This is a genomic window from Bradyrhizobium sp. AUGA SZCCT0283 (genome assembly GCF_018130385.1).
GTDB lineage: Bacteria > Pseudomonadota > Alphaproteobacteria > Rhizobiales > Xanthobacteraceae > Bradyrhizobium.
Genome location: NZ_JAFCLU010000001.1, coordinates 225558 through 282059, shown reverse-complemented (window position 1 = coordinate 282059; position 56502 = coordinate 225558). Strand labels below are relative to the sequence as shown.

Sequence of the window (56502 nt, the reverse complement as noted above, 5' to 3'; positions counted from 1 at the left end):
GCCACTGCGCTTGAGCCAGATTTGCGGCCAATGACCTTGACGTGAAGATGATAGATCGCCATCGCGACCGGATCACTGACACGATCAGGCGCACGTCGGAACGACGTATAAGCGCGCCCTCCCTCGAAAAATTCTCGGGCGGGACTACCCCGTCCCAGGCTGTCCCGGCAGCCTTACAGCATTCCGCTGGCTGCTCAACTATAACAGCTCCATCGACAGCTCACGGAGGACATGATGCGCAAGCCACGGGACTTTGACGCGGAGTTGAAGGCGCTCGAAGACAAGGCGCGTGGGTTGAAAACCCGCAAGGTGCGGCAGCTCGGCGAACTGGTTATCGCCACCGGGGCTGACACACTCACCGCCAATGAATTGGCGGGTGCGCTAATCGTGCTGGCCGAGACGAAGGAAGCCGGAAAGAGGGAGGCATGGGCCAAGCGCGGGGCCGCGTTCTTTCAAGGCCGGCCGCGGCGATCTGCTCCGGCACCTGACCGCGACGCTGGCGGCGCTCCGGCGCAACCGGGCAGTGCGCAACCGGCACCAGGCCGCAAGGGCGCGACATGACATGCGTGCTTGGCAGGTCGAGCGCCGCAAGCGCACGCAGCATCTGATTGAACTCGGCGGCCTCGTCGTGAAAGCTGGCGTCGTGGACCTCACCGGCGACGACCGCGCCATCATCTTCGGCGCGCTGCTCTGGATGACCGAGAAGCTTCAAAGTGACCAAGGTAACCAGGCCCGCACGCTCTGGGCCCAAAGGGGAAAGCAGGCGTTCGCGGCGGCCACGGCGACACACAAGGGGACAGATCAAACTGTTCCAGCAGTTCGTCGTTGATGCACGACAATGGCATGTCAGCCAAACGACCGCGTTGCCGGGAGCGACGTTCGAGCATGCGATGGGCGCTGGAAGCGGGGCAACGGCGTTCGCGGTCCGCCAAATTGGCCCGCATCCAGAAGAATAACTTACATTGCTTCGCGCTCGAAGATAGTCATTGCCACCCCGCCAGCCAATGCGAACACATCGATCATGTCTATCCTGAGGCCGCGGCTGGCAGTGTCGTCGGCCTTGTCGAAGAAGGCGACATCATCAAGATCTGCTTTCAGGAGGGTCGCATTCACCTGGCTGTGAGCGACGAACAGCAAGGGAACTCCCGGGGGTGGCGTCCCCCGCGCGCGGCCGCGAAAGGTGGTCCTCCGCGCTTCGAGCGAATGCCGCGATGGCGGAGCAGCGCGGCGACCGGGCGCCGCCAGTGCAGCATTTCCCAGCGTTCCGACCACGTATGTCGGCGCACGATCTGACGCGCTGGCCGGCTGGATCGCGGGCGTTGGTGCGCAATATCCCGTCAACGATCGCTGGTCGGTGCGCGCGGAATATCTTCATCTTGGCGGATGAATGTGATCGGACCTCCGTCACCGCCTAACCCGGTGCTCGGTCAGACCAATCCTACATTTCCTCTTATATGGCGACGCAAACCCTGGTCGAAGTCCTGAGGAAATGCGGCGACGATTCACGCGGGAGAATGTCATGCGCCAGGCCGCAAACCTCCGGGATTTCGATGTGGACGTTCTTCTGCCTGGCTGTCGAGGTAAGATGCCACTGTGTGCCGCGAGATGCCGAGAATTCGTCCGGTCTCCCAAGCACTCTTTCCCTGTGACGCCCATTCGAGACACTCAAGTTCGCGTGGCGACAGAGGCGTCGCTGCAACATTCGTTGCGCTATTCAGTTGTCGTCGGACATGAGCATGAAAGTACAGCGCCATGAGTTGGAGCACACGTGCTTGTGCCGTGACGCTGTTCTCGAAAGGAGAACTGCGATGATCAGAGGCAAAAGTGAGGGCAGCCACAGGGCCGCGACCGTCGTGAATAGGAATAGCGAATCCGAATTTTATCCCGAATTGCGCGGCCTCATCAAACAGCCGCTGCTCTGCGATTGAGGAGGATCTCGATCGCAAATCAACTCCCCAGCGGAAAGGCTCGACAGTCTGAAGCGCCGCTATGATGACAGGATCGATGGACTGATAGTTGCTGCGTAGATAGTGGGATGTCCAACTAGACGGATATGTGGAGATAGGGCGAGGTTCTCCCTGTGGTCTATGCGGTAGCGCGAGATATGCAAAGCAAGACAGATCCAAAGCTGTCGCCGTGACTGCAAGTACTTCTGAAAAATCCGCCGTGTCCTTGGCACTCGACAGAAGATCAATAAATCTCTGAAAGACGCGGTGCATCTGGGTGGCCACATCCCAAGTATTGTCACTCTACCAAAGAGACCGGGATCGTTGGATATCCCGGTCAAGTTTGGGAGGGATCGCAGACCTAGACACACCCTACGAAAGATTCACAAGTTCGCGGGCAAGCTCAAGTGGCATGTCCACCATGAGGTCATGACCGCACGGCATTTTGGTAACGCGCCAACCTGGTAGCCCGGTTACCTTCGCGGCGTAGTAGCGGAACGGGCTTGGGTCCCAGCCTTCGGCCAAGATGAACACGCGCTCCTTGATTGATGAAGCGGCTCCGGTGAGCAGGACCGGTGTCTCGAAAGTTGCCAGCGCCTGAGAAACGCAGCGCCGATCAACCCACGCACGCTTATCTGCGACGACTTTGAAACCTTCGGCCGGCTGAGGAGCCATTAGACCACTATTGCTCTTGATGGCGCTTCCGCGAAATCCCCCGATAAAGGCCTTGGAGTTCTCGGGTGATAAGGCGAGTTCGAGGCATTTGTTTAGCGATTGCTCATGCTCGGGAACAAAAGCGTCCAAATATACCATCGTTCGAATGCGCGAGCTCATCCGGTCGGCCACGCCCGTTATCACCATGCCGCCATAAGAGTGGCCGCAAAGGACAACATTGGAGAGTTCTTCCGCCTCGATGACCCCGCAGACATCCCTGATGTGGGTCTCAAGCGTGATGTTTTGACCGTTTAGATGAGAGCGCTCCCCCAAACCCGTAAGTGTCGGAGTAAATACCGTGTGTCCCTTGGCGCGGAGTTCGGCGGCGACGTCCCGATAGCACCAACCTCCATGCCAGGCCCCGTGCACAAGCACGAAAGTCAATGGCAGTCTGGCTTCGGCACTTGTAGCACCCTCCGAACTCACGAGCACAGAACCCGCAGCGGCGATTCCTGTCACGGCGTTTCCGATAAACTGTCTGCGATGCATGAACTTCATCCTCCGGACTAAACGTGTTGCTCACAGATAGGAACATCTTCGCACATATGTACGATTGTCAAGCAGGCTTGGTTTGGTATCCCTTCCGAATTTTGAGAAAGCAGATCTGTGGCGACGGATGTTTGCTCACGGAGCGAACCTTGCCCATTGCACGCTCCGGTCTCCGCCACACGAGGTAGGGAAGTCCGATCTCGCGCTGCGCTAACAGCAACATTCCAGCTTTGAAAGTCGCAAACGGAGAGCTTCCTGCAGATCAATCGGTCCGCAAGCGAAGAAAATAAAGTTTCCAATTGAAATATAGACCAAGAGGTCGTTAAATGCAATCCCAAGCAGCGTCCTTCTCGCAAGCCGCTTCGATTGAGTTGACATCTAATCTTATCGAACATATACACGAACGTGTTCATAGACAAGAACTAAGCCGGCCGCCCGTGGGCGGCAACTATCTGAAGAGCTCTTGAGAGCCGCAAGCCGAAACATTGAGGGAGGAAGGTATGTCATCCAATTCATCGCGCCATGCGATCAAGATTAGTCGCCGTGCATTGATCGGTGGTGCGGGCGGCGTCGTTTTGGCGAGCGCAACTGCTTCGGAGTTCGGCATGCCGTATATCCGGAGCGCTGCCGCCTCAGATCCGATCAAGATTGGAATGATCTACGCCAAGACAGGAGCCGTGGCGGATCAAGCGGAGTATATGGCGCAAGGCAGTTTGCTGGCGCTCGAAGCCCGCAAAAATTCTCTTCTGGGTCGCCAAGCGGAAGTCATTTGGCTCGATGAGCCGACTTCACAGGCCGCACAGCAAAATGCGGAGCGCTTGATCGGCGAACACAAAGTCGTCGGCATTGTTGGTGGCTCGCTGAGCCCAAGCGCGCTGGCAATCTCGGCGGTGGTGAAGAAGGCCAAGCTCCCATTCGTCGCTCCCAATGCCGGGGCGATCGATCTCACTGGTCGGCTTTGCAACAAGTATACCTTCCGTCTTCAGCCGCCCGCGGATGTTCACACTCGTGTTCTTGCGCCGTATTGCGCAGGTCTCGGCAAGAAATGGTATCTCATCACTGCGGCTTTTGCCTTCGGGCAGGATATCAAACGCTCATTCACCGAATTCGCTGCGGCCAACGGAATCACAATCGTCGGTGCCGATGAAGTGCCGGTCAACACCGCTGACTACAGTTCCTTCATTCTCAAGATTCGCGCCGCCAAGCCAGACGTAGTTGTGGGCGGGGTACCGGGCAGCGATATTTCCACGTTTTTGAAACAGTGGAACGAATTGGGCATGAAGGGCAAGATTCCGTTCGCAGAAATCGCCGTCGGCGCCACTGATCTCTGGGGCGTAGGCCCGGAAGCCGCCGACGGTCTGTTCACGCTCAACTGGTACCACAAGAATCCTAACAACCCGCCGGAAGAACAAGCAATGGCGGCGAGCTATGAGCAGAAATACAAACGCCCGGCAGCCGACAAAGCCTGGATGGGGTGGATGGCGATGAACGCAATGCTCGATTCGATCGAAGCGGCGAAAACGACGGAGCCCGGAGCGATCGTCAACGCGCTCGAAAATTGGAGCGTTCAGCGCGGTGGCGTCAAGGCAGGTTATCGCGCGTTCGATCACCAGATGGTCAACCGTCTGCTCGTAGTTGGTATCAAGCCCAAAATCACCGACAAATGGGATTATTTCGACATCCTAGCTGAAACGCCTTCGACTGACCGCGAGATCGAAACGGTCTTCGGTAGCCAAGCCCAAAGCGCGTGCAAGATGGACAAGCTCTGAGAGCCGGTCACGGATAAGCGGTGCCGCAGTTCCCGAGGGAAAACGCGGCCCGCCCGATGGGAGTGCTTCATGTTCGACATGATCGTATCCCAGGCCGTGAACGGTCTGGTTCTGGGCTTTCTCTACGTTCTGATTGCCGTAGGCTTGTCGGTCATTTTCGGAATGCTCGGCATCGTCAATTTTGCGCATGGTGCGTTCTTCGCCATCGGTGCGTATCTCGCATTGACGTTGAGTCGAGAGTTCGGCTGGGCGGCAGCGCTGGTTGCGCCGACTATCACCGGCCTCATCGGTGTAATTGTAGAGGTGGCACTGATACGACGGCTCTACGGAAAGGAACCGCTACTCGGCCTGATTCTCACGTTTGCGCTGGCCCTGTTCGCCGAGGCAATCCTTCGTCTCGTGTTCGGCGCCGCACCGCTTCCCTTCAGCCCGCCGAAATTCCTGTCAGGGTTCGTGGAATATGGCCCGATCCTGATCACGAAGTACCGCATCGCCGTGCTGGTCGTTACGGTCTTCGCGCTCATCGCCTTCTGGAGTTTTCTCAGGTACACGCCGTTCGGGCGGATCATTCGGGCTGGATCGCGCGACGCAGAGATGGTGGGCCTTCTCGGCATCAACCTTCCGATCGCCCTGAGCAGTGTTTTCGGTATTGGCTGCCTGCTCGCCGGTCTCGCCGGCATGCTCGCGGGTCCGCTCTGGACGGTCAATCCTTCGATGGCTGCGGGCGCGATCATGCCCGCTTTCGTGATCGTCACCATCGGCGGTCTTGGTTCCTATGCCGGTGCGATCATTGCCGGCGTCCTTGTCGGCGTCGTGACGTCGATGACCATTCAGTTTCATCCCGATTGGTCCAGTGCCGCAATGTACATCCTCATGGCAATCATTCTCCTGGTGCGTCCGCGCGGCCTCTTCGGCGAGAAGTGGGAGAGGTTCGAATGAAAGTCCGATCGATCCTGCGACATCCCGTTCTTTGGGTCGCCGCCGTCCTCTCCGCATTGACCGCTCTCTGGCTCGCGCTCGGCGCACCGGTTTCACTTGTCACGCAGATTGCGATCTATACGCTTTATGGTGCCGGGGTGAATCTGCTTGTCGGCTACACGGGCCTGGTTCCGTTCGGTGCATCCGTCTTTTTCGGCTGCGCGAGCTACGCGGCGGCATTCTTCCTGCTTGGTGGGGTTGGCAACGAGTTTGCCGCGCTGGCTCTATCGATTCTGTTCTCGATCCTGCTCGGACTAGCCATCGGTGCGGTCATTCTGCGCCGCAAGGGCTTGTATTTCTCGCTGTTGACGCTCGCCGTCTCGCAGATCGCCTTTGAGGTCGCGTTCAAATGGACTTCGGTCACGGGCGGCGAGAACGGCATTCAGGGACTGGCGCGCCCCAGCTTTACCAGGGACACGTCGTTCCACATCTTCGTGGTCGTCACGGTGATTCTTGCCATGTGGCTCATGTGGCGCCTGGCGCACTCGCCCTTCGGACGCGCGCTTCAGGCCGTGCGCGACAACGAACAGCGTGCAAGCAGTCTCGGCTACAATGTCTACCTCATCCGTCTCGGTGGTTTCACGCTCATGGCGGCAGTCGTAGGTTATTCCGGCGCTCTACTGACCCTGATGCTCCAGGGCGTCTATGCCGACAATCTGAGCTGGCAGCATGCCGGTGACAGCCTGTTGATGACGGTCCTCGGCGGCGTCCACCATTTCCTCGGTCCGCTCTGGGGGGCCATCGCCTTCATTGTTCTGGAGAACCGCCTGTCGGCGCTCACGGAAAGCTGGTGGCTGATCTTCGCGCCCGTGCTGATTCTCTTCGCATTGATGTCGCCCGAAGGAATGCAGGGGTTGGCACAGCGAGCGATGCGTCGCCAACGCTGGACGTTGACCAACAACACGATTCCGCCCCGGCCTCACGCAATCAAACCTTATGAAAGCGCGGCCTTGGCAATCGATCCGACCAGGCCGATCCTCGAAACGCGAAAGCTTTCCAAGAATTTCGGTAGCCTCGTCACGGCGAAGGAGATTGATCTCCAGATTCGCCCCTTTGTGCTCCACAGCATCATCGGCCCGAATGGGGCCGGTAAGACAACGCTGTACAACATGCTCACCGGCGTCTTGCCGGTGAGTGGGGGGCAGATATCGTTCGAAGACGCGGACATCACGCACTTGCCGATCCATGCACGTGCGCGTCTTGGCATCAGCCGTTCGTTTCAGATCCTGTCAATCTTTCCCAACCTGACCGTATTCGAAAACGTGCGGGTTGCAGTGCAGGCTCAGCGCCACGGCTTAGGCGGGCTTTTCTTCGACGCTCATGACCTGACGAGCATAAACGATAGAGCCTGGTCGATTCTCGATGCGGTCGGTCTAGCCGACCGGGCGGCCGACCCTTGCGTCAATCTCCCTCACGGAGCCAAGCGCCTGCTGGAAATTGCTGTCACACTCGCGATCGACTCCAAACTGCTACTGCTTGACGAGCCACTTGCCGGTCTAGCAGAGGCAGATCGTGTCGTGGTAGCCGATCTGATCAAACGGCTTGCTGAAAAGCACGCTGTGCTGCTGATCGAACACGACATCGACCGGGTTCTGGCCATCTCGGATCGTATATCTGTTCTGCATCAGGGACGGATTATCGCCGATGGCAAGCCCGCGCAGGTGGCTGCAAATCCGGAGGTGATTGCGGCTTATCTGGGCGCCAGCAAGGGAAGCGAGCGGCAGACAACTCCAGCGGTGGAGCGGCTCGTCCATGCCTCAGGCCGTCTGCTGCTGGACGCGAAGGCCATAGCGGCGGGTTATTCCGGCAGTACGGTGCTCTCTGGAGTGAATCTAACGGTTCATGAAGGTGAGGCGGTCGCGCTTCTCGGCCGCAACGGTGTCGGCAAGACGACGTTGCTCAGAGCGCTTACTGGAAGCTTACCGTTGAGCGCAGGTGCAATCACATTCAATGGTGCCACACTTAACGGACTCAAGCCGTATCAAATCAACAGACTCGGTATTTCATTGGTTCCGGAAGGCCGCCGCCTGTTCCCAAATCTCACCGTTATGGAAAACCTTCAACTCGCAGCGCGGCCGGGTGGTATCAGCATCGCTGAAGTGTTCGAACTGTTTCCCCGTCTTCAAACCCGTCAAAAAGCGAAGGCGGAAAACCTATCGGGCGGCGAGCGCCAGATGGTTGCTATCGCTCGCGCCCTTGTCGTGCCCAGCAAGCTGATCCTGCTCGACGAACCGTTCGAAGGCCTTGCCCCGGCGGTCGTCAACGAGGTGATGGAGGCGCTCGTCAAGTTGCGCGGAAAGGTCGCGATGATCGTGGTGGAACACCACGCCGAGACCGTACTGACCATCGTCGACAAGGCCTACGTGCTCGTCAACGGCGCAGTCGCGTTCGAGGGTAAGGCCGCCGAGTTGGCGAAGGACCATGCACTTCAGGCCAGGCTCCTTGGCGTGGTTCAAGACGAAGAGCCAGCCTCGTTCGCGCGAGAAGCAATCGCGTAAGCAAGAAGGAAGAGCTAGAGTGGCTTCAGTACGTATCGGCATCATCGGCCTCGGCACGATTGGCAAAGCTCACTGGAAGGTCATCCGGGAGTCGGCTCAGACAACGCTGATCGCGGTCGCCGATCCGACGCCTTCGGCCTTGGATTTCGCTCGCGCCGAGAGCATCCCGGCCTACGCCGACTACCGCGAAATGTTGGAAAACGAGACACTCGACGGAGTAGTCGTCGCGGTGCCGAATGCGGAGCACGTACCGGTCGCGCTCGCCTGCATCGAACGAGGCATCGCAGTATTGGTCGAAAAACCGGTGGCCGATCGGGTCGAGACCGCGCACGCCATGTGCAAAGAGGCGGAGGGGCGGGATGTGCCGGTGTTGGTCGGCCATCATCGTCGCCACAACACGGCGGTTCAACGGGTGCGTCAGGCCATACGTGACGGGCTCATCGGGCGGCCGGTAACAGCCACGGTCATGTATAACCAACTGAAGCCGGCGAGCTATTTTGATCTCGATTGGCGGCGGCAGGTCGGCGGCGGACCGGTCCTGATCAATCTCATTCATGAGATCGATCTGATCCGCTTCATGTTCGGTGAGATCCACTCGCTCCAGGCCCTCAGCTCCAATGCAGTGCGAGGATTCGCAGTCGAGGACACTGCTGCGGTGCTGTTGCGTTTCCAAAGCGGAGCTATCGGGACGATCAGTGTTTCAGACACCGCTGTCTCGCCCTTCTCATGGGATCTTGCCTCGGGCGAATTCGACCTGATGCTAGGAACGTCCGATCGTATGAAGCGGCAGAAGGTCAGCACACATGTTTTCGCAGGAACAGAGGGCTCTGTGACGCTGCCGACGTTGGATTACTACAACTATCGCGATGTTGCCGAGCCAGGTTGGCGCAGCGATCTCAACGCGGAAGTCTTAACGGTCGAAAGCGCGGACACTTACTTGCGCCAGATCGAGCATTTCGCTCGCGTCATTCGCCGCGAAGAGGCGCCACTCGTGTCAGGCCTGGACGGAACACGTACGCTCCAAGCGACTCTCGCTGTCAAGGAAGCGGCAGCCACCGGTCAAACGATCATACTGAGCGAATAACCAATTGGGCCGCCTTGGCCGCGATCGATGAGGACAAGCTCTTGCCGTTGCTTTCTTTAGCCCACTTCACCGTCATTGACGCAGATCCGATTACGCTGATCGAAGCCGCGGAGGCCGGAGGATATGATGCAATCGGGTTGCGTATCGTGGCGCCGTTTCCAACGGATCACGTCGTTCCAGTCATCGGCGATCGGAGCATGATACGCAGCATCAAGAGCCGGCTCGCCGACACGGGTCTCGAAGTTTTCGATGTCGAGGCGATCTGGCTTTCGGCCGAAAGCGATGTCGCGGCGCTTGAGCCCGCTCTCGACGTCGCCGTCGAGCTAGGGGCCAGACACGTGATCGTCGCGGGCAACGATCCCGATCGCGGTCGCCTCGCAGAAAACCTTTCCCGTCTCTGTGCCGCGGCCAATCTCAGAGGAGTACGGGTGATGTTGGAATTCCTTCCGTATTCCCAGATTCGCTCTCTGGCAGAAGCTGTGGCAATGCTGGGCGACGTCGGTCCCGCGAATGCCGGTGTGCTGGTCGATGCCCTGCATCTGAGCCGTTCGGACGGGAGCCCGGCGGACCTAGCGCAATATGATCCGGCGCTGTTCTCCTATATGCACTTGTGTGATGCGCCGGCTATCCCACCGGCGCCCGAAGGTGTGCGGTCGGAATCACGAGGAGGACGGCTTTATCCGGGCGAAGGTGGGCTTTGGCTCGCTGATTTCATTAGAGCATTTCCCCGCGACACACCGATCGCTATCGAAGCCCCAAGCGAACACCGGGGTGGATTGCCACCAGCGGCACGTGCAACCTTGGCCGCGGAAAGGACAAAGCGGTTGCTGAACAAGTTGAGCGCGAAATGACCGCTATCTTCAGCCTTTCAGATACCAGCGAGCAAATCGCCGTTCTGCGGGCTCGACTCTTGGCAACGCGCTGGCCCTCTTACGATTCGCGTGATGATCGATCGTTGGGCACCAGCAGTGATGATGCCAAGCGCCTGGTGGACTATTGGGCCACTCAGTTTGACTTCGAATCTCTGCGGCAACGCGTTTCTGCGCTGCCACATGAGTACGTCACCATTGATGATGTGACGGTTCATCTTCTCCATGTCCGAAGTCCGCATGCACACGCGGTGCCCGTGATCATAACGCACGGCTGGCCCAGCAGCTTCCTGGAGATCGTTCCGCTGATCGAGCGGATGACTCAGCCGGAACGGTTCGGCGGGCGTGCCGAAGATGCCTGCCATCTGGTTATCCCGTCGCTGCCAGGATTCGGGTTTTCCTCTCCAGCACGAACGCTTGAAGCCTATACTGGCGCTGCTATCGCCGACCTGTGGGCGCGCGCGATGACGTCGCTTGGATACGAGCGATTTTTTGCCAGCGGCGGTGATATCGGCGCGCGGGTGACGTCGTGGCTGGGTGTGCGACATCCGCAGCGAGTGAGGGGCATTCATGTCAGTTCGAATGCGCTCCGGTTGGTGCTGCCGGGCGAGGCGATACCGACAGAGGATGAGCAGGCCTATCTTGCCCAGCGCAATCAATGGGCTGCCGCGGAGGGCGGCTATATGCACGTTCAACAGACCAAACCGCTCAGTCTCGCTTATGGCCTGAGCGATTCTCCCGCAGGACTAGCCGCTTGGCTGGCGGAGAAATGGTCTTCCTGGAGTGATGGGCTAAATTGCGCGAGCACCGAGGTCATGGACATCATCCTCAGCCATGCCACGCTATATTGGATCTCAAATACGATCGCTACATCGTTCCTGCCATATTTTGTCTACGATTGGCCGCCCGGCGCACGAGTGGATGGCACACAAGTCAAGGTGCCGGTCGGGTTCTACCTGTCGGCCGCGGAGATCGGCGGCATACCGCCTGAATCCTTTGCCCGCCGGCAGTTCGAGATCGCGCGCTGGAGCGTCTTACCGCGCGGGGGACACTTCATGGCTACCGAGGAGCCCGAATTGCTAGCGGAGGATTTGCTGACCTTCATCCGCGCCCTCCGATGATTTATCGCGCGGAAGAAGTTGAATCGATCGGCATTCCGACATTTGTGAAAGATATCTACATGAGCCAAGCCTTGCACCTGTTCGAAGGATTTTCAGCGCTGGAGCATCCGACCTCTCGCGTGCGCTTCGCAGGCGTAATAGGCGGAGAGGGGCCGCCGGTTCTCTTGTTGCATGGCTATCCGCAATGTCACGCCACGTGGCACGACGTCGCGCCAGCGTTAGCGGAGCGCTACACCGTTATTGCACCCGATCTGCCGGGCTACGGGAAGAGCCGCGTTCTAGACGCCGGGCCTTGGCATAAGCGAGCAGTCGGCACGGAACTCGTCGCAATGATGCGCGCGCTCGGGCACGATCGCTTTGCCGTCGTAGGACATGATCGGGGAGCGCGCGTCGGTTATAGGCTCGCGCTCGACCATCCGGACAGTGTGAGCGCTTATTGTTCGCTCGCCGTGGTGCCGACACTTGATGTTTGGCCCGCCGTCGACCGGCAATTTGCCAAGGGAGCATTTCACTGGTTTCTTTTCGTCCAGCCAGGCGATTTGCCGGAGCGCATGCTGGCGGCGGATCCCGATGCCTTTCTTGATGCCACGCTGAACCAGATGGCTGGTGGGATCGAGAAGCTACACCCCGCCGCCGTGGCCGCTTATCGCGAAGCGTTTCGTGAGACCTCGGTGCGCCAAGCGATGATCGAAGATTATCGGGCCGCTTATGACGTCGATGCCGATCATGATGCGGCTGACCGGGCATCGGGACATAGGATTACTTGCCCCGTAATGGTGCTCTGGGCCGATGAACGGCTTGTTGCCAGCGGGATGGAAACTGGCGCGTTGACGGCGTCCGATGTCTGGCGCCGTTGGGCGGACGACGTCCGAGGATTCGACATAGCTTGCGGTCATCTTTTGCCGGAACAGGCTGCCGAAGCGGTAATCGAGAAGGTCGTCCCGTTCCTTGATGCCTCGTTGCTAAGCTAAACAAAGGATTGAGCTGAGCAGGGACCAGAGAGCCTAAAGTCGTTGCTCTGCGGTAATCTTGCTTCTCGTCAAATTCAAGGATCATCTTGTGGAAACTCTCTCCCTTGGCGCAAGCACATGGACCTATCTCCAGACATGTGGCTTGGAAACGGCTCTTCAGCGTCTGAAAAGCGCGGGCTACAGTCGCTTCGACGTGCTGACGATTCCACCGCATTTGTGGCCTTATGACATCGACAAAACTCAACGTCGCGCGCTTCGTAACCTGCTCGCCGGCGAAGGCTTGAGCTTCGATTCGCTGAATTTGCCGAGTACCGATCAAAATCTATGCAGCGTTACGCTGCAGATGCGCGAATACTCGGTGCAGCAATTTCTTGACATAATTGACCTCTGCGAAGAGGTCTGCGTTCCGATGATCGTCGTTGTTCCCGGAAGACGAGCCAACTTTGTCCCGCCGCCGCTGGAAGCGGCGCATGGTTGGTTGAAGGCCGGCCTCGAAACCCTTGTTCCCCACGCGGAGCGGGCGGGTGTGCGTTTGATCCTGGAAAATCACCATATGAGTCCGATGCCAACCGTGCAGCAAATGGTGACGTTTCTCGATGAGTTCGGCAGCGATCAGCTCGGGATTGCGTACGACGTAGCGAACGGAGAATTCGTTGGCGAAGACCAGACTCAAGCCATCCGCACAGCCGGCCGCTGGCTACGCCAAGTCCATATTTCGGATGCGAGCCGCAGCAAGTGGGACCACGCTCCAATTGGACGGTCCGCCGTCGATTTTGCCGCGGTCGCGCAGGCTCTGCGGGAGATCGGCTTTTCAGGGACAAGCATCGTAGAACTAATCTCTGAAACACCGGACGCCGATATGGCCGACGCTCGGCAAGAGTTACACCGCCATGGCTGGCGCTGAGCCTTTAGTCGATGCCGCGGCATCGGGAGCGATTGGCCTGGATGACGGCTTTCCCAACGGACAGTTGCGCATCTACGGACTCATTGGTGATCCGGTGTCGCAGGTGCGCGCACCGTCTCCAATGACTCAGCGCCTGCGTCAGGCCGGCCTCAACGCGGCCCTTGTGCCGCTGCATGTGCCGGCCGTCGTCTTGCCGGTAGCATTTGGCGGCCTGAAGCTGATCAGAAATCTCGATGGTTTGGTCATCACCGTGCCGCATAAGATTCCGATGGCCGAACTGGTTGATCGCTCCTCCGAGCGCGCGCGTCTGGTCAGTGCGATTAACGTGGCTCGTCGCGAAGCGGATGGATCCTGGAGCGGTGATATTCTCGACGGCGTCGGCTTTGTGCGTGGCTTGATGGATCGCGGGTTCGATCCGAAGGGGCAGAGCGCCTTCGTTGTTGGTGCGGGTGGCGCTGGTTCTGCTGTCGCCGTGGAACTGGTTTTGGCCGGAGCTTCGGTGCGCGTCTTCGATGTCTCTGCCACTCGCGCCCACGCGCTCGCGCAGCGCTTGCAGCAGGCCAACTATGCGATCGAGTCGGCTGAAACGGCCGACCCCAGCGGAGCAGCCCTGGTCGTGAACGCGACTCCACTCGGCATGCGTCAGGATGATCCTCTTCCGCTGGACCCAACGCTATTGTCGCCGGAGATGATGGTGGCCGAAGTGGTCATGAAGCCGCCGGTCACTCCATTTCTGCAACAGGCCAAGGCGCGCGGCTGCCGGATCCAACTTGGTGAGGCAGTCATGCTTTATCAGCTCGACGCTCAAGTTGCGTTCTTTCGGGAAGGCTTGCTCAGGAAAGCATCCGCGGCTCATTGAGCTGGCACGAGAGCGCGTTGCATCATAAGGGCATGACCGTGCCGCAACATTATTGATATTTGCGGGACTGAGCCCAAATCCCGCGTTTTTGGTTCGCAAGCACGCCCAGCATTGCCGGCGCGCGTTCTTGAGATGATGCACCCGTGACGGCGGCGCCCCGCTGCTCAGCACAAAGAAGCGTCGCGTTGACATGCTCCCCAGAATGACAGATTAGTTCATATACATGAACGGAGACGTCATTTTATGAGTGACACAAGCTTGGCGGCGGTAAAATCTGCCGATCGCGTGCTCGACCTTTTCGAGTTGTTGGCGCATGCGGGGCGCGAGATGTCGCATAGCGAAATCGCGGACACGTTGCAGATTCCCAAGAGTAGCCTTTCTCAGTTGCTGAAAAATCTGATTGCCCGCGGCTATGTTGAGGTCACGGTTAGCGGTCGTGGATACCGTCTCGGTGAAGCATTGCTCCGTTTGGCGCAGAGCGTCGGGCGAATGCGGGACCTAGCAACTCTGTCCGAAGCATTCCTGGCGGAACTGACAAGTAAGACCGGCGAAAGTAGCGCGCTCAATCTTCTTAGAGGCGACGAAGCGGAGGTCGTGGCGACCGTTCTCGGACCGCATCGATTGGTCACTCATATGCGGTTAGGTGATCTGGCTCCGCTTTACGCGACCTCTGGCGGCAAAGCTATCCTGGCGCATATGCCAAGCGATTTTCAAAAGGAATATTTCGCTCGTGTTCAGTTCGAGCGGGCGACGCCGAAGACCATCCATTCGGTCAAGGTCTTGCGTCAGGAGATCGAAAAAATCCGTGCCAAAGGCTTCGCCTATTCCCTTGAGGAGTGGACCCCGGGCATCGTCGGCATAGGAGTTTCGGTGCTCGACCCGGCCGGAGAACCGTTGGGGGCCATCAACGTCGCAATTCCGGCATCGCGCTTTAACTCCGAAGTACAACGCAAAGCGGAGCATGCGTTGATTCAAACTCGTGATGATTTGTTACGGCAACTACTAGTAGGCCGCCCGGCGGGAGGGAAGAACACCCGCTGAGTTGACATAGACCCTTTCTGTACATATATAAGAACTTGTTCGTGTACAAGAACAAGGGGAAGATTGGTATGGATGCAGCGGCGACAACGGACGGACACGAGGCGGATCGCCGACAGATTCGGGATCTGCTCGAAAACTGGGTCGTCTGGCGCGACGCCGGTCATTGGGAGCAATTTCGTCAGGTGTGGCATCCTGACGGGCATATGATGGCGACCTGGTTTCAGGGAAGCGCCGAGGAGTTCATTCGGGTCAGTCAGGAGGGCTGGGCGCGGGGCGTGAGCATCCTTCACTTTCTCGGCGGAATCTCGATCGAGGTCGCCGGAGACCGCGCAATTTCGCAAACCAAAATGACGATCTCCCAGCGCGGCGATGTCGAAGGTGTAGCTTGCGATGTCGTTTGCACCGGCCGCTTCTATGATTTTTTGGAAAAGCGGAATGGTCGTTGGGGAATAGTGCTGCGGCAGCCGATCTATGAGAAGGATAGAATCGACCCGGTCTCTCCGGCAGCGAAGTTGGAACTCGACGCTGCCTTGTTGGCTCGCTTCCCCGAAGGCTACCGCCACCTAGCCTATATGCAGACGCGGATCGGTTACACCGTCAAACCCGATATGCCTGGTCTCAAGGGACCGGCGGTAGACCAGCTCTATAGTCGCGGCGCCGCATGGCTGAGCGGGGCGAAACTCTAACCGTGCCGCGCATGCTTCCCTTCACTTACGTCTCAAGTCCTGGCCGCGTGCTGTTCGGCTCTGGTAGAACGCGAGAACTCGCGGCGGAGTTGGAGCGGCTGGGCTGCCGCAGGGCTTTCGTAGTCTGCACCCCGGATCAAGAGGAGTTGGCGCTGCGCGTTGCGGCGGAATGCGGCGCTCGTGCGGTATTCGCGGAGGCGACGATGCACACCCCTGTCGCGGTCACCCAAGCGGCGCTTTCAGAGTTGCAGGCGGCGAAGTGTGACAGCCTCGTGGCGATCGGCGGCGGATCAACCATTGGCCTGAGCAAGGCGTTAGCGCTTCGGACCGACCTTCCGCAGGTCGCAGTGCCCACCACGTATGCGGGCTCCGAAATGACTCCTATCCTGGGAGAGACCAGCGACGGTCGAAAGACGACGCTGCGTTCGTACAAGGTTCTGCCCGAAGTGGCCATCTACGACGTTGATCTGACGCTCTCTTTGCCGCCTGGGCTCTCCGCTGTCAGCGGAGTCAACGCCATCGCCCATGCAGTGGAGGCGTTATATGCTCCCGATACCAGTCCAATCATTTCACTGATGGCGGAAGAAGGAATCGCTGCGCTTGGTCGGGCACTACCACGTATTTTGACTGCACCGAGTGAAGTCGCCGCGCGCGAGGCCGCTCAATATGGCGCCTGGCTGTCCGGCGTTTGTCTTGGTTCTGTCGCCATGGGGCTGCATCACAAGATCTGCCACGTGCTGGGCGGCACATTCGATCTACGCCACGCCGAAACGCATGCTGTCATGCTCCCTCACGTCGTTGCCTATAACAGCGTTGCCGCTCCGGCGGCGATGGCACGCGTCGCGAACGCTTTGAAGCGAACGGATGCGGCGTCCGGCTTGTTCGCTCTCAATCGGGCCTTGGCCAATCCGCTTTCCCTGGCCGAACTCGGCATGCCTCGGGAGGGTATAGCGCAAGCCGTCGAGCAGGTGATGAAAGACCAGTACTCGAACCCCCGACCGCTCGAGGCGGCTGCATTGCAATCAATGCTCGCAAGGGCATGGTCAGGTGAAGCCCCGCGCGGCGAATGAGCCCGTCCGCGCTTCTGCTTGAGCGGCAAGAACAAGAGGCAGCGATGCGAAATTTCGACGAGACGACCATAACCGATGCGGTGCTGGAACGGGTACGTAACGCGCCCGATCTTCGGCAGCGTTTCGTCAGCGAGGCAATCGTCCGCCATCTGCACGACTTCGTCCGCGAGGTCGAGCCAAGCCAAAAAGAATGGGCCGAGGCGATCGCTTTCCTGACCCGCGTCGGCCAAAAATGCACGGACACAAGGCAAGAATTCATCCTGCTTTCGGATACTCTGGGCGTGTCGATGCTGGTGGATGCGATCAACCACCGCTTTCCCGGGAATGCTACCCAAACGACAGTGCTGGGCCCTTTCCACGTCGTCGACGCACCGGAGTTCGCCCTCGGGGATGACATCTCCGGAGGCATGGCAGGCGCGCCGCTTCTGGTCGAGGGCAGCGTCAGCAGCATCGACAGACAGCCGATCGCCGGCGCGGTCGTCGAGTTTTGGCACGCCGACGCGGAGGGCTTCTATGACGTTCAAAGCGAGGCGGGGTTGACCAACCTTGCTGGACGCGGGGTTGTACGCACCGGAGCCAAGGGGGAGTTCTGGTTCCAAACCGTCATCCCTGCTGCGTATCCGATTCCCGACGACGGTCCGGTGGGGGACATGCTCAAGGCGCAAGGCCGTCACCCATATCGCCCGGCGCACGTCCATTTCATGATGTCGGCGCCGAACTGCGAAACCCTCGTAACCCATTTGTTTCTAGCTGACAGCGAATACCTCGATTCGGATGTTGTGTTCGGCGTCAAGGATGCCCTGATTTGCGAACTCGAGACGCAGCCAGCCGGGCCGACCGCGCGCGGCAACTGGATCTCCAAGGATATGGCGGCACTGCGCTACGATTTCGTGCTCGCCGATGCGGACAGGTGATTCGGCTTTCTGTGGCCTCGCGCTCCAACAAACAAATCGGAACCAGCGAACCGACATTGCCAGGCAAGACGCTTCGCACTCCCGCCAATCGCGACGGCCGCGATGCGGGAGTGCCGATCCTTACGGCTTCATTTCGCGAAGAACTCGAGGAGTGCTTTGGTCGTCTCAGCCGGCCGCTCCTCCGCCAACCAATGGCCGCACTCCCGGATGCTTCCGCCTGAGACATTGGTAGCGAATTCCTCCAGCATGGCGACGATCTTCGGTCCCCACCGGCGATCTCCTCCCAATGCGAGGACCGGCATCGTCAAGGGATCTCGCTTCCAGCCGAGAGCGTTTGCGTGGTCCTCCGGAAAAGCGCGATACCACTCGAGGCCACCGCGGGTGTTCCCGGGTTTAGCCATGGCGCGCGCATAAACTTCCACTTCCGCGACCGGTAGCGCGCCATGGTTGAAGGTGCGATCGGCGAAGAACACAGAGACGTAATCGAACTCGCGACCGTAGATGAGGCGCTCCGGCAGATCACGCTTCATATGGAACGCGAAATGCCAGACCATTGGATCGGCGAAATTAGCCTCCCACTGGCTCCACCCGGGCATCGGCGCATCGAGGATCGCAACGCGGGTCACGGCCTCGCGGTGCGTGAAGGCCAGGGCCAGGGCCACCATCGCCCCGATGTCATGCCCGCAGACGGCGTAGCGCTCGAAACCGAGTGCTCCCATTGCGCCGTGCACGTCTTTGGCCAGGCTTGCCTTGTCATAGCCGCCCTGAGTGCAGTCGGAATGACCCGCGCCGCGCAGATCGAGGGCGACCACGGTATGCCGTTCGGCAAGCACCGGCATGATCTTTCGCCACTCCCACCAAGTCTGTGGCCAGCCATGGAGGAGAACGAGCGGTGGTCCATCGCCGCCTACGACAGCATGGATATTTACATCGCCTGCGCGCAGCAATTGGTGACGGAAGTCGTCCAGCTTATAGCTCATCGTAGATCCTTTCGTTGAACTTAACGTCGCGGGGCTTAACGTGAGATCGATTTCGTCTTCGCCAAAAAGTCGATGATCACGCGAGCCAACTCGCTCGGACGTTCCTCTGCAGGATAATGTCCGCAGCGTCTGATGATCGCTCCTTGAACATCTTTCGCGACCCGCCGTATCGTGTGTTCGGAAGCCGGTCCGTATCCCCAATCGGCCCCGATCGCCAAAACCGGCATCGGTAGTGGAGTCTGCCCCCAGACCAAATTATCGCCTCGATCGATTGGAAGCGTGCGGTAATAGCTGAAGGAGGACCTCAACGCCCCGGGCCGCTGAAGCGCGCGTGCGTAATACGCGATGTCCGCGTCGCTCACTGAATTCGAGTCGAAGAGCCCGACCTTCTCGCGTCGCATGAAATGTTCGACGAACAGCTTCTCCCGTCCGCGAACCAATTCCTCCGAGATGTCGCCGGCCATATTGAAACCGAAGTGCCAGCTTCCGCCTTTCGAGACGTCCATCGCCTCTTCCTGGCCAAAGCTCGGAAGGCTGCTCTCGATGAAGACAAGGTGGCTGACTTCTTCCGGCCATTGTGCCGCGTACGCATAGGCGACGTGCCCGCCCAGATCGTGACCCGCCAAAGCTATGCGCGACAAGCCGAGCGCCCGTACAAAATCCCTCAGGCGTTGAGCGATCGTCTTCTTGTCGAACCCGCTATCGGGCTTCGACGTGAAGCCAAAGCCCGGCAGGTCGGGAATCACGGCGTCGCACTCGGAACTTAGGAGTGGCGCTACTCGCCGCCAAGCATGCGATGTCTGAGGCCAACCGTGAAGCAAGATGATCGGAAGTCCACCCATGCCCGTCCGCTGATAGGCGAATCGAATGTCACCGACCCGCAACGATTCATAAGGTCTCACCTCGGCGTCCACGGAAATCCCACCCGGAAGTGCGACAGCGAGCGACGTGCGGAAGTTATTTTGCGACCATATGGTCCATAAATTGGCCTGCGTAACGACGCGGTCGTCATGGAACGATCTACTTCCCAAAACCGTCGAGGAGGATCCGGACTGCAGCTTCCGATGCACTTCGGTCCGAGTTCGTCTTGCTCACGACACGCATGCCTTCGAGCACACACATGAGCAAACGAGCGGCGGTCGCGGGCTCAATCCCATCCGCCAGTCGTCCCTCGGACTTTGCACGTCCCAATGCCGCCGTCAGCCGCGTCTCCATTGCCTTGAAAAACCGGCGAATACGCTGCTCCACCTCGGCGTCGTGGCTTCCCAATTCCATCGCGGTCGCCACGACGAGGCATCCGCGCTTGGCGCCAGCGCCGCTGGTCCGCTCAACATATCTCGCAAGACACGCTCGGACGCCCTCCAGAGCATCTCTGCGCGGGTCAAGCTCGGCATCGAGGCGCGTCAGGGAATCGGCGATATATCGGTCGAGCGCACGCAAGAAAAGCCCGTGCTTATCGCCAAAGGCGGCGTAGAGGCTTCCGCGCGATAGATTTGTAGCCTCAAGTAAATCGGGAAGAGATGTCGCGTGATAACCGGACGACCAGAAAACGCCCATAGCGCATTCTATGGCTTCATCCGGGTCGAATTCTCTCGGGCGGCCACGCATTCGTTGCGAAGTCTGTCGTATCATGCTGCATATCTAGACTAACCGGTCGCGAATAGCAAGCTCGTTCTCTCCATTCTGACGCCGGCGTGAGGCTACCCTCTACACGCGTACGGCAAGGGCCGGCCGGCCGCTCGCGCACTGGGCGGTAAGGGCCGTTGAACGACTTCCCGACGCCTCACGGAGAGATGTTGTAATTCAAGACTAATTAGTCCACAATTTTTTGGCAGTCCATTTTCGGAGCATCCAGATGCAGACGGTTACGAACAAGCCGGTAAATGTGGCAGTGGTGACCTACCTCTCGGGGCGCGCCGCTGCGCCTTTCGGCTTTCCCGCTCGAAATGCCGCAGAGCTCATGGTCGAAGCCATCAATACCGGAGACGAGCTACCCGAGCCATACGCTTCTCGCGGGTTCGCTGGCCGCAAGTTGTCACTGAGGGTTTACGACGAAAGCGGCTCCGAAAACGACCAAGTCGAACAGTTGCGGCGCATACACGCCGACGGTGCCGATATCGTGGTCGGGTACGCGGGCAGCGCAATCGCGATGGCTATTGCTCCTATCGCCGAAGAACTACGCTTACTGACGGTCATCTCCGGTGGCGGCGCCAGCCAATTATTCGCTCGGCGATGGGATTGGGTGTTTCGAACCCAGACGACCACGACAACCGACGCTGTCGGCGCCGCTCGCTATGTAGCCGCCCAACTCGGAATCTGCGGGTTGAGTTTCGGCGGCATCAACCAACAATATCTTTGGGGCACGGATAGCTGGAGAGAATTTCGCGCTGCGTTGCAGGTGCTTCAGCCCGATGCACAAGAGGTCGGAGGGCATTTCGCTCCGCTATATTCTGGTGCGGTCGAGACTCCGGCAAAATTCTTAAAAGAGAACGGGGTCCAACTCGTCCATTCGGGGAATTGGGGCTACGACCTGTTCCGTTTGGTAGAGGTCACACGAAAAGCAATACCGGACGCACGCCTCCTATTGGTTTCCGGAGAAAGCGGACTTCACCGTTTGGCCGGGACAATTCCTGACGGGACTATCGTCGGAGGCCGCGGTTCGCACGGGCTGCTGGCACATGACACGGAGTTGAATCGCTGGTTCAATGCCAGCTACCGCGACCGGTACGAAATAGCGCCGATTTATCCATCGTATGGAATCGCCAACGCGCTTCTCGGCCTGAAGACGGCGTGGGATCAGGCTGGAGCAGCATCAGCAACCATTGATGTCGCATCAGTCCTAGCCGGCTCCACTTTTGAAGGTGTCGGATCGAGGATTTCTATGACTCGTGCGAACGGCCGTCAGGCCGTTGCGGAAGCTGTCTACGGGACGGTACGGCGGCGGACGGGGAGTGGGGAAATAGAACTGATCGAAATAATGCGCTTTCCGCCGAACGCCGTAAACCCGCCGGACGGAATGGCCGGACTCGAGTGGATTGAGCGTCGTTTCGGCAGTCTATGACATAATGCCGAGGTCACGGCTTTTGGGGGCTGCGACCAGCGACTGGTTCGTTGCAAGCTCCGGCAACCACGCCACAGCGCTCCTCCTTCTGCGCGCTACGTTGCCTTGCGAAACCGCGCTATGGCTCTTTCATGACGTCGACCGCCGACGGAAATTAAAGGGCTGGGCAAAAACCTGGACGAGCCACCATCAGATTCCGCGACAGGACGGCGATCAGGCTGAGCGGTGCGACGGCAATTTGCCTCTCGCTAGTCGCTTGATGGCACTGTTGTCGATGACGGGCCATTGGGCGGAAAGGCTCGACGCCAGACGAAAGAAAGAGATGAACCCCCATCGGAGAGGCGCTTTTGAGATCTCTTTATCGCGCGCTATTACCTATTCGAGCTCCAAAGCTGACCACACAGACTAAGCGGTCTAACCCACGCTAACCGGTCGTGGATGGGCGGCACTATGACCATTGTTTTACCTTTGCAATGGTCTCAAACATCCCAACAGCGCCCCCATTAAACGGATTGAGAGCTTCCGCTTTCGCCTTTGCCCAGTCGACCCATGCCCTCAGCGTGCGGTCTGAGACCGTGATGTCACCCTCGGTCGCTAGCCGAGCCTCGACCTCTGCGAGAAACGTCAGCAACCTCTCCCGCTCATCCCAATTGACGGCGTATTCGCGAAACTTGTTCCAGCGCTTCTCGTCGATCTCACGCAATTGACGGGCTTCGCAACGGCGCGCTTCCTCTTCACGGTAGCGCTTCTGCTGCTCTTCGCGTTCGCGCTTCATTTTTTCAAGGGTCGGCCCTGCCGCCATTATCGCGCCGACGATAGTTGGCATGAGTTGTCCGATTTTGATCTTTTGCGATTCGACCCACTCAGGCCGCCGACCTTGCAAGTAGGTCGTGATGCTGACCCGCAGAAAGCCTGAAGAATCCAGTCCCGACTTACAATACTCGGTGAACGCGGTCCATTTGTGTTGCTCCTCCCATTGCTTGAGAGACTGCACCATCTTTTCAACAATTGAGCACTCGACTTGGTGCCCGTCGATCAAGAACGTAACCTTGCCTGAAGCTGACGATTTCCCGATTGTGCCACCGGCCTTCTCAACTGCATAAAATATCGCGCTGGTGGCTCTGAAACGATACAGATCGCGTTCTATCAGATCAGGGATCGAAGGTGATGCCGAGCCGATGTCCCGACGGCGATTCCTGCTCTCTAGCTCGCGCTCTTTCTGCTGCTTCTTATGACCGGCAATCCAGGCCTGTACGCGCGGGTGAAGGTCGTCGTTGCGCTCAGGTACCGCGACATCACGGATGCGGTCGGCCACGGTCGCGGCGGCTTGTTCCGCTGCAGGGAAAGGCGCGGGCTTTGGCGGCGTTGGGTGGATATCTGCCGCGTTTGGGGTCCCGTCCCGCCGAGGCGGAAGCTTAAGTGTGACGACTGGCTTTCCGGCTTCCTTCTTGGCCCAGTGGCCGCGCGGAGGATAAGGCACGTCCAGCCTGTCGCAGACCTTGGCCAGACCGTTCCCGCTGATTCCGAATTCCTCGGCAAGCCGGATCGTCGGCCTATCCCAGACCATCCGGTACAGCTCTTCGCGCGTGAGGCGCCGCGCACGTAAAGGTGTCGGCATTTCCACCGTTGTTCGCTCCTGGCCAGGTGTTAGTCCGGAAAACGCTGGCCCAGCTTGCTCCTGGCGAGACAGGGGCTGCAAGCCCTTGGAGCTGAGGGGCTAATCCGAGATTGCCGGCCGGCCGTCGCTACTGAGTAATATCCGATCGCGATGGAAGGTGCCGGAGCATGACATGAAGGTCAGACCCGCGCGCGAATTGGACACGGACCGTGACACGTTTGAGCATGCAGCCGCGGGATACCCCTCTACAAGGTAGCTCGCGTCAGCTCTCGAAGCTTGGTGCTTAGCCTTATGATGAAATGGCGCACCCGACACGATTCGAACGTGTGGCCTTCGCCTTCGGAGGGCGACGCTCTATCCAGCTGAGCTACGGGTGCTTACTGCTTACGCAGTGCTTACGCGGGTTTTGCGTATGAGTGAACCCCAACGCGCAGCCCTCGCAAGCCATTGCAGTACAATACGCTTTCTTCCTCACTTTTTGCACCAGCCGGCTTGACACCTGCCTTCGGAGGGCAACGCTCTATCCAGCTGAGCTACGGGTGCAACAGGGCTTCATTTAGCCGATTGGCCGTGCAGGGGCAACGGTCCTGCGGGAATCGTTTTGGGGTGTGTTAGCGCCTGCGCCGCCTTCACCGAAGCGTTGCCGGTAGGCGCGGATGTAGGCCTGCTCCGCCGGTTTGAGGTGACGCCGGGTCAGCATGATCAACTGCTCGCGGTTCGCGTGCCGCAGGGCCTCGATCATCGCCATATGGTCCTGGCGGGCGTCGTTCAGCGCCCCCGGGTTGGCGTAGGCATAGGAGCGAATGCCGGAGACCTTTTGCGCCAGATTCTCGATGGTCTCGATCAGGCAGTTGTTGCCGCACAGTCCGAACAGGGCGCGATGGAATTGCACATTGCTGTGGAACACCGCCAGGAAATCACCGGCGTCGACGGCCTTGCCGTGTTCGCGCTGCACGGCTTCCAGCCTGACAATGTCGGCGGGCGCCACCGGAAACGGCAGAATCCGCACCGCCATCACCTCGAGTTCCTCGCGCACGCTATAGATCTCGCTCACCTCCCGCGGCTTGAGATCGCGCACGATCGCGCCGCGGTTCGGGATGCGCTCGACGATGCCGCGCTTTTCCAGTTCGAACAGCGCGAGCCGGATGTCGCCGCGATGGGTGTCGAAGGCCGCGCACAGATCCTGCTCGACCAGGCGCTCGCGTGGATGGCGTCTTCCCAGCACGACGTCTTCCTCGAGCTTCCTGGCAATCATATGCGCGATCGGTTCGCGCTCGTGCTGCGACTCGGCCGGGGAGGGAATCCCGGCAGTTGTCGCAACGTCGCGGCGGGAAGGCAGCTTTTTCGAGGTTTTGGCGGTCGCCATGGGGGTCAATCTGCCACTGGCGCAAATAGTATACAATCTAAAATACTATCTTGTTAACAGATCGGCTTCGGTCATAATGGGCGGGCGTCGGGGCCCTACGGGGTGATGGCGATAATCAGCCGGCAAATCGGCGAAGCAGGGGAGGAATTCAATGTCCGTTTCACGGTATCTGCCGTTCGCGCGTGGCATTCTGCTAGGCGTCGCCATTGCCATGGTGTCGTCGGCGGCGTCAGCCCAAAAGCGCGAATTCTCGTTTGCCTACGACCAGCCCAAGAACAGCGGCTACGGCATTGGCGCCGAAATCTTCAACAAGAAGCTGGCCGAACTGAGCAAGGGCGCGCTCTCGATCAATCAATATCCCGGCGCCCAACTAGGCACCGAGGCGCAGACCCTGCAAAAAGTCCAAACCGGCGACATCGATTTCGTGATGCTGTCGACCGCCAACGCCTCGACCGCGCAGCCGGAGTCGGGCGTATTTTCGATTCATTACATCTTCCGCGACGAAGCCCACGCCATCAAGGTGCTTGGCGACCCGGCGGTGATCGCGGCGATGAAGGAGCTGTACGCGGCCAAGATGAAGGGCGCGCACATGCTCGCCCTGGGATCGCAGGGCCTGCGGCACATGTACGGCAAGAAGCCGATCGAGAAAGTCGCGGACCTCAAGGGCATCAAGATGCGGGTGCAGGCCACGGTGACAGAAGACACCACGTTCCCGGCCTACGGTGCGCAGGTGGTGCATATGCCATTCGGCGAGGTCTACACCTCGCTGCAGACCGGCGTCGTCGACATGGCCGAGAACGGCATCAACAACTACCTCGTCAACAAGCACTACGAACCCGCCCCGGTGCTCTCGCTCACCGAGCATGAAGCAAACAATGCCGCCCTGTTCGTCAGCGACAAGGTCTGGAGCAGTCTCAGCGACGAACAGAAGAAATGGGTGCAGGCGGCCGCCGACGAGATCAGCCGCAACGAGCCGACGGCAGCCTTCAAGCTCGAACACGAGGCGCAGGCGAAGCTCGAGAAGATCGGCGTCAAGGTCGTCAAGACCGTCGACAAGAGCGGCTTTATGGCCATCAGCAAGCCGATCCAGGACAAGCTGGCGTCCGACCTCGGACCGAACGCCGTCAAGGTCCTCGGGATGGTACGCAACGTCCAATAGGTAGCGGCGTGCGAGGCGGGGAGCGGTGGCTTCCCGCCGCGCCGCTTCCTCACTGCGGATTCGAGAATCGATCATGCCCGGATTCAATAGCCTCGTGCTGGAGGAGCAGCGCTATCTGAAATGGCGCGCGCTCGACTGGCTCGAACAGGTTCTGATGATTCTCTGCGGCGTCGCCATCACCGGGTTCTCCGTCCTGGTGATGTGCGACGTCGTCACCCGCACCATCGGCCACCCCTGGCTCTGGCTCCAGGAGGCGACGATGACGTTCTTCATCTACGGCATCTTCATCGGCGTCGGCGCGGCGACGCGGCGCAACGATCACCTCTATCTCGCCGTGCTCGCGGAATCGCTGACCGGCAACACGCGGCTGTTCTTCGAGTTGTTCAACCGGCTGGTGGTGCTCGGCGTCGCCTTTTGCATGATCTATTTCGGCTACTTGAACTTCCTGGACGGCTTCAAGAGCCTGCGCATGCCGTCGATGACGCCGCTGTCGAGCTTCTACGCGGCCATTCCGCTGTGCGGCCTGCTGGTCGCCATTTTCACCATCGAGCAGATGGTCAACGGCTGGAAGAACGGCTTTGTCGGCACGCTGCACACCGACGAGAAGAGGAAAGCGCTGTGACGGCCAATGGCGCACTCATCTTCCTGATGGGATTTCTCTTCCTGTTCTTCGGCTATATGGGCGTACCGGTGGCCTTTGCCCTGATCGCGGCCGTCCTCGTGGCGACGGCGTTCACGCCGGTGAGCCTGGCCTCGATGATGGCGCAGCTCTTCAACGGAATGGACACCGAAGCCCTGCTCGCGGTGCCGTTCTTCCTGCTGGTCGGCGATCTCATGACCTCGGCGAACGTCACCGTCCGCATGATTTCGCTGTCGCAAACGCTGGTCGGACATTTGCGCGGCGGTCTGGCGCAGGTGGTGACGATCTTCAGCATGTTCTTCGCTGGCATTTCCGGCTCGTCCGCGGCCGACGTCGCCATCCTGTCGCGAACCCTGGCGCCGGAAATGAAGCGGGAAGGCTATGATCTCGCCTTTACGGCGGCGCTGATCGCCTCCGCCTCGACGATGGCCAATCTCATTCCGCCCAGCATCATGGCCGTGGTGTATGGCGCGACCGGCAACGTGTCGATCGGCGGGCTGTTCCTCGGCGGCGTGGTGCCCGGCGTGTTCGTGGGCATCGGGCTGATGATCTACAGTTTCTTCTTCGGGCCGGTCGGCATCAAGCGCGAGCGCGCGACATTCGGCGCATTTGCGTCGGCCACAAAGAAGGCCGCCGTGCCGCTGATGATCCCGTTCATCATCATGGGCGGCATCCTGACCGGCCAGTTCACGCCGACCGAGGCGGGCATCATTGCGGTAGCCTACATCGTATTCGTGGCGATCCCGTTGCTCAATCGCCGGCATTACCGGCACTTGCCGCGCGACATGGCGATGACCGGATTGCTCTATTCCATTCCGCTCATCACCATCGGCGCCGCGTCGGTGTTCGGCTGGATGCTGGCCTATCTGCGCGGTCCGGCGGTGGTATCAGGCTGGATTTCGTCGGCGGCTGGCGGCGATCCCGTCCTGATCATGCTGTTGCTGGTCGCCCTGTTTGTCGTGGTCGGCGACTTCATCGATGCGATTCCCGCGATTATCATTTTCATGCCCATCATCGACGATCTGACCAAGAACGCCGATATCAATCCGGTGCACATGGGCGTTGTCATCATCGTCACGCTGGCATTCGGACTGATCACACCGCCTTACGGGCTCGCCCTGCTGATGGCATCGAAATTCGTCGGGGTGCGCTTTGGCAGAGCGATGCTGGCGTCGTTCCCCATCTACGTCGTGTTCCTCGCCGCGATCGCGTTCTGCATCTTCTTTCCCGAAGTCGTGCTGTGGCTGCCGAAGCACCTGCTGCCGGAATCGGTCGGGTGTTTCAAAAACCCCAGCGGTACCGGTTATATCTGTCCCTAGCAGCGAGCCTGCGTGGCTATTCGCCCGGCTCCGCACACAATTGAGGCAGGGGTCGCCTGTACCCCATCAGATCGCTCACGGCAGGGCGCGGCAGCAGGCGGCGGATAGACCAAGGCGGTAGGGCGCAGGAGCCTCGTCCATCCCTTAAAAATCTGATCCGTTGCGGCGAATTGGTGCTAGTCTTGCCGCGTTGATCTTCTCGCCATCGATGGGGACGTCCGATGTATAAGAAGGTTCTTCTCGCCTATGACGGTTCGGTCGAGGGGCGGCGCGCATTGCGGGAGGGCGCAAAGCTCGCACAACTCTGCCGTTCCGAGGTCTTTTTGCTCGCCGTCGTCGAGGTTTCCTCGATCATGACGCCCGAGGCCGGGCTCACGATCCCGATCGAACTGCAGACCGAGGATTACAAGGCCATCCTGAACGAAGGTACCGAGCGGCTGAAGGCGCTGGGATTTTCGCCGACCGCGCGGCTCGAGGTCGGCGATGCCGGGCAGAAAATTGCCGAGGTTGCCGAAGAAATCGGCGCGCATCTCGTCGTCGTCGGCCACCGCCCGCAGGGGACGCTGGCGCGGTGGTTCGGCTCGATCGGCAGCTATCTGGTCAAGCGCCTGCGCTGTAGCGTGCTGGTGGCCCAGACCGAGATCAGCGACGCCGAGTTCGAGCGGCTGAAGCCGGCGGAAACGGCAGCCTCCGGATAGTCCAAGGCTGACTTCTAGGCTGACTTGGGCTGATCCGAACTTAAGTCGTGGGAACGATGATCTTGCCGATCGGCCATAGCGCGATGCCGGCAAGCTTCAGGTGTGCCCAGGCAAAGGGAATGCCGATGATGGTCACGGCCAGCACCACGGCCGTGATGACATGCCCGAGCGCCAGCCACCACCCCGCCAGCACCAGCCAGATGATGTTGCCGATCACCCCGAGCGGGCCGGTGCCGATGTCCTCTTGTCCAGTGTAGGCGTCGCGGGAGATAGCCGTGAAGCCGAACGGGAACAAGGTGTAGGCCGCGATATTGAACGCGGCCCGCGCCCAGGGAATCCCGATGATCGTGATCGCCATGACGACGGCGGCAACCAGCCAGCCGAACGCCATCCAGGCGCCGCCGAGAACGACCCAGATGATATTGAGCAGCAGTGAGACCGGTGACATGGCTGAAAACTCTATCTTGCCGCGCGCGCGATTGAAATCAAAAACCGCTCTGCAACCGGAACCCGATTGCCCCGGCCTTCGCAACCGTTAAACTCATCGGCCGAATGACCGAGCAACAAGTGTCGACAGGGAGAAACGTTCATGCGTCCGCTCGAATTCGGCTGGTACCTGCCCACGCATGGCGACACCACCGCTTATGGCCTGATGGACGCACAGATTCCGGGCTCGCCCGAACTGTGCGACCGCGTGGTGCAGGCGGCGGAACAGGCCGGTTTTGAGTATCTCCTGATCCCGGTCGGCTCGGTGTGTTGGGAGGCCTGGATCACCGGTGCATTCATGGCGGCGCGTTCGTCGTCCATCAAGCCGCTGATTGCAGCAAGGCCCGGCTATATCAATCCGGTGCTGCTGGCGAAGATGATCTCGACCTTCGACCAGATGTCGGGCGGGCGCATCTGCATCAATTTGATCGCCGGCCAGAACGAGAGCGAGGTCGAAGGCGAGGGCGTGTGCTACCCGAAGGAACAGCGTTACGCGTTGATGGAGGAGGAAGTCTCGATCCTGAAAGCGCTGTGGACCACGCGCGGACCGGTAAACTTCGAAGGAAAATTTCACAAGCTGTCCGGCGCGCATGTCAGGCCGCGCCCGCATCAGCAGCCGTTTCCAAAATTCTATCTCGGCGGCGGCTCTCGCCAGGCCTGGGAATTGTCGGCCAGGCATTCCGACGTGCATCTGTTCTGGGGCGACCTACCGGAAAAGATCGCCGCGAACATTGCCGAGATCAGGGAGATGGCGCGCGCGCATGGCCGCGAAAACGACATCGGCTTCGGCATGCGGCTGCAGGTGATCTGCCGCGAGAACGAGGCGGACGCCTGGGAGGCCGCCGATCAACTGGTGCGCCACGCCACCGAGCGGCAGAAGCAGGAAATCAAGACGCTCTACAACAAGTCGGAAGCAAACCTGCGCGTGCAGCAGCTCGCCCGCGAGCATGGCGACCTCTTGCTGCCGCATCTGTGGACCGGCATCACCAAGGTCCGTCCCGGCGCCGGCATCGCCGTCGTCGGCAATCCCGTCCAGTGCGCCGACACGCTGCAGCAATTCATAGATGCGGGTTGCCATTCCTTCTGCCTGTCCGGCTATCTGCACGACGAGGAGGCCGAGCGCTTCGGCCGGCTGATCCGGCCCATTCTGGCCGAGAACAATCGCGGCCGGTGGGCGGCGTAAAGCAGGGACGGATGCGGCGGTCATGCTGCAGTGCATCCACCGGGGCTGTTTGACGCCGGACGTATTGCTGCGGTGCGCTCGCGCACAGCCTTTATATCGCTCGCGGTGGTGTGGGCCCGGCGCTAAGGTTGGGCCTGAGAATTCCAACTGGGTACCGCCAAATGAGTGGATCGAGTTCGGTACTGGCGTGGAGCTCCGCCTTGGAGGACTTCGCGCTGTTTCGAACGCTCAGTTCCGAACAGCGGCTGAAGACGCTCAACGCCATGGTCCGCCAGGATCTGGTGCGTGGGCAGATGCTGGTCGCGCAAGGCGGGCCGTCGGATTCGCTTTTCCTGGTGCTGCATGGTGCGCTCGCGGTGCGCAAGACCGGCTATCTCGAGCCGATCGCCGAGCTTCGGGCCGGCGAACTGGTGGGCGAGATCGGCTTCTTCGCCAATGTCCCGCGCACGGCTGATGTGATCGCCATCCGCGACACCAGCGTGCTGGCATTGACGCGCCCGGCCTACCAGAAGCTGGTCGAGGAAGCCCCCGCCATCGTCGAGGCGCTGCTCGCGGCACTGGCGCGGCGGTTCGCCAAGGAGACCGCGCGCATCGCGCCGTTCCGCACCTCGCCGAAAGCGCGCACCGTAGCGCTGATCGACGCCGGATTGGAGCCGGTGCCGGGTGCTTTCGATCGCCGGATGGGCGAGGGGCTCGCCGCGATCCAAGCCGAGATCGTCGACGCCGCGCGCCTCCATGCGATGTTTCCCGGGCGCGCGCTCGATGCCCACGACGTCACCGAATGGCTCAACAAGCTTGAACACACCGCGCCGCTGGTGGTTTATCTCGGCGGCCGCGAAGCTTCGCCCTGGGCACGCAAGGCCATCCGTCAGGCCGACATGGTCGTGTTCGCGTGCCGCGGGGAGGCGCCCGCCGCCGCATTGACGGAAATCGAGGCCTTCGCCTGCGAGGTTCATTCCGTCTCGGCGAGACGCCTCGTTCGCATTCATGACAAGCGAAGCGGCGAGGTCTCCGGTACCGCAGCCTGGCTGGCCCGGCTGCCGGCCTTCATGCATCACCATGTCGCCCTCGAAGACCAGATCGATATCGACAGCCTGATCCGCTTTCTGTGCGGCCGGGCGATCGGCTTCGTCGCCGCCGGCGGCGGCAGTTTTGGAACCGCGCATGTCGGAATCTACAAGGCGTTTCGCGAACGCGGCGTGATGTTCGATATCTTTGTCGGCACCAGCGTCGGCTCCGCCATGGTGGCCGGCTTTGCCAAAAATCTCGAAGCCGAGCATCTCGAGCGCGGCACGCACGAGATCTTCGTCAGGAGCAGAAGCTTTCGGCGGCCGACCTGGCCGCGCTATGCGCTGCTGGATCACAAGGCGTTCGATCGCGCGCTGGCCTGTCAGTACGGCCCCGACTGCCGGATCGAGGATTGCTGGCGGCCCTTCGCGGCCGTCGCGACCAACCTATCGACCCACAATCTCGAACTGATCCGCACCGGGCCGCTCTGGCAGGCGGTGCGCGCATCGAGCGCGATCCCCGGGCTGTTGCCGCCGTTCTACACGCCGGAGGGAGCGATGCTGGTCGATGGATGTCTCATCGACAACGTTCCGCTGTCGTCGATGCATCAGCTCAAGAGCGGTCCCAATCTGGTGGTGCATTTCGGCGAGCCGGCGGCGGAGATGTTCGACGTCGACTATGCATCGCTGCCGGGACGGTTCGAACTGATCGCCGCCATGCTGACGCCGTTTCGCAAGAAGCTGCTGCCCGCCGCACCCAGCGCGGTGAACGTGCTGTGGCGAAGCCTCGTCGCACATCAGCGTTACGATACGTTGCCGGTCGGGCCGTTCGATACGGTGATGCGGCCGCCGTTTCCGCTCGGGATCGATGTGACGGATTTCGATCGCCACACCGAAATCTTCGAAGCTTCCTACCTCTGGGCCAAGGAGGCCATCGCGGCGCTGGAGGCGGCAGGCAGTTCGGCGATTGCTGCCATACTCGACACCGGCGATCCGGCAGTAAAGCAATCGCGTCATCTCGGAGAGTTCCCGCGCATCGCCGCGTCCGGCTGAACTGCGGGCCGCGGGCTCACACAGCCGCCCGTCATGCGAGCGCTTGGTTGACTGCGGGCTGGAGAGTGGCGCGCAGCCCGCCAAGTTCGGAAGTGCCGAGGCTCAGGGTCCAGCCATAGGCCTCGACGACGTCCTGGACGATCGCGAGACCGAGCCCGGCGCTGCCACGCTGGTCGAGCCGTCCACCGCGGGCGAGCACGGTTGGGCGCATCGCCTCGGGAATCCCGGGGCCGTCATCATCGACGGAAATCTCCCGGCCGTCCGCAGCTGCGGCGATCCAGACGCGATGGCGGGCATGTCGGGTCGCGTTTTCGAGCAGATTGCCCAGCGCCTCCGCAAGATCGGAGCGCTCAAACGGCACCATCACCGGGTCGGCTATGGTGATTTCGAAGGCGGTTCGAGCGCCTTCCGGCGTCCGCGCCAAAGTCGTGACCAGCGATCGGACCAGCGGCGCAAGCGCCGTCGCATGTGGCTCGGAATAACGGATACCGCGCAATCGGACCCGCGCGAGTTCCCGATCGACATGACGGCGCATGGCGCCGATCACCTCATCAATGCCATCGGCGATTTCCGGCAGGCCTTCGCTGCGCAGCCGGCCGGCATCCGCCGCGAGTGCGGCAAGCGGGGTCTTCAAGCCATGGGCGAGATCGGCCGCGCGGTGACGGGAGCGCTCGACCTCCCCGGCGCGGGCAGTCAGCAGCGCGTTGACCTCATCGACCAGCGGGCGGACCTCGTCGGGCACGCCGGCTGCGAGCCGCAGCTCGCGGCCCGCGCGGATGTTCGCGATGCCCCGGCGCAGCACGTCGAGTGGACGAAGGCCCAGGCCGACCTGGACGGCAGTTGCCGCTGCAAGCACGATGCCGAGCAGGCCGAGCGCGATCGCGAGATCGGTCGCAAAAGCGGTTGTCGCCGCCGCGACATGCGCGGCGTCGACCGCGACCGCGACCGTCAGCGGCGTCTCGCGTCCATTGATGTCGAGCCGGATCCGGCGCTCGGCGATCAGCACAGGCGCATCGGCCGGACCGACCGCCACATGACGATGCACTTCGCCGGCCGCGGGTTCATCCTTCGGCAGCACCAGGGCTGCATCCCACAGCGAACGCGAACGGAGCGTTTGGCCACGGTCATCGGAGATTTGCCAATACAGCCCCGACAAAGGTTCGAGAAAGCGGGGATCTGTGGGGCCGCCGGTCACTGCGAGACGCCCGTCGGTGCTGACATCGAGATCGGCCAGCAGCTTCTTCAGATGGACGTCGAGATCCTGCGATACGGTCCGGCCGACATGACGCTCGAACAACAGCGTCAGGCCCAGTCCGGCGAGCGCGAGCGCAAGCACGATTGCCGCGATTCCGCCGGCGATCAGGCGCAGCCGCAACGAGTTCCGGCTCATCCAGCCTGCTCCGGAATCACGTAGCCGAAGCCACGCCGGGTCTCGATCAGATCGACGCCGAGCTTGCGGCGCAACCTGCCGATCAGCACTTCGATGGCGTTGGTGTCGTGGCCGTCGGCCGTGCCATGGATATTCTCGCTGAGTTCAAGTTGCGATACGACGCGTCCGCGCTCGTGGATCAAATAGGCAATGACACGATATTCGAGCGCCGACAGGTTGAGCGGGACGCCGCGGACACTGACTTTCATCTGCCGCTCGTCGATGGTGAGATCGCCAATCGTCACAACCGAGGAGGCCCGGCCGGCTGAGCGGCGCAGCAGCGACCGCAGCCGCGCCAGCAGCTCCTCCATTTGAAACGGCTTCGGCAGATAATCGTCGGCGCCGGCATCGATGCCGTCGACGCGCTCGCTCCAGCTCCCGCGCGCTGTCAGGATCAGAACGGGAGTGGTTCGTCCGCTCGCCCGCCAGCGCTTGAGCACGGCCAGGCCGTCCATGCCGGGCAGGCCCAGATCAAGGATGATTGCGGCGTAGTCCTCCGTATCGCCGCGAAACCATGCGTCTTCACCCTTGCTCTCGCGGTCGACCACGTAGCCCGCAGCCGCCAGCGCGCGTTCGACGTCGGCGGCTATCTTGCGGTCGTCCTCGACAAGCAGTACGCGCATTATTTCTCCTGGATGCGACCGATTTCGCCGGTCGCCGCATCGACATGAACCTTGAGAAGACGCCCTCGGGCGCCGACGATCCGGAGTTCGTAGGTCAGCCGTCCACCCTCGCGTTCGATCTTGACGCCCGCGATCTCGCCGGGAAGCTTGTCGCGCACCGCCTGCAGGATTTCCGCGAGCGACTTGATCTCGCCGCGCTCGACGGCTTGCCGCGCCACGTCATGGTCGCGATGATCGTCGGCCTGGGCCTCCGCCGCGACGACCGCCAGTGCCGTCACCAGGCCAATGGCCATCCTTCTCAAGTTCAAGTGCATGGCTGGACCAGATCCTTTCGGATTTCACAAGGGCACAGGCCGCCTGACAATTCGCTGACATCGGCCAACAGGTCGCTGTCAGCGCTGTCCTCCGATAGTGCGTCCCGTCGCTGGCCGGATAGGCGGCCGGGACGCAAGTCAGGAGAAACCACTATGCGCAAGACAATCATGCTCGGCACCCTCATCGCCCTCTTCAGCGCCGGAGCGCTGGCACACGCCCGGGATGCCACCACGACCGAGCCGGGAGCCGCTACCGAGGCGACCCGGCCTGCCGTGCGTGACCAGGATGACGCCCGCGAGCGTCACCATGAATACCGGTCTCGTCGCGGACACCACGAGGCCCGTCATGGCGGCCGCGAACATCATGACGAAGCCCAGGAACGCCACCACGAACGCCACCACGAGAGCCGGGAACACGGCTGGCGCCGCTGATCGCCATCGCAATGAACCTACCGATGGGACGCCAGAGGCTCGATGACATGGATCAAAAGCGCCCCATCGGATCGCTCACCCCGCTTCCACCCCGGCGCAATGCCGCATCGGACAGGCGCCAGCTACGGAGATTCCCATGACCAGAACCGCATTGCTCGCCGTCAGGATACTGCTCTCCACCGTGACTCTCGCCAACGCCGGCAGCCTCGGACGTCCCTGCACCACGACGCCGCAGAATCAGTGGCTGTCCCTCGACGCTCTCCAGGCCAAGGTCGAGGCGCTCGGCTACAAGGTTCAAAAAGCAAAGCTCAAGGCCGCTTGCGGTGAGCTCTATACCATCGACAGGAACGGCGGCCGGGTCGAACTATTCGTCGATCCGACCTCAGGCGCCATCGTCGGCAAGCTGTAGTGAGCCAGCCATGACAGTCACACAGAATGGGATCGCAGCCGGCGGCGCGTCGCCGCCGGCAACGGTAAGAGCGTGGGATCCGTTTGTACGGGTATTCCACTGGACATTGGTGACACTCTTCGTCATCGCCCTTGCGACCGGCGACGAGGTCGAGCGCGTGCATATCGCCGCCGGCTACGGCATCGCAATTCTGCTGGGGCTTCGGCTGATCTGGGGTGTCATCGGCCCGCGCAATGCGCGGTTCGCAAGCTTCGTCAGATCGCCGCGCGAGGTGTTCGCCTACATTCGGGATGTCGGGAATCTCAGGGCGCCGCGCTATCTCGGCCACAACCCCGCAGGCGGTGCGATGATCGTTGCACTGCTCGCCGCATTGATGGGAACCGCCATCACCGGTTACATGATGACGACCGATGCCTATTGGGGCGCCAAATGGATCGAGAAGCTTCACGAGGCGCTTGCCTATGGCACCCTGGCGCTGGCCGGTCTGCACGTGCTTGGCGTAGCGCTCTCGAGCTTCCTTCATCGCGAGAATCTGGTGAAGGCGATGTGGACCGGACGCAAGCGGCCGCTGTGAGCGATGGAAACGGGCGGCAGCGGCGATATCTCGTGCAGGCGAACCGTTGGGCTCGTCAGGCCACGGCCGCCGCCGTCTCCAACCGCGCGCCCAGCAATCGCCTCGCCTCGGCCGCCGGCTTCGGCGCGCTGAACAGATATCCCTGCATCTGGGTGCAGCCGAGCTGCCGCAGCATCTCGCGCTGCTGTTCGGTCTCGACGCCTTCCGCGGTCGTTGTCATGTGGCGGGCTGCTGCGATGTTCACCACCGCCTGCACGATCGCGGCCGAGCCGTCGACCTCGATGTCGCTGACGAAGCAGCGGTCGATCTTGATCTTGTCGAACGGGAACCGCTTCAGATAGCTCAACGAGGAAAAGCCGGTGCCGAAATCGTCGAGCGCGATGCGCACGCCGATGGCGCGGAGCTGATGCAGGATTTCAAGCGCGGTTTCGTCGTCATGGATCAGCACCGCCTCGGTGATTTCGATCTCGAGCCGGTCGGGCGGCAGACCGGAGGCGGCAAGCGCGCCGGTGATCCGCAGCGCCAGCGTATGCGACTTCAACTGGATCGGAGAAACGTTGACGGCGAGCCTGACCCGGGACGGCCAGCCGGCCGCCTCGGTGCAGGCGGTTTGCATGACCCAGTCGCCGAGTTCGTTGATCAGGCCGGTGTCCTCGGCGACCGGAATGAATTCCGCCGGCGAGATCATGCCGTGTTCGGGATGACGCCAGCGCAAGAGCGCCTCGCAGCCCGTCACCTCGCCGCTCGCGAGATCGAGCAACGGCTGATAATGGATTTCGAAGGCGCCATCGGCCAGCGCCTGCCGCAGATCCTGCTCCATGGTGAGCCGCGCCTTGGCGCGAGCGTCCATGGCAGGCTCGAAGAAGCGATGGATCCGGCGTCCCTCGGCCTTGGCGGCGTACATCGCGAGGTCGGCGTGCTTGATCAACTGGTCGAGTTCGGTGCCGTCCTCCGGTGCGAGCGCGATGCCGATGCTGGCGTCGGTCGAAAGATGATGTCCGAGGCATTGGTAAGGCCGGCGTATCCGCGCGTAGATACGGGTCACGAATTCCTCGACCTCGGCGCGGCCGCCGACCGCGGTCTGAATCACCGCAAATTCGTCGCCGCCGAGGCGGGCGATGAGATCGCCCGGCTTGGTGCAATCCTTGAGGCTGGCCGCGACCGCCTTCAAGAGTTCATCGCCGACATGGTGTCCAAGCGAGTCGTTGATGCCCTTGAATTCGTCGATATCGATATAGAGCAGCGCGAACTGCTGGCCGCTGACGGCCTTGCGAAGCTCACGCTCGATCTGCTCGCGGAACAGCACCCGGTTCGGAAGGTCGGTCAGCGCGTCGTAATGCGCCAGATGCGCGATCTTCTCGTTGGCAAGCCGGCGCTCGGTAACGTCGTCGACGACGTTGATGATGTAGCGCGCCTGACCCGCCGCATTGCGGATTCCGAGCCGCCTGGAGGTGATGTAGCGAGGGCCCATCGCCTGGGTTTCCCAGACGTGCTCGTCCTTGAACAGGCCGTCGGGAGATTGCAGCGTCTTCTCCTCATCGGCCGCGATGAGCTCGGCGGCGGCTTTTGGAAAGATGTCGTGCGCCGTCTTGCCGATGATCAGGTCGCGCGAAATGCCGAACTGGGCTTCCGCCACGCGGTTGACCAGCAAATAGCGCCGGTCGTGCACGTCCTTTACGGTGATCTGCGAGGGGATATGATCGATGATCTGACTCAGGAAGGCGTAGTTGCGGTCGCGCTCCTGCTCGAGATTAAGCCGCTCGGTGATGTCTTCCATGGTGGCGACCCAGCCGCCGTCCGCGAGCGGTCTGCTGACGGCGAGGAAGGCGCGTCCGTCCTGGCACTGCATGACGCTGTGGGTGACCTGACCGCGCGCGACGTTTCGCATGACAAGGGAGCAGAACGCGTCGACGTCGCCGTCGAACGATCCGTTGTCCTTGCGATGCTGCATCAGGTCGCGGAAGTGGCAGCCCGGCTTCACGATGTCGGTCGACAGGTCGTGCATTTCGATATAGCGCCGGTTGAAGGTGACGAGGCGCGCCGAGGCGTCGAACGTCACCAGTCCCTGGATCATGTTGTTCAGCGCGGTGTCGAGTCGGCTTCGTTCCGCTTCCAGCCGTTGCTGCGCTTCACGGCTTTGCCGGGTTATCTGCCTGATGATCAGGAACAGGATCAAGGCGATCACTGCCGCAGCTAGCGTCGCCGCGATGACGAGCAACCGGGTTTGTTCGCGCCAGTCGGCGAGCGCCGCGGCAACCGTGTTGGTCGCGACCACCACGCCCGAATAATGCGCGAGCGGAGCCGCAGATCCCAGCCTGGCCGTCTGGTCGATCGGGCTTTGTACGCGCAGCGTCTGCTGGGCGCCCCGCTCCCGGACCCGCTGCAGCAGCGGCGCCTTCGCGAAATTTTGGCCGATCAGGTCGTCGACCCGCGGATAGCGCGCCAGCAGGGTGCCGTCGGCATGAAACATCGAGATGGCGGCGCCCGTTCCGAGTGCCACGGAAGCGAAGAATTTTTCGTAGTTGGCGGGGTTGATGCGCCGCGTCATCACGCCGAGGAAGATGCCGTCTTCGCCGCGCAATCGGTGGGCGATGACGGAATTCAGATTGCCGGTGAGATAGCTGCGAACCGACTCGGTCAGGATGGACGGCGATCGCGAATCGAATTTGAAGCTCTTGAAGTAGGCCCGCTCGGAAATGTTGAGGGGTGGCGCCGGCAGCGGCCCCGACCAGCTGATCATGTCGCCATTGGAATCGAAGATCGAGATGTCGCCGAGATAGGAAAGGACGCCCGCCTTGGATCTCAGGATCTCGTGTGCTTTGGAGCTCGCAGCATGTTTCCGGAATTCCTTCTCCGAGGCGATGCCGGAAATTTGCAGCCGGGAGATCACGTCTTCGGCGAGCGTGTCGGAGTCCTCGAACTGCTGGTCGAAGTGACGGGCAAGCAGGAGGACGGTATTCTCCAGCTCGCGTTCGCTGTTGAGAAGCGCGCGCTCGCGGAATTCACCGGTCATAATGATGGTGCCGACGAAAATCGCCGCGACCAGCAGACCGCCGCAAAGGGTCAGCCACAACACCGGGCCCCGGATGGTCGCGGCAAGGTGCCGCCCGGTGGCTGCGGTTCGGGCCTTCATGCCGTGCAGGTGCTGGAACAGACCGCGCATTCTCCCTTCTCCCGGGAACATGCATACGATGGGCAAATGCCATAAGCCGTTAGGAAATCCGGTTACCTAAGGCTTAATCGCGTGTCCTTCGGGCGCGATCGCGTGAAGAAGCGGTATTCGACTGCTTCTGGCATTCTGTCGGTGGAAATGAAGCGCCCGTCCGCGGCAAGCGGCTCACCCCCTCAGCGGCGATAACCGCCGGCGCGCGAATAGGTGGGACGGTTTTCCTGTGCCGGCCGGCTGGCCAGGCTGGCGCGCGCCTCGCTGGCGCGCGGAGTCGCCAGCTTGAGGTCTTCCAGGAAAGTCGGCCTCGAGAAGTAATAGCCCTGGGCGTAACGGATCTTGGTCGCGGCCTGCAGATAGGCCAGTTCCTCGAAGCTTTCGAGCCCTTCGGCGATCACGGTCATGCCGAGCGCTTCGCTCAAGGACTCGATCGCCCGCAGGATGCCCTGGCTGCGCGGACGCTTATGGATGTCGGTGATGAAGGAGCGATCGATCTTGATCTCGTCGGCGGTGATGTCGGCCAACGCCGACAGCGACGAATAGCCGATGCCGAAATCGTCGATCGAGATCTTGACGCCGAGCTTGCGGAAGATCGGCAGGATCTCGTCCTGGAAATGCGTCTTGGTGACGAAGGCGTCTTCCGTCACCTCGATCATGAAACGCGTTGGAAATCCGGTGGCCTCGATAGCCTGGGCGAACGGTCGCATGAATTCGGGTTTGCCGGCCTGCTTGGCTGCGACATTCATGCTGATCGTGGTATCGGGGCCGAAGGTTTCGTTGATCAGGTCGATCGACTTGACGATCTCCGCCAGCACCAGATGAGTGAGTTCGTCGATCAGGCCCAGTTCGGTGGCAAGGTTGATGAAGGTGCTGGGGGCCTGAATCACGCCTTCATCGTCGCGCAGGCGCACCAGCGCCTCGACGCCCATGATCTCCTGGGTTCGGATATCGACCTTGGGCTGGAAGGCGCAGCAAAAGCGCTTTTCCAGGATAGCCAGCCGCAGCGATTGCTCGATCTTCATCCGCGCCAGCGCCTCGCGCTCCATGCTGGCATCGAAGAACGCCGCGGCGCCCTTGCTGCCGTTCTTGACGCGGTACATCGCGATGTCGGCGTTCTGGCGCAGCACCTCGTAGCTGCGCCCGTGCTCGGGATAGAGACTGACGCCGATCGAGGTCGAGGCGAATATCTCGGATTGGTCGATGAAGAACGGCGCCTTCAGCCGCTGCAAGATGAAGTGAATGTACTCTTCGACCTCGGCGTCGCTCTGGATCGGGTTGAGCAGCAGCACGAACTCGTCGCCGCTGATCCGCGACAGGATGTCGGATTCGCGCAGGTCCAGCCCCAGCCGCTTGGCCATCTCCGCCAGCAGCGCGTCGCCGACCGCATGTCCGTAATAGTCGTTGATGTGCTTGAAATTGTCGATGTCGAGAAACGCCAGCGCGAAGCGGCCCTGTCCATTGTCGTATTTCAGAAGACTGTTGACGCGATGCTCGATCACGCGCCGCGTCGGCAGGCCGGTCAGCTCATCGTAATAGGCGGAGCGGAACAGGTGATCCTCGAACGACTTCTGTTCGGTGATGTCGGTCGAGCTTGAGATCAGCAGATTGCGCCCGGCGACCTGGACGGGCCGGTGCGAGGTGAGAAACACCTGCTTGGCCGGACCGCCGGAAATGGCCTCTTCCAGCACGGCCGGGCGGCCGGCACGCAGTAATTCGAGGCAGGTTTCGCGGCGATCGCTCAGTTGCGAGGCCGACGCCGCCGCGGCGGCCGCCTCCAGCAGGGCCGTCGCGGCATCGTTCATCAGCACGAACTCGCCGTGCTCGTCCTGAACCGTCACGCTGGCCGGAAGCAACCTGAAGACATCCCGCAGGATGTTTAATTCGGATTCAAATATGCTTTCATCACCGGCTTGCGTCGCCGCCGTCTGAAAGTCGCGCTTGTTGGGACTATGCATGCCACGGAGCTTGGCAAAGTCCCTTGTAGCATTGGTTAAGCGGAACTGCGAAAAACCGTAACAACCGTAGAAGTCGGCGATTTCCAGTGGCATTGGACTTGATCGTCATTAACAGAATGTCAACGCGGACGGAGAGGGCCGCATGCAAGGCCGATGTCGTTTCACGTATTTTAGGGAGCGCGACGGAGATTCTGCGTCGGGACTTCGCTGGAAGACGCTCTAATTCGCGGGAATCCGGCATTGCATCGTGCAATGCACGCCGGTCTTCAGGAATCGGATCTCCGTCTTGCCGTCGAAAGCGCGAAGCGCCGATTGCAACAGTTTGGTGCCGAAGCCCGCCGGGCCGACATTTTCGACCACGGGACCTTCCGTCTCATCCCAGGTGACGTTGAGGCGATTCTCCGACACCGACCACGACACCTGCAACAGCCCGCGCGCCGACGAAAACGCGCCATACTTGCCCGCATTGGTGGCCAGTTCGTGAAAGATCAGCGCCAGGCTGACCGCCAGCTTGGCCGGCAGGAACAGTGGATCGCCGTTCAGATTGAACCGGACATGGCCGTACGGCCCGAGTTCTGAATGCAGCATATCCTTGATGTCGCAGCCGCTGCCGTCCAGCCGCGCGATCAAATCGTCGGTCGCCGACAGCGCGCGGAGGCGGCGATCGATGCTGCCCCAGATTTGTGGCTGGTCCTGCAGGACCTGGTGCAGCACGGCGTGGATCGTCGACGTCTTGTTCTTGAGCCGGTGCTGCAATTCCTCGACCAGGAGCTTGCGGTATTCCTCTTCCCTGATCAGGCGCTTCGAATTTTCCCGCAGTTGCGCGACGACCGTTCGGTAATGCTCGACGCCCCAGATGGCGAACCCGCAAACCGCCCAGAACATCAAGAGCAGTGCAAGCCGCGCGGAATCGGCAACAGCGCTACTGAAATTGACGGCGACGCCGAGCGCGCCTCCCGCGATGGCCGTCGCGATCCCGATCCGGGCGCCGCCGATGGCGGCGGCCAGGAACACCGCCGGAAAATAGGGCGTAAAGAATACGTCGGGACGGATCTGGGCTATGCCCCACCGGGCGATTGTCGACAAAACGAGACAGCCGGCGGCGAAAACCGTGCTAAAAAGCAGCGAGGGCTGGGAAATTCCCTGCCAGCCGTGCCTGAACTCGTCGATCAATTTCTTCATCGGGATTGTCACTTCACGTGATCAGCGAATCCAAAATATGGCCGAGCATACCGAAAATCGGGGATTTCGGGCCCGCCGATGGCAGCAAAGCGGCCGAGCGATGGGCGATCGCGATGGAACAAGCTCGCTTGCCTTGTCGGCGAGGGACGGGAATATTGGCGTCAACCGATATCAGTAGGGGGTAACGTGATGGGACGGCTGGACGGCAAGGTCGCGGTCATCACCGGTGCGACGAGTGGCATCGGATTGCACACCGCGGAACTATTCATCGCCGAAGGCGCAAAAATCGTGATCGCCGGGCGCCGCGCGCCGGAGGGCGAGGCGCTGGCCGCGAAGCTCGGCGCTACTTGCATCTTTCGCCAGACCGATGTCACGGTGGAGGAGCAGATGAAGGCGCTGATCGCCCTTTCGGTGGAGAAATTCGGCCGCATCGATTGCCTGTTCAACAATGCCGGCGGCCCGGCGCAAACCGGCGGCATCGAAGGCCTCGAAGTCGAGCGTTTCGACGCCGCGATGGCGACGCTGGTGCGCAGCGTGATGCTCGGCATGAAACATGCGGCGCCCCATATGCGGAAGCAGGGTTCCGGCAGCATCATCAACAATGGCAGCATCGCCGGCCGCCTGGCCGGCTTTTCGTCATCGATGGTTTATAGCGCGGCGAAGGCCGCCGTCATCCATCTCACCAAATGCGTGGCAATGGAACTCGGCGAAGCCAACATCCGGGTGAATTCGATTTCGCCTGGCGCGATCGCGACAGGCATTTTCGGCAAGGCGCTGGGCCTGTCGGTGGAGGCTGCCGAAAAGACCCCTTCTGTCATGCGCGAGGTCTACAAATCGGCCCAGCCGATACCGCGCGCCGGCCTGCCGGAGGATATCGCGCTTGCCGCGGTGTTTCTGGCGAGCGACGAATCCTCCTTCATCAACGGCCACGACCTGGTGGTCGACGGCGCCATGACCGGCGGCCGCAACTGGAGCCAGCAGCAGCAGGGCTATGTCACGCTGAAGAAGGCGTTCGATCAGGGGGCGGGGTAAAGGAGAGACGCAAATGTCTGCAACATTCCGCCTGTCACCGATATCGGAAGGCCGTCCATTCTACCTCGCCATCATCGCCGGCCTCGCCTGCGCCTTCGTCATCGGCAAGACGCTGCCGACAACCATGGACGCGATCTCAGCGGTGATCGAACCGCTATGCGCCAACAGCGCAGCGGGTTCGACACAGGACGTCGTCGAGCCGATCTCATCGCATGCGTTGCCGAACGTGCCGGGCAAGCGCGTGACGATCGTGCGCGTGTTCTATGGCCCCGGCGGGTTCACGCCGGCGCACCGGCATGCCGGTTCGGTCACCGCCTATGTCACCAAGGGTGAAATCCGCTCGCAATTGGCGGGCGGTCCGGTCGAGACGTTTGGGGTCGGGCAGTCTTTCTTCGAGCCGCCCGGCGCCGTGCATCTGGTCTCGGCCAATGCCAGCATGACCGAGCCCGCCGAGTTGATCGCGGTGTTCGTGGCCGACGAGGGCGCGCAGCTCACGACGCTCGTGAAGTGAAGCCCGGACGTAGAGGGTGGGCAAAGGCGCTCTTGCGCCGTGCCCACCATCTTCGACGCTAGCGCATGATCCGGAAAAGTGGGCACCGGTTTTCCGAAAAGATCATGCTCAAATCAGAGAGATAGAGCGGGATGACGATTCGAAGAAAAGTCATCACGCTCTAGCGCAAATGGTGGGCACGCTTCGCTTTGCCCACGCACCTCACAGCGCCTTCAGCACCACGCGTAAACCATCCCGCGGTTTCGGGATGGGCCACATCTGCCAGTCCGTTTTGTAGCCGGGTTCCAGCGACACTTCGAGATTTTGCAGGAAATGCCGCGCAAAACATTTCGCCTGCATGTAGGCGAAATGCAGGCCGAGGCACATATGCGCGCCGCCGCCATACGGCACCCACGCAAAGCGATGGCGGTTGCGCTGCGCTTCGTCAGAGAAACGCATCGGATCGAACTTGTCCGGTTCGGGCCAGATCTCCGGCATATGGTGCGTGAATAGCGGGTTGACGCCGACCAGCGTGCCGGCGGGAACGTCGTACCCCCTGAACGAAAAGTTGCGCACCGCGCGGCGCGGCATCGACGGCACCGGCGGCTTCAGTCGCAGCGCTTCCTTGAACGCCATTTCCGACAGCGGCATCTTCTCGAGATTGTCGATGCTGGAGGGATCGTTGGCCTCGATGCCGAGGCCCTTGACTTCCTCGCGCAACTGCTGCTGCCATTCGGGGTGGGCGGCAAGCTCGCCGACAAAGGAGGTCAGCGACGATGTCAGCGTATCATGCGCCGCCATCATCAGAAAACTCATGTGGTCGATGATGTCCTGGGTCGACAGCAGCGCGCCGTCCTCGTGCGTCGCCTGGCACAGTTGCGAGAACAGGTCATCGCCGCCGCCCCGCGCGCGGCGGATCGGAATCTGCTCGGAGAAGTAGGCAACGATCCGCTTACGGCCTGCAACGCCGCGGCCCATCTGCGTGAACGGCAGCGGCCGCCGGATCGGCGCCACGGCTGCGGCCACCATGTCGATGAAGGCGCGGGTGATCTCGTCGACCTCAGGCCCGATATCGGCGCCGAGGAACGACTTCGCCGCCAGATCGAGCGTGAGCTGCTTCATCGCCGGATACACCAGCATCTCGCCCGGCCGCGCCTTCCACTGTTTGACCCGCGCGGCAATGCCGCGGTCGAGATCGACGAGGTAGGACTTCATCGGCCCCGACTTGAACGCCACCGACAGCGCGCGGCGGTGCAGGCGGTGCTCTTCAAAATCCAGCAGCATCAGCCCGCGCGGAAACAACAGGCCGAGGATCGGTCCCCAGCCATGGGTGGAGGAGAACAGGCGCGCCTGGTCGAACAGCACGAGCTCGTTGGCCTCGGGCCCGAGCATCGTCACGCTGGTCTCGCCGAACAGATGGGTGCGGTAGATCAGACCGTATTTGGCGGCCGACTTCTCAATCTGTCCTTTGGGGTCGGCCAGCACCGCCAGTGTGTTGCCGATGAACGGCCAACCCTCGTTACCAGGAATGTGCCGTAACGCCTTGGGGTTCGGCGGCACCGGGATATTGACGGGAGAAGCAACACTCTGCATCGACATGGCACTTGCTCCGGTTGTGTCTCGGAATCGCGGACATTATCCATCGTATCGGCGGCTTTGTCGCGGACCGAATATCGCGGCGCGCGGCCGTCGCCTGCCCCCCTTAAATAAGGCCTTGTTTCGCGGCAGCCTATAGCACGAACGTGTGACGGGATGCCCCGGGGGTGGTTCAATTGGCACCATAGCGCCCGAAGGCGTGCTGAAGATGGATTGCTTCGCTTCGCTCGCAATGACGGGGCCGGCAGTCTTGCAGACAGCAACGCCTCGAGATAGGCGCGCGACGCGAAGGCCGTCACGCCTTGCGTTTCGCCGCTTCCTTCTGCAGGTCCGGCGCATTGATGGTCGGGATCGCCACGCGTCCCGGGCCGGTGAGCGAGAGTGCCGCTGCGGCCTTTTCGTTTTCCATGATCTTCGCCATCACGGCCTGACCCGCCCGCTCGAACACCGCGCGGTTCTCGATCAGGAACTTTTGCGACTCACGCAGCTTCGCGACGTAACCGTTGATCTGGGGAATCACGTAGCGCGCGACCATGTCCCAGCTTCGGCGGGTGTTTTCCGGGTTGGCCCAGTCGTGCACGAAGCCGATGATGGTGCCGACGCCGCCCGAGACCTGCATCAAATTCTTGATGGTCTTGACCAGGTCGTCCGGCGTACCGATGGTGGAGGCGGCATTTTCGCCGCCGGCGGTTTTCTCGATCGCGTCCTCCGGCGATGTGAACGGCTCCAGCCCCGGACGCTGCAGCGTGCGGACATTATATTCATTGTGCCAGCGCATCAGGCCGGGACCGGCCTCGCGCTGTGCCTGTTCGCGCGTCTCGGCAATGTGCCAGCTTAGCAGCACGCGCCAGTCGGAGCGGCTCACCGTGGTGCCGGCCTTCTTGGCGGCGTCCTCGGCAAAGCCCCATTGCGTCGGCAGCGCCATCAGGCCCTGCGTCGACATCGAGCCGAGCGAGATGATGCCGATGCCGTATTTGCCGGCGAGCGTCATGCCGGACGGCGAAATCTGCGACGCTACCACGCAGGGCATTTCTTCCTGCAGCGGCAGCAATTGCAGCGCGGCGTCATTCATCGTGAACCAGTCGCTTTTGGCGGTGACGCGCTCGCCCTTGAACAGGCGACGGATGATCGCGAGCGCCTCGTCCTGGCGGTCGCGCTGCGTCATCGGGTCGATGCCGAGCGTGTGCGCATCGGAGGCCAGCGCGCCCGGGCCGGAGCCGAAAATGGCGCGGCCGCCGGTCATCCAGTCGAGCTGCACCATGCGCTGCGCGACATTGTAGGGATGGTGATAGGGCAGCGAGATCACGCCGGTGCCGAGCTTGATGCGCTTGGTGCGTTCGCCGGCAGCGGCCAAAAACATTTCCGGCGAGGCGATCATTTCCCAGCCCGAGGAATGGTGTTCGCCGCACCAGAACTCGTCGAAGCCGAGCGCGTCGATCTGTTCGACGAAATCGAGATCGCGGCGGAACTGCAGCAGCGGATTCTCGCCGATCGGATGATGCGGGGCGAGGAAGGCTCCGAACTTGAGGCGCGCCATGGGGTTTTCTCTCCGGACTTATTGTTTTTTGGAATTGCTCGGCATCAAGCCTACGGGGTGGCCAGGGGCAAGGCAATCCTGAGAAGCCCGCCGCCAGCGCATGGTTGTCGCGCGAAGGCGGCTGTCTTACCGTCGGCCGGAATTAGTTGCCCTCCCGCCGCTGAAAGCCACGATGAACCTCGCCAAACCCCGCATCGACATCGGCTTTGCCACCAACAACGCGCCGGCGGCGCTCAAATTCTGGCAGAAGGAGATCGGCTTGCCGTTCGACTACACCCAGCCGATCCGCCGCGGCTACAAGCAGCACCGTCACGATCTCTGCGGCTCGATCCTGAAAATCAACCAGGTCTACGAACCGCTGCCCGACAATCCGCCGTCCGGTTATCGCGAGCTGTTGATGGCGCGCGATGATGTTGCTGTGCCGCAGCCGATGATCGATCCCGACGGCAACCGTGTCGTGCTGGTGCCGAAGGGCATGTTCGGGATCGAACGCATCGGTATCCGTCTTGGCGTTCGCGACGTCGAGGCGCATCGCCGCTTCTACAGCGAGGCGCTTGGATTGCCGCAGGGCGAGCCGGCCGATGGCACGATGACCTTCCTGGCAGGCGACACGGTACTGATCGTCGAGCCGGCCGCGGACGCACCTGACGATGCCGCGTTCGACGGCAAGGGTTGGCGCTACATCACGTTCCAGGTCTTCGAAGTCGATCGCGAGCACGCCTTCGTGCTGGCCCATGGCGGCCGCGAGGCGCACGCGCCGGTCACGCTCGGGACCACGGCCAGAATTTCGATGGTGCGCGATCCCGACGGCAACTGGATCGAGCTGTCGCAGCGCGCCTCGCTGACGGGATCGCTGCAGCCGTCCACCGCGTGAAGCCATGGCGTTTTCGAGCGAAGCATGCCCTCGGACTTGATCCGTGGGTGGATACCGGTTCGCATAGCAATCAAGCTTGCGCAGATAGCGTAGACCTATCTGCGTTAGAAAACGCGTCAAAAAATCTTCGGTTCTGATTCAATCAGAGCCGGTGCCCTACAGGCTGATCTTCCACGTCTCTTTCGTCGTCGACAGCGTGATCAGCGTCTCGGTTCGCTCCACGCCGTCCACCGCCTTGACCGTTTCGCCGAGGAATCGTTCGAGGTCGCGCGTAGTGCCGACGCGAACCTTCAGGAGATAATTCCAGGCGCCGGTGATGTGATGGCACTCCAGCACGTCCGGTGACGCCTTCACCCGTTCCAGGAAACCTGCCTCGATCTTCGGGTTGCTCCAGCTCACCATGATGAAGGCGAGCAGATCGAGTCCCACCGCATCCGGCGCGACGCGGGCGTGGAAGCCCGAAATCACACCGGATCGAACCAGCCGTTTGATGCGGTCGTTGATGGTGGAAACGGCGACGCCGATCTTCTCGCTGAGAGCCGCGAGCGGCTGACGGTCGTCGTCCTGCAGCAGCATCAGCAGTTGGCGGTCGGTGTCATCGAGTCTTGCCATCGCGGCCTCTTCAAAAATTTCGCAAGTCTTCCGGATTTTGACCGGCCGGCGCGCCTCCGCAAAGGCCCTTCCAAGTCTTCGCAGCCGCCATTCCGATTATTTTACGGATCGTATCATAAAAACCACAATAATTGCGGAAAATTTGGCAAAGTCCGCGATACTTACAATGTGGAACCCGACTTCGTCTATGATCCACTCGCGGCCCGATCTGATCGGGACGATTGGAATTGGAAGTGCGAGGCCAGACCGATGCTGCGGAAATTGATTTTCGGAGGCTCCTCATGGGTGTTGCTGGGAGTGGCCGCCCCGGCAGCGGATCTGCCTCCGCAGACCAAGATTCCGGCCATGGTGCAATCCTGGGCCGGCTTCTACCTGGGCGTCCATGGCGGCTATGGCTGGGGCCGGAACGATTTTTCGCTCGTTCCGATCGCGCTGAATAACCCGGTCGGCGGGATTGGTTCCAGCGGCGCGGTTTATGGCGCCCACGCCGGACATAATTGGCAATTCGGTCGCGCGGTCACGGGCCTGGAGATCGACTTTAGCGCGGCTGACATCAAGGGCAGCACGTCGATATCGGGCGCCGTGCCCAACCAGTTCACCTACGACTACACGCGCACCGATCGTTTGAAATATCTCGGCTCCGCGCGGGGCAGGCTCGGTTGGTCGTTTACCGACAATCTCCTGATCTATGCTACGGCCGGCGCCGCATGGGAGCGGGTTGAAGCGTCGGGCAATCTGCGCGGCGTGAGCGCCATCAACGCATTCCAGAACGGCACGACCACGGGCAATACGCCGTTCGACCGCTTCGGCTGGGTAGCGGGTGCGGGCGTCGAGGCCAAACTCGCCGGCGGCAACTGGGTCGGCCGCGTCGAATACCTGCATTATGATTTCGACTCGGTCGAACAGGTCCGAACCCGGGCGTCGGCCTTCGTGAATTTTCCGTCCTTTGCGGAGCGCGCCGGACGGCAGAGCTACGACATCGTCCGCGCAGGCCTCTCCTACAAATTCGGAACGCTCGCCGCCGCAAACCCGGTCCCTTATGCCAAGGCGCCGGCGATCACGACGGCGACGTCGTGGGCCGGATTCTATCTCGGCGTTCATGCCGGCTATGGCTGGGGCGCGAACAAGTTCAGCGATCCCTGGCGGTTCACGCCGCTCGCAAGCATCGTCGGTCCCAACCTCAAGGGCGCGGTGTTTGGCGGTCACGCCGGCTACAACTGGCAATATGATCGCGCCGTCGCCGGCTTCGAACTCGATTTCAGCGGCACCGATATCAAGGGCAACTCACCGACCAGCTTTGCCGGCGTGGAGAGTGCGACGAGCTCGACCAGCATCGCCTATCTTGGATCGGTTCGCGGCCGGCTGGGCTGGTCGCCGTCGGACAATTGGCTGCTCTACGGTACCGCGGGTCTTGGCTGGGAGCGTCTCGACCGCAGCATGCTGATCGTCAGTCCCGCGCAAGCCGGAACGCAAAGCTTCGACAGCGTTGCCACCTCCAATCGCTTCGGCTGGGTCGCCGGCGCTGGCGTGGAGGCCAGGCTGCCCGGCAGCAACTGGATCGGCCGCGTCGAATATCTGCATTACGATTTCGGCACGATCGAGCCGTCAGGCCTGATCAACACCAACATCTTCGTGCCGTCCACCGCCGGCAACCATCATCTCGACATCGTTCGCGCCGGCCTTTCCTACAAGTTCGGCGATCCCGCGGGTGCGCCGGCGGTGCCTTACGCCAAGGCGTCGGCTGCCGCAGTCATGGCAACCAATTGGGCCGGGTTCTATCTTGGTGCGCACGGCGGCTATGCCTGGAAGGACAATGATTTCTCGCAAGTCGTGAACTTCATCAACGTCGCACAGGTCGGCGGCATCAGGTCGCGAGGCTGGGTCGCCGGCGGCCACGTCGGCTACAACTGGCAGTACGGTAAGGTCGTAACCGGTATCGAGACCGATTTCAGCTTCAGCGACCTCAGCGGAAATTCCGCCCTCATGATCGGGCCCGGCGAATTCGGCGGTACGCAAACCGGATTGCTCGGCGACCGCGTGAAATATCTTGCGACATCGCGCGCGCGGCTCGGATGGCTGCCTTCGGAAACCGTGCTGCTTTATGCGACCGGCGGTCTTGCGTGGGAACGGCTGGAGCGAGCCGTGACCACGGTGGAAATCGTAGCCCCATTGTCGATGACCGAAACGACAAGGACGCAGCGGGATCATTTCGGCGGCGTGATCGGTGCCGGCGCGGAATGGATGCCGTGGGGTCCGAACTGGGTCGGCCGGCTCGAATATTTGCACTACGATTTCGGCAAGGTGCAGGACACGGTTACCCGCACATCGACGGTGCCGGGCATTGCGTCATATTCGGAGAAGCGCGGACGCCAGACCATCGAAGTGGTGCGCGCCGGTATTTCCTACAAGTTCACGCCCGAACAGCCGGTCGTCGCCAGATACTGAGTCAAACGTGTAGCCGGCCTCACGGCTGCACGTTCAGCGTCCGCACCACACGAAAGCTGTGGTGGCTGCCGACGGTCGCGTTCTCGCGATAACCCGAGCGCACCATATTGGCCATCCAGTCCCAGGTGCCGCCACGCAGCATGCGCTTGTTGCAATCGCCTTCCAGCCATGGCGAGCCATCGGCCGGCGTGTCTTCATTGTAGCGCTTGTTGAAGCAATCTTCGGTCCATTCGAACACATTGCCATGCACCTGATACAGGCCGAACGGATTGGGCGCGTAGGAATCCACCACCGCAGGTCCCTTGCTGTCCATGCCGCGCGGCCCATTGCCATACGGAATTGACGCCTTGTAGCTGGCGTTCTGCCCGCTGATCGTATTGCCGAACCAGAACGGCGTGGTGGTGCCGGCGCGTGCGAAATATTCGCGCTCGGATTCGCTGGGCAGCCGATAGGTGCGGCCGACCTTCTTCGACAGCCAGGTCAGATATAATTTCGCGGCTTCGAAGTTGATGCCCTGCGCCGGCATGCGGCCACGGCCGAATCCCCTGTCGTCGCCCTTGATGCCGCCGCAGCCGCCGTCCGCGAGGCAGGCGTCCCATTCGTCGAACGAAATCGTGAAGCGGCCGACCGCGAACGGCCTTGCGAAGCTGACGCGATGGATCGGGTCTTCGCCCTTGAAGCGGTCCGGCTCGTCGGCCGGCGTGCCCATCATGAACGAGCCTTTCGGCACCACCACCATTTCAGGCAGATGTCGCACTCCTTGAAACTGTCCTTGGGTATCAGCGCCTGTTCGAGCTCCGGCGTCAGCGGCTGCACTTTCCTTTCCGGAAAGAGCTGCCGGGGAGGCCGCGCGGGGGCCTGTTCCTCCACCGCCACGGGCGCGGGGTCCGATGGCAGTGGCAACCGCTTCGGTGTGGCCGATGCGTCACCAACGAGGGAGATAACGAGCGCTCCAGCGAGGAGGGCGGAGAAATGCTTCGATACGGCAGGCTTCGCAGGCATGAACCATCTCTGGCGGACGACGATGCTGCTTGGTCGCGCGCAGAGGAAATCGCGTTCATTTCAGGAAATAGGCGCAGTCTCCGGTGGGCTGGCTTTGAGAAACAGAACATCGACATATCCGGTATGGCTCGCCTTGGCATGGATCTCCGGCGCGCTTGTCTTGCGGTGTGATCCGGTTCGTTCCAGCCAATAGGCCTCGTAACCAAACTGCGAAAGATGATCCATGATGGCGGATATGGATGATCCGAACATGTTCAATCCGCCTTCATGCAACTCCACGAAAAGCGCCGGTCCCGCCAGTCTCAGGATGTCGGTGGCGCCCTCGAGCACCATCATCTCCGCGCCCTGGACGTCGATCTTCACCAGGGCCGGGTGCAGCTTCGCCTTGTCGGGCACAAGCGCGTCGAGCGTTACGGCGTCCACCTGCAATCCGGTGCCGTCGCGCGAAATCTTGTGGTCGGCCGGGTGAAGTGGGTTGATCTCGAGCGATAGCTTGCCTGGAGCAGCGGCCGCCACCGCCTTCAACGGTTCGACGCGTTTTGAAAGGCCGGCCTTGCCGAGCGCCTTGAGCACGCTGTCGTAGTTACGGTCTTCCGGTTCGATCGCGATGACCTTGCCACCATCGCCGACCCATCTGGCGAAACGCAGCGCGAAAAATCCGACATTGGCGCCGACATCGATGACCAGCGCGCCCTCAGGCACGAACTCTTTGAGCCGGTCTATCGGGCCGGCCTCGAAGCGCTCCTTGTAGATCGCATAGAGCGCAAGGAACGCCCGATCGAACAACGGAAGCCGCTGCAGCCCGAGCTTTGCCGTCAGCTCGAACAGCTTGACGGCGGAATCCCTGATGAAGACTGCAAGCATTTCGGTGTGGTCCGACGGTCTCGATTTCCAGCGTTGGATTGCTGGCGGTTCATCTACCGCGGAAGCCTGCGCCATTGCCAGTGCCGCAGCATTTGCGCTTTGGTTGACAAGCCCGATTTAAAGCCACAATAGCTCCCTTGAGGCCTGTTTTTGCAAGATGAGACTGCAGTGGGCGGCGGATGAGCTTTGATTTGCACAGGCGATGGCCGTGGTCGCTCGGCTTCGCGATCCTGTTTCTCTCGCTTCCTCCCATTCTCTTTGCGCTTTATCCCAGCTCGTTCTGGGCAAATACCGACTATGAGCCGCTTGGGCTCGCGGACGCACTGAACCTGGCCTATCGGCTTGCCGACCGCCAAATGTATCCCGCGCGCGGCATGATGGATCACCCCGGCGTGCCCTTCTATTTCATGAGCTGGCTGGCGCTGGCGCTCGCCGGCTATCCGACGGCGACATCCGATCCAGGATTCTTCGCGACGGTGATCGCGAATGTCGAGCGATTTCATCAGAATGCGATTTGGCTTGGCGCGCTGGTTGGCGCGATCGGCATTTACGTGTTTGCGCGCACGGCGCAGAAACTAGCTCCGGCCGGCGTCGTCGCGCTCGGCCTGATCGTCTGGCTGGTCTCCACGCCGGCGGTGTTGCTGATGTTCCTGTCGCCGTCGATTGATTCGTTCGCGATTTTCATCAACGCCCTCTTCCTTGCGGTGCTGGTGAGGATCGCCTATGATCGCGACCTGCTGATGGGTGTCACCGCCTTGTCGGCGGCGACCGGCGCATTCGCCTATCTGAACAAGCTCTCCTACATCTACGTTGCGCTGGCGCTCGCCGCTACCGGTATCCTGAATCTGATCTTCCGTAAGCCGGGATGGATGCGCGCAGGGCGGCTCTGCATCCTGTTTGGCGCAATCTTTTTCCTCGTCGTCCTCGCCGTCGGCTTCGCCATAATCGGGCGGGAGGGATTTCACGACCTCTATCAATTCCACAAGAGCATCTTTCGTGGTTCCGGCATGTACGGGACAGGGCAAGGAGGCATGGTAAGCAGCGAAGCCTTGTGGCGCGCCGTGGCCGCGATACCAGCCGACAGGGCTTATGCGATGGTTCTCGCGCTGTGCGGCGGCGCTATCCTGATCGCCGGCGGGCTCGCAACCGGCCTGAGGGGTGCTCCGCATTTTCCAGCAGCGATTATCAGCATCGGTGCGGGATTCGCATGCAGTCTGTCGGCGATCATCGTCATGAAGCACTACGCGCTTCACTACACCGCAGGTGTTGCCGCGACGTTGCCCGCCGGCATGGTCGGCGGCTATCTGCTGCTGAAAGACTGGGGTTTCCGGCCTGGTGCATCCGGAGCGGTGCTCGCCATAGTCGTTTCCCTGCTCATGGCTACGCAGACCATGCCGGCGCTGATCTCCGTGCTGGCGTCGCGATCGAGCACGACCGAGCTGGCGAAAGCGGATTACGAAGACATCCACACGCATCTCGCAGGCGAGAAGCGTGTAGTGGAATTTGTCTATCGGGTACCGTTTGCGGATTTTGGGGAGGGCTTTGTGGTGACCTATGGCAGCGTCCCGCGATTGACCGAGGCCTATCGCCGGAGCCGTCCGAACGTGGTCAGCAGCATGACGGTCGATCTGGTTGATCGCGAGGTCGGCGCCTTTGTCCTCGACAAGGGTTACTTCCCGACCGCCGAAAGCATCAGGACCGCCCCCAACATCGCGTTACTGGCATCGAAGCCGATCACTATGCAGGACGGCGACCGGCTGATCGAGCTGCGCACGACTTTCCTTGTGATCCGCCGATGACGTAGCGCGCGAAGGTCTTTGCGCAGCCATCGCCGCACGTCGTTGGCCCTAGCCCCATTCTGGTTGACAACCCCCAGCAGCAACGCTTGTCTCGCTCGATCGACTGATCGTTCGCGCGTTCGAGTGAGGCTTCAATGATTACTGCTCTGCCAAAGCAGGATGGCGCCGTGCAAGCGGTCAGCCAGCGAAAACGGGTCCTGCTCGATCAAGCCGAAGCCTCCGGCGGCGAGCAATATCTTGGCGGCAAGTACAACTCCACCTATCGCGAGGACGATCTGAAATTCACGCAATTCCTGATTCCGCCCGGCAAGCGGGTTCTGGAACTCGGCTGCGGCCGCGGCGACATGCTTGCCGCCTTGCGACCGTCCTACGGCGTCGGGGTCGATTTCAGTGCCAGGACGGTTGCGAGGGCCCGGGCCCTTCATCCCGATCTGCATTTTGTTCTGGGCGATGCGGAAGATCCGGCAACGCTGGCGGCGATCGAAGGCCCGTTCGACTATGTCGTGATTGCAGACACCATCGGCATGTTCGAGGACATCGACGGCACGTTGCGGCTCGTGCGGTACCTGTGCGGACCGTCCACGCGTATTGTCATTTCCTACTATTCGCATTTGTGGGAGCCGATTCTGAAGCTCGCCGAGCTGATGGGATTCAAGAGCCGGCAGTCGCAGGTCAACTACATCGCCACCGTGGACTTCCTCAACCTGATGGATATCGCCGATTTCGAGGTGATACGACAGGAACAGCGACAGTTGATCCCGGTCCGCCTGTTCGGGCTCGGACCGCTCGTCAACCGCTATATCGCGCCGCTGCCGGGAATCCGGCATCTGTGCCTGCGGACCTACCTGGTCGGCCGGCCGATGCGGCAATTTCCCGATCGGAAGTTTTCCGCAAGCATCCTGATTCCGTGCCGCAACGAGCGCGGCAATATCGAGAACGCGATTTTGCGTATGCCGCGGTTCGGTTCGGCGCAGGAGATTCTGTTCGTCGAGGGCAATTCCAGCGACGGCACGTTCGAGGAGTGCGAGCGCGTCCGCGACGCCTACAAGGGTGAGTGGGACATCAGGGTGCTGAAGCAGGACGGCAAGGGCAAAGGCGATGCCGTTCGCAAGGGGTTTGCCGCGGCGAAGAACGACGTGCTGATGATTCTTGACGCCGATCTGACCATGCCGCCGGAAGCGCTGCCGAAATATCACGCGGTCATCGAGAGCGGAAAGGCCGAGTTCGTCAACGGGACCCGCCTGGTCTATCCGATGGAAACCGAGGCGATGCGCCCGCTCAACTTCATCGCCAACCGCTGCTTCGCCTACCTCTTCAGCTATCTCGTCAATACCCGCCTGACCGACACGCTGTGCGGTACCAAGGTGCTGCTGCGCAGGGACTACGAGGTGCTGGCGCGCGAGCGCGACTATTTCGGAAATTTCGATCCGTTCGGCGATTTCGACCTGATTTTCGGCGCGGCCAAGATGAACCTGAAGATCATCGAGACCCCGATCCACTACAAGGCCCGCACCTTCGGCGAGACCCAGATCTCGCGCTTCCGCGACGGCTGGCTATTGTTGAAGATGGTGTGGTTCGCCTACCGGAAGCTGAAGGCGATCTAGCGCTGCGGCCTGAAGCAGCCGCCGATCCGCACGGGATCGCTTACCTCCGGGGTAATCGCGGACATGATCGAGGCCTGAGA

Annotated in this window: 51 protein-coding genes, 1 tRNA gene and 1 pseudogene (1 of these 53 cut by a window edge); 32 read left to right on the top strand and 21 right to left on the bottom strand. The window is 61.3% G+C overall.

From position 1 onward, the window contains the following. On the bottom strand, positions 1-62 hold the beginning of the coding sequence (gene traA / locus JQ624_RS01335; protein WP_212417027.1) for a Ti-type conjugative transfer relaxase TraA. It extends 2944 nt beyond the left edge of the window; 62 of the gene's 3006 nt are visible here — the first part of the coding sequence; the start codon lies at positions 60-62; its stop codon lies off the left edge, out of view. A gap of 172 nt (positions 63-234) precedes the next feature. On the opposite strand from traA, the gene JQ624_RS01330 reads away from it, so the two are divergent. The 3 genes from JQ624_RS01330 to JQ624_RS01320 are packed head-to-tail and all read left to right on the top strand — an operon-like array spanning position 235 to position 1293. Continuing rightward, positions 235-561: a conjugal transfer protein TraD gene (locus JQ624_RS01330; protein ID WP_212417026.1), complete on the top strand. Its 327-nt coding sequence runs from the start codon at positions 235-237 to the stop codon at positions 559-561. A gap of 1 nt (position 562) precedes the next feature. Continuing rightward, complete coding sequence (locus tag JQ624_RS01325) at positions 563-829, top strand: conjugal transfer protein TraD (protein WP_212417025.1); 267 nt, start codon at positions 563-565, stop codon at positions 827-829. Continuing rightward, positions 829-1293 carry a dihydroxy-acid dehydratase gene (locus tag JQ624_RS01320; RefSeq protein ID WP_212417438.1) on the top strand — a complete coding sequence of 155 codons (465 nt, stop codon included), beginning with the start codon at positions 829-831 and terminating at the stop codon, positions 1291-1293. The genes JQ624_RS01325 and JQ624_RS01320 overlap by 1 nt, the downstream gene beginning before the upstream one ends. A gap of 335 nt (positions 1294-1628) precedes the next feature. Here the strand turns inward: JQ624_RS01320 and JQ624_RS01315 are convergent. Together JQ624_RS01315 and JQ624_RS01310 are read right to left on the bottom strand one after the other, a co-directional pair. Next, a pseudogene (locus JQ624_RS01315) lies at positions 1629-2219 on the bottom strand (autoinducer binding domain-containing protein); the annotation flags it as partial. 99 nt (positions 2220-2318) lie between these two features. Continuing rightward, positions 2319-3149, bottom strand: coding sequence for an alpha/beta fold hydrolase (locus JQ624_RS01310; protein WP_212417023.1), 831 nt, complete (start codon positions 3147-3149; stop codon positions 2319-2321). A gap of 500 nt (positions 3150-3649) precedes the next feature. On the opposite strand from JQ624_RS01310, the gene JQ624_RS01305 reads away from it, so the two are divergent. The 13 genes from JQ624_RS01305 to JQ624_RS01245 all read left to right on the top strand — a co-directional run bounded on the left by JQ624_RS01305 (position 3650) and on the right by JQ624_RS01245 (position 17913). Then, positions 3650-4918, top strand: a complete 1269-nt coding sequence (locus JQ624_RS01305; RefSeq protein WP_212417022.1) for an ABC transporter substrate-binding protein — start codon at positions 3650-3652, stop codon at positions 4916-4918. A 69-nt stretch (positions 4919-4987) separates the two neighbouring features. Next, entirely contained in the window at positions 4988-5857 is an 870-nt protein-coding gene (locus tag JQ624_RS01300; protein WP_212417021.1) for a branched-chain amino acid ABC transporter permease, read from the top strand. Further along, complete coding sequence (locus tag JQ624_RS01295; RefSeq protein WP_212417020.1) at positions 5854-8394, top strand: branched-chain amino acid ABC transporter ATP-binding protein/permease; 2541 nt, start codon at positions 5854-5856, stop codon at positions 8392-8394. The genes JQ624_RS01300 and JQ624_RS01295 overlap by 4 nt, the downstream gene beginning before the upstream one ends. 19 nt (positions 8395-8413) lie before the next feature. Then, positions 8414-9478: a Gfo/Idh/MocA family protein gene (locus JQ624_RS01290; protein WP_212417019.1), complete on the top strand. Its 1065-nt coding sequence runs from the start codon at positions 8414-8416 to the stop codon at positions 9476-9478. A gap of 14 nt (positions 9479-9492) precedes the next feature. Beyond that, the gene (locus JQ624_RS01285; RefSeq protein ID WP_212417018.1) at positions 9493-10329 is read left to right on the top strand and encodes a sugar phosphate isomerase/epimerase; all 837 of its coding nucleotides are present in this window, start codon (positions 9493-9495) and stop codon (positions 10327-10329) included. Then, complete coding sequence (locus tag JQ624_RS01280; RefSeq protein WP_212417017.1) at positions 10326-11468, top strand: epoxide hydrolase family protein; 1143 nt, start codon at positions 10326-10328, stop codon at positions 11466-11468. Before JQ624_RS01285 ends, JQ624_RS01280 begins: the two co-directional genes overlap by 4 nt. Next, the gene (locus JQ624_RS01275; protein WP_249129235.1) at positions 11465-12439 is read left to right on the top strand and encodes an alpha/beta fold hydrolase; all 975 of its coding nucleotides are present in this window, start codon (positions 11465-11467) and stop codon (positions 12437-12439) included. Before JQ624_RS01280 ends, JQ624_RS01275 begins: the two co-directional genes overlap by 4 nt. A gap of 58 nt (positions 12440-12497) precedes the next feature. Next, positions 12498-13343, top strand: coding sequence for a sugar phosphate isomerase/epimerase (locus JQ624_RS01270; protein WP_212417016.1), 846 nt, complete (start codon positions 12498-12500; stop codon positions 13341-13343). Next, positions 13330-14202 (top strand): shikimate dehydrogenase, encoded by an 873-nt coding sequence (locus JQ624_RS01265; RefSeq protein WP_212417015.1) that lies wholly within the window; start codon positions 13330-13332, stop codon positions 14200-14202. Before JQ624_RS01270 ends, JQ624_RS01265 begins: the two co-directional genes overlap by 14 nt. Before the next feature lie 243 nt (positions 14203-14445). Next, positions 14446-15243 (top strand): IclR family transcriptional regulator, encoded by a 798-nt coding sequence (locus tag JQ624_RS01260; RefSeq protein ID WP_212417014.1) that lies wholly within the window; start codon positions 14446-14448, stop codon positions 15241-15243. 68 nt (positions 15244-15311) lie between these two features. Further along, positions 15312-15929 (top strand): nuclear transport factor 2 family protein, encoded by a 618-nt coding sequence (locus JQ624_RS01255; RefSeq protein ID WP_212417436.1) that lies wholly within the window; start codon positions 15312-15314, stop codon positions 15927-15929. An 11-nt stretch (positions 15930-15940) separates the two neighbouring features. Then, complete coding sequence (locus tag JQ624_RS01250; protein ID WP_212417435.1) at positions 15941-16999, top strand: maleylacetate reductase; 1059 nt, start codon at positions 15941-15943, stop codon at positions 16997-16999. A gap of 44 nt (positions 17000-17043) precedes the next feature. Next, positions 17044-17913, top strand: coding sequence for a dioxygenase (locus tag JQ624_RS01245; RefSeq protein ID WP_212417013.1), 870 nt, complete (start codon positions 17044-17046; stop codon positions 17911-17913). A 128-nt stretch (positions 17914-18041) separates the two neighbouring features. On the opposite strand, the gene JQ624_RS01240 is transcribed toward JQ624_RS01245, so the two are convergent. From JQ624_RS01240 to JQ624_RS01230, 3 genes are all read right to left on the bottom strand, one after another. After that, complete coding sequence (locus JQ624_RS01240) at positions 18042-18893, bottom strand: alpha/beta fold hydrolase (protein ID WP_212417012.1); 852 nt, start codon at positions 18891-18893, stop codon at positions 18042-18044. Positions 18894-18928: 35 nt separating this feature from the next. Further along, positions 18929-19735, bottom strand: coding sequence for an alpha/beta fold hydrolase (locus tag JQ624_RS01235; protein WP_249129297.1), 807 nt, complete (start codon positions 19733-19735; stop codon positions 18929-18931). Positions 19736-19913: 178 nt separating this feature from the next. Then, positions 19914-20450 (bottom strand): TetR/AcrR family transcriptional regulator, encoded by a 537-nt coding sequence (locus JQ624_RS01230; protein WP_212417010.1) that lies wholly within the window; start codon positions 20448-20450, stop codon positions 19914-19916. 298 nt (positions 20451-20748) lie between these two features. Between JQ624_RS01230 and JQ624_RS01225 the strand changes: the two genes are divergently transcribed. Beyond that, the gene (locus tag JQ624_RS01225; protein WP_212417009.1) at positions 20749-21954 is read left to right on the top strand and encodes an ABC transporter substrate-binding protein; all 1206 of its coding nucleotides are present in this window, start codon (positions 20749-20751) and stop codon (positions 21952-21954) included. Between the two features lie 448 nt (positions 21955-22402). On the opposite strand, the gene JQ624_RS01220 is transcribed toward JQ624_RS01225, so the two are convergent. The 3 genes from JQ624_RS01220 to JQ624_RS01210 form a co-directional block, all read right to left on the bottom strand. Continuing rightward, on the bottom strand, positions 22403-23572 hold the full coding sequence (locus tag JQ624_RS01220) for a hypothetical protein (protein ID WP_249129295.1): 1170 nt from the start codon (positions 23570-23572) through the stop codon (positions 22403-22405). A gap of 300 nt (positions 23573-23872) precedes the next feature. Further along, positions 23873-23949: transfer RNA gene (locus JQ624_RS01215), tRNA-Arg, on the bottom strand. A gap of 179 nt (positions 23950-24128) precedes the next feature. Beyond that, entirely contained in the window at positions 24129-24938 is an 810-nt protein-coding gene (locus JQ624_RS01210) for a GntR family transcriptional regulator (protein ID WP_249129232.1), read from the bottom strand. A 151-nt stretch (positions 24939-25089) separates the two neighbouring features. Between JQ624_RS01210 and JQ624_RS01205 the strand changes: the two genes are divergently transcribed. From JQ624_RS01205 to JQ624_RS01190, 4 genes are all read left to right on the top strand, one after another. Then, complete coding sequence (locus JQ624_RS01205; RefSeq protein ID WP_212417008.1) at positions 25090-26097, top strand: TRAP transporter substrate-binding protein; 1008 nt, start codon at positions 25090-25092, stop codon at positions 26095-26097. Between the two features lie 73 nt (positions 26098-26170). Next, complete coding sequence (locus tag JQ624_RS01200) at positions 26171-26719, top strand: TRAP transporter small permease (RefSeq protein WP_212417007.1); 549 nt, start codon at positions 26171-26173, stop codon at positions 26717-26719. A gap of 26 nt (positions 26720-26745) precedes the next feature. Then, a complete protein-coding gene (locus JQ624_RS01195) occupies positions 26746-28056 on the top strand; it encodes a TRAP transporter large permease (protein ID WP_212417432.1) in 1311 nt (436 codons plus the stop codon). A gap of 221 nt (positions 28057-28277) precedes the next feature. Beyond that, positions 28278-28754, top strand: coding sequence for a universal stress protein (locus JQ624_RS01190; RefSeq protein ID WP_212417006.1), 477 nt, complete (start codon positions 28278-28280; stop codon positions 28752-28754). 40 nt (positions 28755-28794) lie between these two features. Here the strand turns inward: JQ624_RS01190 and JQ624_RS01185 are convergent, their stop codons facing one another. After that, on the bottom strand, positions 28795-29202 hold the full coding sequence (locus JQ624_RS01185) for a YccF domain-containing protein (protein WP_212417005.1): 408 nt from the start codon (positions 29200-29202) through the stop codon (positions 28795-28797). A 141-nt stretch (positions 29203-29343) separates the two neighbouring features. Between JQ624_RS01185 and JQ624_RS01180 the strand changes: the two genes are divergently transcribed. Further along, the gene (locus JQ624_RS01180; protein WP_212417004.1) at positions 29344-30423 is read left to right on the top strand and encodes an LLM class flavin-dependent oxidoreductase; all 1080 of its coding nucleotides are present in this window, start codon (positions 29344-29346) and stop codon (positions 30421-30423) included. Positions 30424-30584: 161 nt separating this feature from the next. Next, entirely contained in the window at positions 30585-32483 is a 1899-nt protein-coding gene (locus JQ624_RS01175; RefSeq protein ID WP_212417003.1) for a patatin-like phospholipase family protein, read from the top strand. Positions 32484-32514: 31 nt separating this feature from the next. On the opposite strand, the gene JQ624_RS01170 is transcribed toward JQ624_RS01175, so the two are convergent. From JQ624_RS01170 to JQ624_RS01160, 3 genes are read right to left on the bottom strand one after another with little or no spacing between them, the layout of a single operon-like run. Beyond that, positions 32515-33873 carry a sensor histidine kinase gene (locus tag JQ624_RS01170; protein WP_212417002.1) on the bottom strand — a complete coding sequence of 453 codons (1359 nt, stop codon included), beginning with the start codon at positions 33871-33873 and terminating at the stop codon, positions 32515-32517. Continuing rightward, positions 33870-34535: a response regulator transcription factor gene (locus tag JQ624_RS01165; protein ID WP_212417001.1), complete on the bottom strand. Its 666-nt coding sequence runs from the start codon at positions 34533-34535 to the stop codon at positions 33870-33872. The genes JQ624_RS01170 and JQ624_RS01165 overlap by 4 nt, the downstream gene beginning before the upstream one ends. Next, positions 34535-34828, bottom strand: a complete 294-nt coding sequence (locus JQ624_RS01160) for a PepSY domain-containing protein (protein ID WP_249129230.1) — start codon at positions 34826-34828, stop codon at positions 34535-34537. The genes JQ624_RS01165 and JQ624_RS01160 overlap by 1 nt, the downstream gene beginning before the upstream one ends. Before the next feature lie 174 nt (positions 34829-35002). Between JQ624_RS01160 and JQ624_RS01155 the strand changes: the two genes are divergently transcribed. The 3 genes from JQ624_RS01155 (at position 35003) to JQ624_RS01145 (ending at position 36264) form a co-directional block, all read left to right on the top strand. Continuing rightward, entirely contained in the window at positions 35003-35281 is a 279-nt protein-coding gene (locus JQ624_RS01155; protein ID WP_212416999.1) for a hypothetical protein, read from the top strand. Between the two features lie 136 nt (positions 35282-35417). Then, positions 35418-35690, top strand: coding sequence for a PepSY domain-containing protein (locus JQ624_RS01150; protein ID WP_212416998.1), 273 nt, complete (start codon positions 35418-35420; stop codon positions 35688-35690). A 10-nt stretch (positions 35691-35700) separates the two neighbouring features. Next, entirely contained in the window at positions 35701-36264 is a 564-nt protein-coding gene (locus JQ624_RS01145) for a cytochrome b/b6 domain-containing protein (protein ID WP_212416997.1), read from the top strand. A gap of 55 nt (positions 36265-36319) precedes the next feature. Here the strand turns inward: JQ624_RS01145 and JQ624_RS01140 are convergent, their stop codons facing one another. The 3 genes from JQ624_RS01140 to JQ624_RS01130 form a co-directional block, all read right to left on the bottom strand. Beyond that, positions 36320-39427: an EAL domain-containing protein gene (locus JQ624_RS01140; RefSeq protein ID WP_409334291.1), complete on the bottom strand. Its 3108-nt coding sequence runs from the start codon at positions 39425-39427 to the stop codon at positions 36320-36322. 182 nt (positions 39428-39609) lie between these two features. Beyond that, positions 39610-41385 carry a bifunctional diguanylate cyclase/phosphodiesterase gene (locus JQ624_RS01135; protein WP_212416995.1) on the bottom strand — a complete coding sequence of 592 codons (1776 nt, stop codon included), beginning with the start codon at positions 41383-41385 and terminating at the stop codon, positions 39610-39612. 219 nt (positions 41386-41604) lie between these two features. Next, the gene (locus JQ624_RS01130; protein ID WP_212416994.1) at positions 41605-42567 is read right to left on the bottom strand and encodes a sensor histidine kinase; all 963 of its coding nucleotides are present in this window, start codon (positions 42565-42567) and stop codon (positions 41605-41607) included. A gap of 189 nt (positions 42568-42756) precedes the next feature. Here JQ624_RS01130 and JQ624_RS01125 point away from each other — a divergent pair, with 189 nt between their 5' ends. Next, complete coding sequence (locus JQ624_RS01125) at positions 42757-43599, top strand: SDR family NAD(P)-dependent oxidoreductase (RefSeq protein WP_212416993.1); 843 nt, start codon at positions 42757-42759, stop codon at positions 43597-43599. A 13-nt stretch (positions 43600-43612) separates the two neighbouring features. After that, positions 43613-44110 carry a cupin domain-containing protein gene (locus JQ624_RS01120; protein WP_212416992.1) on the top strand — a complete coding sequence of 166 codons (498 nt, stop codon included), beginning with the start codon at positions 43613-43615 and terminating at the stop codon, positions 44108-44110. 201 nt (positions 44111-44311) lie between these two features. Here the strand turns inward: JQ624_RS01120 and JQ624_RS01115 are convergent, their stop codons facing one another. Both JQ624_RS01115 and JQ624_RS01110 read right to left on the bottom strand, forming a co-directional pair. Beyond that, positions 44312-45688 carry a cytochrome P450 gene (locus JQ624_RS01115; protein WP_212416990.1) on the bottom strand — a complete coding sequence of 459 codons (1377 nt, stop codon included), beginning with the start codon at positions 45686-45688 and terminating at the stop codon, positions 44312-44314. Between the two features lie 292 nt (positions 45689-45980). Then, positions 45981-47222, bottom strand: coding sequence for an LLM class flavin-dependent oxidoreductase (locus JQ624_RS01110; protein ID WP_212416988.1), 1242 nt, complete (start codon positions 47220-47222; stop codon positions 45981-45983). Positions 47223-47394: 172 nt separating this feature from the next. Here JQ624_RS01110 and JQ624_RS01105 point away from each other — a divergent pair, with 172 nt between their 5' ends. Next, entirely contained in the window at positions 47395-48096 is a 702-nt protein-coding gene (locus tag JQ624_RS01105) for a VOC family protein (RefSeq protein WP_212416987.1), read from the top strand. A 156-nt stretch (positions 48097-48252) separates the two neighbouring features. On the opposite strand, the gene JQ624_RS01100 is transcribed toward JQ624_RS01105, so the two are convergent. Then, positions 48253-48708, bottom strand: a complete 456-nt coding sequence (locus JQ624_RS01100) for an Lrp/AsnC family transcriptional regulator (RefSeq protein ID WP_212416986.1) — start codon at positions 48706-48708, stop codon at positions 48253-48255. Positions 48709-48957: 249 nt separating this feature from the next. On the opposite strand from JQ624_RS01100, the gene JQ624_RS01095 reads away from it, so the two are divergent. Further along, entirely contained in the window at positions 48958-51153 is a 2196-nt protein-coding gene (locus tag JQ624_RS01095; protein WP_212416985.1) for an outer membrane protein, read from the top strand. A 19-nt stretch (positions 51154-51172) separates the two neighbouring features. On the opposite strand, the gene JQ624_RS01090 is transcribed toward JQ624_RS01095, so the two are convergent. Continuing rightward, on the bottom strand, positions 51173-51910 hold the full coding sequence (locus tag JQ624_RS01090; RefSeq protein WP_212416984.1) for a formylglycine-generating enzyme family protein: 738 nt from the start codon (positions 51908-51910) through the stop codon (positions 51173-51175). 305 nt (positions 51911-52215) lie between these two features. Continuing rightward, a complete protein-coding gene (locus JQ624_RS01085; protein WP_212416983.1) occupies positions 52216-53019 on the bottom strand; it encodes an FkbM family methyltransferase in 804 nt (267 codons plus the stop codon). Between the two features lie 179 nt (positions 53020-53198). Between JQ624_RS01085 and JQ624_RS01080 the strand changes: the two genes are divergently transcribed. Continuing rightward, on the top strand, positions 53199-54818 hold the full coding sequence (locus tag JQ624_RS01080) for a hypothetical protein (RefSeq protein ID WP_212416982.1): 1620 nt from the start codon (positions 53199-53201) through the stop codon (positions 54816-54818). A gap of 134 nt (positions 54819-54952) precedes the next feature. After that, positions 54953-56422 (top strand): glycosyltransferase, encoded by a 1470-nt coding sequence (locus JQ624_RS01075; RefSeq protein ID WP_212416981.1) that lies wholly within the window; start codon positions 54953-54955, stop codon positions 56420-56422. Positions 56423-56502: the final 80 nt, after the last annotated feature.

What these genes read in the sequence shown, in the direction of transcription:
- JQ624_RS01330 (WP_212417026.1), top strand. Translation starts at nt 235, where the DNA reads ATGCGCAAGCCACGGGACTTTGACGCGGAGTTGAAGGCGCTCGAAGAC.
- JQ624_RS01325 (WP_212417025.1), top strand. Translation starts at nt 563, where the DNA reads ATGCGTGCTTGGCAGGTCGAGCGCCGCAAGCGCACGCAGCATCTGATT.
- JQ624_RS01320 (WP_212417438.1), top strand. Translation starts at nt 829, where the DNA reads ATGCACGACAATGGCATGTCAGCCAAACGACCGCGTTGCCGGGAGCGA.
- JQ624_RS01310 (WP_212417023.1), bottom strand. Translation starts at nt 3,149, where the DNA reads ATGCATCGCAGACAGTTTATCGGAAACGCCGTGACAGGAATCGCCGCT.
- JQ624_RS01305 (WP_212417022.1), top strand. Translation starts at nt 3,650, where the DNA reads ATGTCATCCAATTCATCGCGCCATGCGATCAAGATTAGTCGCCGTGCA.
- JQ624_RS01300 (WP_212417021.1), top strand. Translation starts at nt 4,988, where the DNA reads ATGTTCGACATGATCGTATCCCAGGCCGTGAACGGTCTGGTTCTGGGC.
- JQ624_RS01295 (WP_212417020.1), top strand. Translation starts at nt 5,854, where the DNA reads ATGAAAGTCCGATCGATCCTGCGACATCCCGTTCTTTGGGTCGCCGCC.
- JQ624_RS01280 (WP_212417017.1), top strand. Translation starts at nt 10,326, where the DNA reads ATGACCGCTATCTTCAGCCTTTCAGATACCAGCGAGCAAATCGCCGTT.
- JQ624_RS01275 (WP_249129235.1), top strand. Translation starts at nt 11,465, where the DNA reads ATGATTTATCGCGCGGAAGAAGTTGAATCGATCGGCATTCCGACATTT.
- JQ624_RS01265 (WP_212417015.1), top strand. Translation starts at nt 13,330, where the DNA reads ATGGCTGGCGCTGAGCCTTTAGTCGATGCCGCGGCATCGGGAGCGATT.
- JQ624_RS01260 (WP_212417014.1), top strand. Translation starts at nt 14,446, where the DNA reads ATGAGTGACACAAGCTTGGCGGCGGTAAAATCTGCCGATCGCGTGCTC.
- JQ624_RS01255 (WP_212417436.1), top strand. Translation starts at nt 15,312, where the DNA reads ATGGATGCAGCGGCGACAACGGACGGACACGAGGCGGATCGCCGACAG.
- JQ624_RS01250 (WP_212417435.1), top strand. Translation starts at nt 15,941, where the DNA reads ATGCTTCCCTTCACTTACGTCTCAAGTCCTGGCCGCGTGCTGTTCGGC.
- JQ624_RS01245 (WP_212417013.1), top strand. Translation starts at nt 17,044, where the DNA reads ATGCGAAATTTCGACGAGACGACCATAACCGATGCGGTGCTGGAACGG.
- JQ624_RS01240 (WP_212417012.1), bottom strand. Translation starts at nt 18,893, where the DNA reads ATGAGCTATAAGCTGGACGACTTCCGTCACCAATTGCTGCGCGCAGGC.
- JQ624_RS01235 (WP_249129297.1), bottom strand. Translation starts at nt 19,735, where the DNA reads ATGGGTGGACTTCCGATCATCTTGCTTCACGGTTGGCCTCAGACATCG.
- JQ624_RS01230 (WP_212417010.1), bottom strand. Translation starts at nt 20,450, where the DNA reads ATGGGCGTTTTCTGGTCGTCCGGTTATCACGCGACATCTCTTCCCGAT.
- JQ624_RS01225 (WP_212417009.1), top strand. Translation starts at nt 20,749, where the DNA reads ATGCAGACGGTTACGAACAAGCCGGTAAATGTGGCAGTGGTGACCTAC.
- JQ624_RS01220 (WP_249129295.1), bottom strand. Translation starts at nt 23,572, where the DNA reads ATGCCGACACCTTTACGTGCGCGGCGCCTCACGCGCGAAGAGCTGTAC.
- JQ624_RS01210 (WP_249129232.1), bottom strand. Translation starts at nt 24,938, where the DNA reads ATGGCGACCGCCAAAACCTCGAAAAAGCTGCCTTCCCGCCGCGACGTT.
- JQ624_RS01205 (WP_212417008.1), top strand. Translation starts at nt 25,090, where the DNA reads ATGTCCGTTTCACGGTATCTGCCGTTCGCGCGTGGCATTCTGCTAGGC.
- JQ624_RS01200 (WP_212417007.1), top strand. Translation starts at nt 26,171, where the DNA reads ATGCCCGGATTCAATAGCCTCGTGCTGGAGGAGCAGCGCTATCTGAAA.
- JQ624_RS01195 (WP_212417432.1), top strand. Translation starts at nt 26,746, where the DNA reads ATGGGATTTCTCTTCCTGTTCTTCGGCTATATGGGCGTACCGGTGGCC.
- JQ624_RS01190 (WP_212417006.1), top strand. Translation starts at nt 28,278, where the DNA reads ATGTATAAGAAGGTTCTTCTCGCCTATGACGGTTCGGTCGAGGGGCGG.
- JQ624_RS01185 (WP_212417005.1), bottom strand. Translation starts at nt 29,202, where the DNA reads ATGTCACCGGTCTCACTGCTGCTCAATATCATCTGGGTCGTTCTCGGC.
- JQ624_RS01180 (WP_212417004.1), top strand. Translation starts at nt 29,344, where the DNA reads ATGCGTCCGCTCGAATTCGGCTGGTACCTGCCCACGCATGGCGACACC.
- JQ624_RS01175 (WP_212417003.1), top strand. Translation starts at nt 30,585, where the DNA reads ATGAGTGGATCGAGTTCGGTACTGGCGTGGAGCTCCGCCTTGGAGGAC.
- JQ624_RS01170 (WP_212417002.1), bottom strand. Translation starts at nt 33,873, where the DNA reads ATGAGCCGGAACTCGTTGCGGCTGCGCCTGATCGCCGGCGGAATCGCG.
- JQ624_RS01165 (WP_212417001.1), bottom strand. Translation starts at nt 34,535, where the DNA reads ATGCGCGTACTGCTTGTCGAGGACGACCGCAAGATAGCCGCCGACGTC.
- JQ624_RS01160 (WP_249129230.1), bottom strand. Translation starts at nt 34,828, where the DNA reads ATGGCCATTGGCCTGGTGACGGCACTGGCGGTCGTCGCGGCGGAGGCC.
- JQ624_RS01155 (WP_212416999.1), top strand. Translation starts at nt 35,003, where the DNA reads ATGCGCAAGACAATCATGCTCGGCACCCTCATCGCCCTCTTCAGCGCC.
- JQ624_RS01150 (WP_212416998.1), top strand. Translation starts at nt 35,418, where the DNA reads ATGACCAGAACCGCATTGCTCGCCGTCAGGATACTGCTCTCCACCGTG.
- JQ624_RS01145 (WP_212416997.1), top strand. Translation starts at nt 35,701, where the DNA reads ATGACAGTCACACAGAATGGGATCGCAGCCGGCGGCGCGTCGCCGCCG.
- JQ624_RS01140 (WP_409334291.1), bottom strand. Translation starts at nt 39,427, where the DNA reads ATGCGCGGTCTGTTCCAGCACCTGCACGGCATGAAGGCCCGAACCGCA.
- JQ624_RS01135 (WP_212416995.1), bottom strand. Translation starts at nt 41,385, where the DNA reads ATGCATAGTCCCAACAAGCGCGACTTTCAGACGGCGGCGACGCAAGCC.
- JQ624_RS01130 (WP_212416994.1), bottom strand. Translation starts at nt 42,567, where the DNA reads ATGAAGAAATTGATCGACGAGTTCAGGCACGGCTGGCAGGGAATTTCC.
- JQ624_RS01125 (WP_212416993.1), top strand. Translation starts at nt 42,757, where the DNA reads ATGGGACGGCTGGACGGCAAGGTCGCGGTCATCACCGGTGCGACGAGT.
- JQ624_RS01120 (WP_212416992.1), top strand. Translation starts at nt 43,613, where the DNA reads ATGTCTGCAACATTCCGCCTGTCACCGATATCGGAAGGCCGTCCATTC.
- JQ624_RS01115 (WP_212416990.1), bottom strand. Translation starts at nt 45,688, where the DNA reads ATGTCGATGCAGAGTGTTGCTTCTCCCGTCAATATCCCGGTGCCGCCG.
- JQ624_RS01110 (WP_212416988.1), bottom strand. Translation starts at nt 47,222, where the DNA reads ATGGCGCGCCTCAAGTTCGGAGCCTTCCTCGCCCCGCATCATCCGATC.
- JQ624_RS01105 (WP_212416987.1), top strand. Translation starts at nt 47,395, where the DNA reads ATGAACCTCGCCAAACCCCGCATCGACATCGGCTTTGCCACCAACAAC.
- JQ624_RS01100 (WP_212416986.1), bottom strand. Translation starts at nt 48,708, where the DNA reads ATGGCAAGACTCGATGACACCGACCGCCAACTGCTGATGCTGCTGCAG.
- JQ624_RS01095 (WP_212416985.1), top strand. Translation starts at nt 48,958, where the DNA reads ATGCTGCGGAAATTGATTTTCGGAGGCTCCTCATGGGTGTTGCTGGGA.
- JQ624_RS01085 (WP_212416983.1), bottom strand. Translation starts at nt 53,019, where the DNA reads ATGCTTGCAGTCTTCATCAGGGATTCCGCCGTCAAGCTGTTCGAGCTG.
- JQ624_RS01080 (WP_212416982.1), top strand. Translation starts at nt 53,199, where the DNA reads ATGAGCTTTGATTTGCACAGGCGATGGCCGTGGTCGCTCGGCTTCGCG.
- JQ624_RS01075 (WP_212416981.1), top strand. Translation starts at nt 54,953, where the DNA reads ATGATTACTGCTCTGCCAAAGCAGGATGGCGCCGTGCAAGCGGTCAGC.